This window comes from Methanobrevibacter woesei, assembly GCF_003111605.1.
In the GTDB taxonomy this organism is placed as follows: Archaea; Methanobacteriota; Methanobacteria; order Methanobacteriales; family Methanobacteriaceae; genus Methanocatella; species Methanocatella woesei.
In genome coordinates this window covers 346029-401441 of record NZ_MZGU01000004.1, presented here as the reverse complement: position 1 = coordinate 401441, position 55413 = coordinate 346029, and the positions used below count along the sequence as shown (strand labels likewise).

Below are 55413 nucleotides of genomic sequence, written 5' to 3'. Positions count from 1 at the left end.
GAGAGCAATAGCTTTAGCAGCTTCTAAACCATTACGAATTCCACCAGAAGAAATAACAGGAACATCAACAGAAGAGGTAACTTCTACAGTACTAATTGCTGTAGGAATTCCCCAATCCCAAAAGGTTTCACCTAAATATCTGTCGTCAGCTCTATATGTTTCAACAGCAGCCCAACTTGTTCCACCGGCACCTTCAATATCAATATAATCAATACCTGCATTTACAAGATCTTTTGCAGTTTCACTAGATATTCCACATCCTGTTTCTTTAGCCATTACAGGAATATCCACAGTATCACAGATTTTAGAAATAGAATCTAAAAATCCTCTAGCATCCAAATCTCCTTCAGGCTGAATAGATTCCTGAAGAGGATTTAAATGAATAGCTAAAATATCTGCATCCAATATTTCAACTGCCTTATCAGCTAAATTAAGTTGTGGAGCCCCAATATTTCCAACAAGTAAACAGTCAGGAGCATTTTCACGAACAACAGTATAAGTATCAGCTAGTTCAGGATGTTCAATAGCTGCTCTTTGACTTCCAACCCCTAATGCTATATTCATTTCTTCAGCAGCTATTGCCAAATTTTTATTAATATCTTTAGCAACAGGATGACCACCAGTGATTGCTGTAATAAATAATGGAGATTCCATTTTTTTACCAAATACTGATGTTGATAAATCAATATCATTTTTATTTATTTCAGGAAGAGCTTGATGAATTAATTCAATATCTTCAAACCCTGTTGTTTTATTTTTAAATTCAACATCATAATATTTGCATATTAACAGATGTTCCAATTTTCTATCTGAAATCATTGCATTATCTCCTTTGAAGTGTTTCAATGATTAATTCTTTGAAATAATAGTTCCTTTTAATTCTTCATTTTCAAGTGCTTTGTAAACATTATTTTCAATATCCGCATTGATTATTTTTGATTCAATCCCTAAATCTGCAAGATATAAAAGTTCTTTAATTTTTCCAACCATTCCACCAGTAACATCAACATTGGTGGTGCCTTCTAAAGTATCTAAATCATCAAGACTAGAAAATCTTTCAAAGAAAACTGCATCTTCATGAGTTTTGGGATTTTTATTATAAACACCATCAACATCAGTACCTAAAATAACCTGGTCTGCTTTTAGATTAATAGCTAAATACTGAATAATCTGATCACCAGAAATGACAGCCATTTCCAATTCATTATCCAAAACCACATCACCATATATGATTGGTATATATCCTTTTTCTAAGAATTTATTAAACCTGTCTAAATTTCCTTCACTAACACGTTTATTGGTGGTGGTAATAAAGCTAGAAGCAGGAATAGCTACTACTGGAAGGTCTTCTTTAATTAATGCATCGCAAATAAGCATGTTTAATTTTTTAACCGCATTTTGAGTTTTAGCAAAACCTATTCTTTTTTCAGGATATTCTTCTTTACTAAAAGGTTCACCAATTTTATATTTCTTAGCAGGAGGATGTCCAAAAGAACCTGCACCATGAACAATAACTAAATCCTTTTTAGAGTTATCAATAGAAGACTTAATCTCAGATGCAATCCTTTTTAAATTACCTTCATCAATTTCGCTTTCAATAGAATCCTTTTTAGTTAGGATACTTCCTCCAATTTTTAAAATAATCATAATAATCACTTAGTTAATCACGAACCCTAGAAGAAACTCCTTTACGAGTAAATCTTATTTTTAAAACATTATCCTCTTTTGAGATACCTTCAGCTACCTGATCAATATTATTAGGACAAAGGGCAATAATACTTCCTCCACCACCAGCACCTGTGATTTTGGAACCAATTGCACCACATTCCCTTGCTCTATAAACCATACGAGATAATTCAAAAGTGTTTACTCCTAAAACATCTAAAAATCCCTGATTAATATTCATCAATTCTCCAATTTTATCAAAGTCCCTTTTTAATATAGCCTGTTTAGCATAATTAGTTAACTGACCCATTGAAGAAATAACATTATTAATAACCTTAGGATTTCTGTTTTTAAGAAGTCTAACATCCTTAACCATTTTTCCAGTATTACCATGTTTATTAGTATAACCCACTACAAAAGGAGCATTAAAATTAACTTTAAAGTGTTCTACTTTTTTATTTCTAGATAAATAAACAAGTCCTCCATAGGTAGATACTAAAGTATCAAGTGGGCTTGCGATTCCCTGAACAGCTTCTTCAACCATATGAGCATCATGTGCTAAAGATTTCTTATTAAATCTAATATTATGATACCTATATAATGCAGCAAGTGTAGCTACTGTAACTGCTGCAGAAGAACCTAATCCAGATCCAATAGGAATGTTAGAAGAAAGTAATATCTCAATAGGAGAATGATTATGAACTTTACTTAAAGCCTCTAAGATATATCGAATAATTCCAGGTTTTCCTTTTTTAAGAACATATTTTTTATTCTCAGTATCTAATTCTGCTTCAAAATTTAAATCATAAGATTTCAAAATAGATTTATCAGATTTTGAAGGTCTAATTTTAACAACTGCCCTTTTATTAACTGCACCTGCAATTGCAGGTTCACCATATACAACAGAATGTTCACCAAAAAGAATTGTTTTCGCCGGAGCAGAAGCCATAGCTTTCATTTTAAATCACCTACCTAAAAATCCCTGAAGCATATCCTACAACATTAGAAAAATCTTTAGAAATATCTCCGCTTGTCCCATAAGCTAATATTTCACTTGAGTTCTTTCCTGTTAATTTAGAACTAAGAATGGTTGTAATAACAGGCCCATAGCCACACATAGTAATATTATACTGAATAATTTCTTCCATTAATTTAAGTTCATCCATTTTCTCAATATCTTCTAAAACAAAACCATCAACTTCATTAGCTCTTTCTTGTGTATTAAAATGAGATAAATCAGTGCTAGCTATTATACAGTAAGATTTACCTAATTTTTCACCTGCTTTAACAATAGATGAAGATAAATCACTAGCAGTAATCAATGATTGAGTACCCATAACAATAGGCACTATCTTAAAATTATTGGAAAGATATTGAAGAAATGGTAGTTGAACTTCAATAGCATGTTCACTAACATGAGCAGAAAAATCAGCAGATGCAATTTCAGAATCTGAAATGATTTCTTCTGCAAACTCATTATCAACTTCCACTAAACCAAAAGGAGTTTTCCATTCCCCCTTATTAAAAACAGAAATTTCACTACCAAAACCAGTATGATTAGGTGAAAGAATAATAAAAACATCAGGAATGCCATATTCTGCAATTTTATAATAACTATGGGAAGCTATTGGAGCTGAATAAATGTAACCTGCATGTGGAGCCATAATATTAATAGGATAATCCTTACCATCAAATTTTTTAACATCCTCTGGAATTTTACCAATCCCGAAAGGAGAAAGGAAGCTATCTTCAATAGCTACCTTTAAATCCCCAGGATTATCTGGATAAAACGCTCCAGCAACTGCAGGTTCTCTTAGCATATTATCTTATTTAAAATTTTAATTCGAAATCAGTTGCATCGACGTCTAAGTCAGCGTCTTCTGCAATGTCTCCTCTTTCTCTTAAAATTTGTCTAGCTAATAACCAGTAAACAAGAGCAATAGCTTTTCTACCTTTGTTGTTTACAGGTACAGCAATATCAACAAAACTAAGTAAGTTTTCAGTATCACATAAAGCGATTACAGGAATACCGTTTTGTTTGGATTCAAGAATAGCTTGTGAATCAGATCTTGGGTCAGTTACAACAATGATTTTTGGTTCGATAAATTTACTGTAAGTTGGGTTAGTTAAGGTTCCAGGAATGAATCTACCAGGAATAGTTTTAGCACCAGTAATTTCACCGAATTTTTTAACAGGAGCTTGACCATATTGTCTGGTTGCAACAACTAAAATGTCTTCAGGGTTGTATTTTGCTAAAAGTTTAGCGATTTGTCTAATTCTTTCATCAGTTTTTTGGATATCTAATACATATAAACCATCGGATCTTACTCTGAATATGTATTTTTCCATATCACTAGTTTTTTGTTGAGTTCCAATATGTAAACCTGCTGCTAAATAATTATCTAAATCAATTAAAAGTTCTGACATTTATTTCACCTTATTATATTTATTTTTTAAAATCTATTCATCATCTTCTACTTTAACACATTCTTCTGGACAAACATCCATACATACTTCGCATAAACTGCATTCATCTGGTTCTTGAATAACAATTTTATCTCCTTCAAGAACTAAAACTTCCATAGGACAGACATCAGCACATTCTGCACAGTCTGCTCCTTCACATTTATCATAATCAATAGTAATTTTTGCCATATTATAACCTCTTAATTACACTTAAAAACTTGCCATGTGAGCATTAGGAAGTTCTTCTTCAATACGAATAAGTTCATTTAATTTAGCTATTCTTTCTCCACCAATAGCTCCAGTTTTAATCATTGGAGAACCAAGACCAACAGCTAAATGAGCAATAGTTGCATCAGTAGTTTCACCAGATCTGTGAGAAACAACAGGGACAACATTATTTTCTTTAGCTAATTTAACAGTAGCATATGTTTCAGATAAAGAACCAATTTGGTTAGGTTTAATGATAATTGCATTAGCTGCATTCATTTCAATACCTTTAGCTAAAATTTCTTTGTTAGTTACGAATAAATCGTCACCACAAATAAGACATTTATCTCCAACTTTTGCGGTTAATTGTGCAAATCCATCGAAATCAGATTCATCAAATGGATCTTCTACATAGAACATATTGTAAGTTTCAATAATGTCTTTAACAAACTCAATTTGGTCACCAGTATCTCTTTTAATACCATCTTGAGCATAAACATATTTACCTTCATCTGCATCCCATAATTCAGAGGAAGCCATATCTAAAGAAGGTCTAATTTCAATACCTAATTCATCTCCTACTTCTTCACAAGCTTGAGCTTGGATTTCTAAAGCAGCATCATTAGTGATGTTAGGTACCCATCCACCTTCATCTCCTTTTCCACCAGTGAAATTGGAGTCTTTAGTTTGGATTAATTCTTTTAATCTTTTGTGGACACTGGAGTTAGCAAATACTGCTTCAACAACATTATTTGCACCAACAGGAACAACTAAGAATTCTTGAATATCTGGTGCATTAATTCCTGCATGAGCTCCACCATTCATCATGTTTCCAAGAGGGAAAGGTAACTCATTTACAAAGTTTCCTCCAAGATATTTGTATAATGGTAAATTGTAAGAAGAAGCAGCTGCTTTAGCTACAGCCATAGAAACAGCAACAGTAGTGTTACCACCAATAGCTGATAAATTTTCAGTTCCATCAACTTCTCTTAAAATTTCATCAATAGTTACAATATCTTCAGCATCCATTCCAATAAGTTCTGAATAAATAATATCTTCAGCTTCACTTAAAATTGCATCTACTCCACCTTCTGGGAAAGATACTACTTCTCTAGAACCAGTACTAGCCCCACTTGGTGCAGCAGCTCTACCAAAACCGTTCCAAGTAATTACATCTACTTCAACAGTTGGATTACCTCTACTGTCCAATATCTTACGAATTTGAACATCTTCTATTATACTATCCAAAAAAAACACCTCAGTGCCAGTTAATTTATTACCATATAATCTATACTTAATAAAAATTAGTAAGTCTCTTTATAGAATTATGTTGGTATTTTTTATTTTTTTTATAAATTGTAATTAGAATAAATAGATTTAACTATTTATTCATCTCTAATCACATCTAATGGTAAAACGCCAGCTTCGAGTTCATCATAAGCTATATCAATAGGATCAAGAGACCTTTCAATTTTTACTAAAGGTTTAGCACCCATGGAAATTTGAATTGCTCTTGCACCAAGGATTCTAGCTTTTTCAAACCTTGTTAATTTTTCTGTAGTCATAAATATTACTTCCACTTTAATTTAATGGCATTATATACCATGATTAATTTAATTAAATAAAAAATATATCCCTACAACCTGCATTAAACCTATTCCCAAGTTTCAACATGAGAAATCAACATTCTTCTGCAACAGTATCTTTTTAAACCTAAATCATCTAAGACATCTTTAGATTTTTCACCAGCTGCAACTCTCTGATTGTATTCATCAAAGTAAGCTGAAACAGGTTTTCCGCAACTTAAACATCTTATAGGAATCATTTATATCATCTTTTTTAAATTTTTTAAATAAAATATAAAAAGTACAGAGTTTATCTGTAACTTTTCTGATTACGTGCTCTTGCTCCAGGACCACCGTATTTTTTAGGTTCTGAACGTCTTGGGTCACCTACTAACATGGTTCTGTCGTAATGGATGTATTTTTCTTTTAAATCCATGTCTTGAGACCAGTTAACAAGTCCTTTAGCAATAACCATACGTGCAGCTTCAGCTTGACCCATTACTCCTCCACCAACAACGTGAATGTTAATGTCCACTTCATTAGCAAGATCTCCTGCAATGGTTAATGGTTCTTGTAATTTTAAACGAGCAAGTTCTGGTGAGTAAAGTTCAATAGGACGTCTATTAATCCTTACTTTACCAGTACCTTCTTGAACGGTACCTCTTGCAATAGCGGTTTTACGTTTTCCACTTGTATGAACAACTTTTACCATAATTACACATCCTTTAAATCTAGAAAGTAGCTCCTAAAAGTTTGGAAATTTCACCTAATTCAATACCTTTTTTAAGGTTGTTGAATTGTGCTTCAGGAACATTTTCAATTTCAGCATCTGCGAATTCTTCTGGAATTCCAACATAAGCTTTTAATCCTTTATAAGCAGATCTACCTTTAGATTTTTTATAAGGTAACATTCCTCTTACAGTTCTTCTAAATATATCATCTGGTCTTCTTGGATATTTAGGACCTAAATCACGAGGGTTAGAAATACTTGCCCTGTCTACTCTTTGTTTGTATTTAGCGTAAGCCCAATCTTTAGAACCAGTGATCATAATTTTTTCAGCGTTGAGAATAATTACTTCTTCACCGTTAAGAAGACTTTTACTAGTTACACTAGCTAATCTTCCTAATACATGTCCTTCTCCATTAATAATCATAATAACACATCCTCGCTTATCCCATGATTCTAATGTTGCTTCCTTTAGGATTAGCTTCCATAATTTCCCTAATGGAGATACATTCTCCGCCAGCATTCTCAATTTTTTCTCTAGCTTTTTGTGAAAATTTTAATGCTACGACATTTACTTTGTTTTCTAATTCACCATTAGATAAAACTTTACCTGGGACTAAAACAGTTTCGTCAGCTTCAGCATATCTTGCAATATCAGATAAGTTAACTTCTGAAGTTTGTCTGTTAGCCTTTTGAAGTCTGTTAGCAACATCTTTCCAAATAGCTGCGTTTTCACTTTTATACTTTTTATCAAGTTCTTTTATAAGTTCAATGAGGTTAGGATTAGTTTTTGTTAATTTCTTAACCATTAGTTACTTCCTCCTTCTTCACTAAATCTGATAAATTTTTCTGCTTTCTCACCTAATTCATCACAAGCTTTTAATAAAACTTCTTTAGGAGGCATTGATCCATCAGTTTCTATTCTAAATATAAAATCATTTTCATGATACCCTACATTAATGTAGTTGTTTACTGAAGCTCTTACACAACTTTTACACATACTACAGTTTTCAATATCTAAAACTTTAATTTTTTTAGATCTTTTATCTGATTTTAAAATTCCTCTTGGGCATGCATCTGCACAATCATAATCAATATCAACATCTTCATTAAAAGTGATTTCAGGATATTGTTTATATGCACATACAGTTGTAGGCATCCATTTAGCATGTTCTTTTCCATAACCTACTTTTGCTTCAGCCTCAATTTTAAGAACTTCACCTTCTTTAAGTTTTACAAGAGGTATGGTATCATATACTGGTTTAATTTTTGAATCTGAAGATATTAAATCCTTGGAATAAACAACTTTAGGTCCTTCTTCATATAAAGAAAACATGACGCCTTGAGATTCTTCATAATCTTCATCTTCAGGTAATGCCATACCTTCAATAGCATCAATGTTAGAAACTAAAGGAGTTAAACCTAATCTATGAGCAAGTACCTCATTAAACATAGCGGAATCATTTCTAATGATATTTACATTTTCAATAGCTATTTTAGGAACATTTACCATTGCACATCTTCTAATAGCATTGACAAAAGGTACTTCTGCATCACGGACAACGAAAACAATTTCATCGTCAGTTTGGCTTCTAATTTCTATCTCCATATTAAACCCTTCCAATTATATTCTTCTTCCTCTTTTACCACCAGGTCTTCCAGTACCATCATGAGGAATTGGAGTGATATCTTCTATTTTACCAATTTTAATACCTGCTCTTGCTAAAGCACGAATAGTTGCTTGTGCACCAGGTCCAGGACTTCTAGGTCCGTTTCCACCAGGAGCTCTTACTTTAATATGTAATCCAACAAATCCTTTTTCTTTAGCATCATCAGCTATTCTGGTAGCTGCAGCCATAGCTGCGAAAGGAGAAGCTTGTTGCCTATCAGCACGAACTACTTTTCCACCAGACCATTGAGAAATAGTCTCAGCACCAGTAATATCAGTTACAGTGATAATAGTGTTATTGAATGATGAGTAAATATTAGCTATACCCCATTTTTCATTTTTTGCCATAATTACACCCTTTATTCTGCATTTTCTTCAACGTTAGCTTTGTTGTCTTTACTTTTGTTGTATTCTTCAATCTGTTTAGCTACAGGTGAAGATTTATAGAATCCAATATCGTCTTCTTGGCCTTTTAATACAACATAACTTGGTGAGTTGATTTTTTTACCGTTTAAAGTTATGTGACCATGTACAACAAACATCCTTGCTTCTTTAGGAGTACGAGCTAAACCTTTTCTGTAAACGACAGTTTGTAATCTTCTTCTTAAGATATCTTCAACAGTTAAGTTTAAAATATCTTCAAGAGCAGCGTTTTCAGGCAAAACACCAGTTCTAGCTAAGTGTCCTAATAATTCTAATTTCTCTTCTTGCATTTGATCAGTAGCAAAACCAAGTAAGTATCTTGCTTCCCTACTGTATTTTCTGACTAAAGTATCAGCTTTCCAGATTTCTTTTTTGTTTTTTAAGCCGTATTTAGCCATTAATTTGTTTTCATCTTTAATTCTTTCCGCATTCCAAGGATGTGGTGGTGTATTATACTTTTTCCTTGATTTTCTAGGTTGTCCCATTAAAATATCTCCTTAATAAATTAATTTAAATCGTATTTATATTAATTCTAAAAAATAGTTCCTTACTTATCTACCGCGTTTTACACCGACTGAAGAACTATGTCTGAAAGTAGATTTGGTTCTTTGACCTCTAACAGGTAAACCAACTTCATGCCTTCTACCTTTGTAACTTCTGGTTTTCTTCATTCTGTTTAAATCATCTCTTAAAGTCATATCAAGATCAGATTCAATTAAGTGAAGATCGTCACCAGTTTCATAATCTTCTCTACGATTTAACATCCAAGTAGGGATATCAAATTTTTGAGGATTTTCTAAAATTTCTTCAATTCTTAAAACATCTTCGTCAGCAATGTAACCAATTTGAGATTTTAAATCTAAATCTAAAGTACGGCACAATGTTTTGGATAAAGATATTCCGACACCTTTAATATCGGTTAAAGCTTGTTCAATGGTTTTATTACCATCTACATCCTTTCTAGAAATACGCACTAAGTGCTTAAAATCGTCTTCCATTAAATAACCTCCATTTATAGAGCGAATCTACGAGACGTTAAAATACTAGATTCGAATGTTTTGAATTTATCAAAACACAGTTTTTTCAACAATATAAAACTTAGTTCTTTAACTAAGAGTGCATAAATATCAGTTTAACAAATAATTTATAATCATGCAAAAAAGCAAAAATTAAAAAAAATCGTATGTTAAAAACTAATAAACGCCGAGACTGGGATTTGAACCCAGGCGGGGAAAGTCCCCACAAGATTTCCAGTCTTGCGCCTTACCAGGCTAGACTATCTCGGCATCACTACTTGAAAAAGCCTTAAGTATAAAAAAATACTTTGCCCATCATATTAATCAAGATTAACATGATAACTTAATATATTAATCTTAAAGTATATAAACCTATTGGTTTTAAGAAAAAGTAACTTACTTCCATAATCTTGGATAAACACCAGGTTTCATATAAACACTGGAAGTTTCAACAACAAAACCAGATTGAGACTCTAAAATCTCATTACTACTAGCTAATGCATTACCACTAGCTATCAATTCTCCTTTTAAAGATTCAATAACAACAAGAGAATTCTTTTGAATGTTATCAGATAACTTAGAAACACCACCACTAGCCAAATCAGCACCATGACAAATTGCATCAACAGCAGAATCTTTAACAATAATCTTAGGTAAATGATCTGCAACTACTTCCATTGGCATTAATGTTTCTCTTAAAAAGGATTCATCACCATCTTCTTTATAGAAATAATATGCATCAGTTAAATCTTGAAGTGTAACAAGATTCTTTTTTTCATTGAAAGAACCTGCTTGAGTTCTTCTTAACTCAGCCATATGAGCTCCAACAACTAAAGCTTCACCAATATTGTGACAGTAAGTTCTAACATAGGTTCCAGATTCACATCCAATCCTAAATAGAACATCTCTACCATCAATTTCATAAATAGTAGAATAATAGATATTACGAGCTCTTAATTCCCTTTTAACGGCAGACTTAACAGGTGGAAGCTGATATATTTTACCAGTAAATTCATTAAACACTCTTCTAATATCCTCTTCAGGAACTTCCTTATGTAAGTTCATTAAACAAACATATTCTTTTGGTGCACTTAACAGGAGTTGAATAGCGCGAGTTGCATTATCAATCCCAACAGGTAAAACACCAGTAACCTTAGGGTCTAAAGTTCCACTATGACCAGTTTTCTCACAATGCAAAATACGTTTTACCCATGCATCGATTTCATGAGAAGTTGGTCCAGAAGTCTTATCTAAATTAATAACAGCATTAGAAATATATTCTTCAATAGGTCTTTCCTCTGGTTTACAACCAAAATCTGGATTAGTAAAACTTAAAGATTTAGTTAAAAGAGTTGATTTCATAAAATCCCTAAAAATAAAGTAATGATGAAAAAATAAGTCAAAAAATAGTATAAAAAGAATAATTAAAAGTTAATTATTCAATTATAAATCAGCTAAAGCAGCTTTAATAGAATCAATATCACCAGAAACATCAACAGAATCAGCTGTTGGTTCTAAGTGAGCAATATTACATCTTCTGTTTTTTACAGATTCTCCAACTACTTCAACAAAGTTTTCATCAATAATTTCAACGATTGCACATTTTTCTCCTGCTTCTCTACCAGCAGTTTTTACACATACTCTTCCTACTTCAATAGATGCCATTTAAATCACCTTTAATGTTGTTAAAATAATCTCAGCTATTTCATCAGGTGCAAAGCTACCTGTGTTTATAACTAAATCATAGATATCTAAATCAGTGATATCTATATTATGAATATCTAAATATCTTAAAGCTTCACTTTTTTCACGTATTTCAATTTCGTGTTTAGCTAAATCAACAGTTTTTGATTCTCTATCTGCAATCCTTTCAGCACGAACATCGAATGGTGTAAATAACCATATTCTTAAATCAGCCTTAACAAAGTAAGCTGAAAGTCTTCCTTCAATAATAAGATTTTCTGAAGATTCAGCAAGATCAGCTTGTCTTTTATCAATTTCCTTATCGATGTCAGTATTATTTTCAGCAAACTCACTAAACTCAAGAACAGACATTCCTCTTTCTTTAGCCATGTCTCTAAAAATGGAACCTGCAGAAACAAAAGGAACATCTAATTTTTCAGATAATACTTTGGCAGCTGTTGTTGTACCAGTTCCAGCTAACCCACCGATAGTTATAATCATTATTTCCTAGCCTCATCTTTAAAATGTTTACGAGCACATTTAGGACATAAATATCCACCAAATGGACGGTTAGGTCTTTTTTGGGTTTTGGATAATTTTCCAATTTCATATGGACGTCCACGAGGAACACCATGTAAAACAGCACCACATTCAGCACATACATGCTTAGATGGTTTTTTCTTTTTGTACCTTAATACATTTTTTCCACCAGGAGTTTTTTTATTAACTCTTTTGTATGATCTTGATCTATATCTCATTGCAGGCATTTAATCACCTTAAATAATAATTTGATAATTGTGTAATAGCGAATTCAAAATAGAATAATATAATATATTGAACTCATCATTAATAAATGTTATATAAAAAGGGTTAAATTAGAACCCTTGTTTGAAACCTAAGAATTTTCTTAATATTTGACTCATAGCAAAAGTACAAATCATATACCATAACAACCAACCTATGGCAAATGGAATTGTTGCATCCCCACCATATAAGAAATGGCCGAAAAAGTGCCACATTGGTGTTAATGTAATGTAATATACAGATGGTGGTAAAGTAACAATTAAACCACTAATAACAGAAGCTCTCATCCACCAAAAGATTAATAAAATTGGAACTAAAGTAACAATCATAGGTTTGAATGAGTTACCCATCATCTGAGTTTGTTTTTGCATCATTTCTTGTTGTCTTGATTGAAGTTCAACTAATTTTTTCCCATCCCCTGCTTTTTGAGCTTCACGAATTTCTTTTTGGAATGCTTTCATTTCTGCTTGAATTTCATTCATTTGGTCTTGGTCAACTAATAATTTATTAGCAACAGTAGAAATTAATGAAACAATAAAAGCAACAACAAGAACTGTAAGAATAGGGTTGCTTGGATTAGGATCCAAAGCTACTAATGGACCAAAAATTCCATTTAATACTTCAAAGATTATATCTGCCATAGTAAACCTCAGTTAAAAACTATTTTAAAAGATCAACCATTTTTGAAACAGTACTATCTAAATGATTATCATGATTTTCAATGATTTTTACAGTTGCACCAGTTAAGGTTGCATATGCCATAGAAGCTGCTCTATTCATTTCTTGATGTAATTTAATATTTTTTGCTTTTTCAATATCTCTTGAACGAGTATCATCAGATAATCTTCTGTATATAATTTCATCAGGATTTGCTTCAACTAAAATAAATAAATCTGGTTGTAACTCTCTGAGAACCCATTCAGGAAGACCTGGTAAGAAACCAGCAGGAGTACTAATAGTACAATGAGTGTCAACAATTACATTTTCAGTTTCAGATTGTTCTTTAATTTTTTTTGCAGCTTTTTCTTGAATGACTTTTTGAGTTTCAGCAGGTAATTTACGTAACTCATCTCTATCGTTTACAATTTTTTCTTCGATAGCAATTTCAGTCATAATATCTCCATAATTTAAATGAAGATAATCTACTTCTTCTAAAGTTTTATTAAGTATTGTGGTACTACCAGAACCAGGAATACCAGTTAATACGACTAATTTCATTATAATCCCTCTTTATATAATAAAATAAATTAGGAGATTTAATCTCCTAAAACTTTTCTAAGTACTGGATTCATAGACATAAGTTGTTCTTCAGCAAGCTCTTCATAAAGCCTGTGAACAATACCAACAGTAAGCAATACACCAGTACCTCCACCTAATGCACCAGTTAAATCAGCACCAAATGCAATAATACCTACAAAGAAACCACTTATAATTGTAAGTGCAGGAATATATTTTTTCAATATTTTATAAAGTTGACGTTTACTACTTCTAAATCCAGGAATTTGTATACCTGAATCATAAAGTTGTTTGGATATTTTTTTAGCATTTAATCCACTAATTTCAACCCATAGGTATGAGAACACTATACAACATAGCAAGAAGAATATTGCATAAATTAACACATGAAGTGGATCAGACACAATCATACTAATATCATTTGGTGTTGATAAGTAATATGCAATACCACTAACTGCTTTACCATTTTCAATTTCCCCAAGAATTGGTATACCAATTTTTTGGAATACACTTGCCATAAGTGAAACATTAACAAGTAAAGCACTTGTAAGAATTACTGGCATGTTACTAGCATAGATAAATTTTAATGGGTATTTACCTACAGATCCTCTAATTCTTCCATGACCTTTTACAGCACCATGAGAAATTGGAATTTCAACTCTCATTGATTCACCATAAACAACAACAAAGAATACAATGATTGTTGCAATTAATGGAATTAACAATGCGAAATCAGGACCAGTAGAAGCCCAGAATGATTGAATAAATCCTGGAATAATACCTGGAAGTGTACCATCAGCAGTTGGTAAGAAGTTAAATGAACCAACCATAATAGCTTCACATACACCAGCAGCAATGAATAATCCAATACCACTACCAAATCCCCATTTGGATACTACTTCATCAAGATAAATTACTAGTATAGCACCAATAACCAATTGAAGGAATAATATACCAATATAAGAATTGTCGATTGGGATTAAACTACCAGTTAATACTAAAACACCTGCTTCAAATATTGTGAAAACAATAGATAAAACTTTTTGTGTTGCTTGGTAAAGAGATTTATCTTTATGAGAAGACAAATCCAGTTTTAACAGTCTTGCACCAATTAATAATTGTAAAACAATAGATGCAGTTACAATAGGACCTATCCCTAAAGTAAGAATTGATCCGAAACTTCCAGCCATTACAGCCCTTAATTGTGCAAATTGGTCAACTGCATTAGGACTTAACCCAAATAAAGGTATTTGAGTTAAAATAAAGTATAAAACTAAAATTAAAGCAGTCCATTTAAGCTTTTCGTTAAAATCTTCCCTATGAACTGGAGATTTTACTTCAGGAATAAACCTAAATAACGGCTCTAATATTTCCAAAGATGACATGTACTTCTCCAGATAATAAAAATGGAAAAAGCTATAATTCTATAGCTTCTCCTCCTAATTCTTCAATTTTTTCAACTGCAGAAGCAGAGAATTTTGGTGAAGAGATAATGAAAGTTTTAGAAATTTTACCTTTTGCTAAAACTTTATCAAAACCTAATTCAGTTACATCAATAACAATGGAATCTCCATCTTTAGATGCTTTTCCACTTTCAATTAATTCGTCTGCTTTTTCTTCTAAGTAACTTAAATTAACAGGATTTACTTTTTTAATCATTTTTTGAGGTCTTTTGAATCCGTGTTTACCATAGTGGTCAGGGTCGAATTTTGCAGTCCAAGTCCAATGTTGTTTTGAAGCACCTGCGTTACCTTTACCACCTTTGTTACCTGCACCTCTACGTTTTTTAGTACAGCCACCACCGACGGATCTAGAACCTCTTTGTTTGTTGATTTTACGTTTTGTTCTAATCATTTAATCCACCTTAAAGCATTCTTTTTGCAAGCTCAACAATATTTTCTCCTCTGTAACCTAAAGATCCACCTTCTTGGATAGAAAGACGGATATCTTCATATCCTTTTCTAGGAGGATGTAAACGGAACACTGGTTTAATATTTAAATCAGCTAATTTTACTTCAGATTTGATAATAGCTTCAGCTAATTCATCGATATTTTTATAATCAGAGTTTTCAGCTACATATTCATCAGTAACTTTTTCTCCACCAACGATTCTTCCTCTTTTAGCGATGACTTGAGATAAGAATTCAGCATCAATTTCACCCCAAGTGATATAATCCTTAGCTTTTTGAAGCATACCTTTGTAACTAGGGTTTTCTTCAACAACAACTGCATGACTAATTCTATTAAGTCTTAACATATCTAAAGTATCAGCAATGTCTTGAATAACTCCTGTAGTTCCTCTAACTCTTATAACTAAAAACATGATATCACCGATTAGTAGTTAACTCCCATTTTTTTGAGATCAGCTTCAGTTGCTTTAACATTACTTAATTGTTTTAAAGCTTCAAATACTGCATTAGCAAAGTTTACAGTAGTTTGTGTTTGACCAAAAGTTTGTGACCATACATCTTTAATACCAGCAAGTTTTAAGATAGTTTTACCAACATCTCCAACTACTAAACCTACACCAGCTGGAGCAGGCATTAAAGTTACATTTACACTACTGGTTTTACCATTAACTTTGAAAGGTACAGTGTGTTCTCTACCACAAACACAACCCCAGTCTCCACAACCTCTTCTAACTTTAATAAGGTTGTATTTTGCATTGTCAACAGCTTTTCTAATAGCAGGTCCTACCTCTTTAGCTTTACCTTGACCTAATCCAACGTAACCATCTTTGTTACCTACAGCAACGATTACTCTGAAATTAACTTTTCTACCAGATTTGTGCATCCTTTGTACTAAATTAACATCCATTACTTCTTCTTCTAAATCTGGAACTAAGGCATCAACTATTTCTAATTCCATAATTGGAAGACCTTTTTCAAAGATTTCATCGATATCAGTAATGGTTCCATCTTTAACTAATTGACCCATTTTGGTTTTAGGTTCCCATTCATCCATATTAAAACTCATAGTTATACCTCTGCCTCATCAATATTCTTTTTAGCTTCATCAAAGTTTTCAGGTAAATCTACAGGTTGAAGACCTCTTTCTAAGTATTGAGAGAATAATTCTGCTACTTTGTCATCATCTAAAGATTCTGCATATTCAGCAATGTGTTCTCCTCTAATACGTTCATCTGCAGGGAAAACAAAGTCACCATGAGGAATTTCTAAACCTGCATCAACAGCACCTTTAAGAGCTGCGAAGATTTTAGAACCTTTAATAGGAGATTTTAAACCAATATCTAAAATTGCACTATCAATACCTTTAGCTAAAGCTCTTTTAGCACAGAGATAAGCGGTTAAGTAAACAGCAGAAATGTTAGAAGTTCCACCTAAGTAACCATATTTGACTAATTCTTTACTTACAGCAGCTGCTAAAGTTACATCTCCTTCAGGAGCGTAATCAATAACTTGAACAGTTGCATGAGCATTAGAAAGTCTTACAACTAAACGAGATTTATCGTAGTCGATTAATTTAATCCTTGCGCCGTAATCAGTTTTTCCTTCTCTTCTCCTTCTGAATGGTATTTTATAATTTGATCCTTGTGCCACTTTAACTCCTCCTATTTAATTAAGTCATGGTCACGAGCATATGTTTTCATGTAAGATTTACTTCTGAAAGCACCACCCTTAGCCATTTTGTATAGTTTACGGTATGTAGTAGCATCAATTTCGTCTGCATCACGCATTTCTTTAAGATCTTTTCTTAAAGCTCTAATGGTTTTCATCCATTGTTGTTTTTTAGGAGTACGAGCGTATTTAGCTCCTTTTATACTACCTCTACCTTTTCTTTTTCCTTTACTTTTTTGTTCTGCTATTTTTTTAGATCTGTAGCTACTAATTCCTTTTTTAGGTTTAGCTTTAATAGCTCCATTATTAATTAGCTGCTTTACACCTTCTCTTGTAATAGCCCTTGATACTTCTTCAATTTGTTCAGGATCAATCCATACACGGTTAAGCCCTACTTTAAGTATACTAGCAGCTAATCTTTTTTGAGTTGTAAGATTCATATATATAATCCTCCATATACAGCATAGCTGATTAATTTAGATAAAATCTAAATTTCCCTTAAATTTTTTATTATAATAATTTATTAATCAGAAGAATCAATTCAAATAAAACCCCGGAATTGACTCAACTTTAATAAATGTGAATTAATTTATTTATTTAAAACTTTAATACCAAGTTCTGATGCTTTATCTAACATCAAAGCTTTTTTCCTTTTACCAATAGAAGCACTAATTCTTGCAGCTTCAACAGCTGGATCAATAGCTTCTAATTCTTCCATATTATGAACAAGAACATCTTTAAATCCGGAAGGATGTAAGTCCCTTATAGCCCTAGGAGTTCTGTAACCAATAGCAGGCATATCAGGTTTTCCTGCTTCGTATCTTCTCATTTTACTGGTTTTTCCTCTAGGTCTTCTCCATTTGATTCCAAGTTTTTTATAACGAGCATATTCTTGTCTTTTAAATCTTTTATTAGCCATTTAATCACCAATTTTTAAAATCCCTTATTCTTTGCTAATTAAATATATTCCATCTTGGAATACTCTAGGATCTCTTCCCTTAATTTTAGTTGCTTGTTCTAAGTTAGCCATGGTTTGACCAACATGTTCCTTATTAATACCAGTGATAGTTACTTCATCACCTTTTACAGATACTTTGGAATCCCCTACGACTTTTGCGTATCTTGGATGTCTTTCCCCAAGGAAGTTATCAATAACAACTTTGTCCCCGTTTACTTTTACAGTCATTGGAAAGTGAGCAAATACAATTTTCATATTGTATTGGAAACCATCAGTAACACCAGTAATCATATTTGAGATATGTGCTTTGGTTGTTCCAATCATTGCTTTATCTTCTTTTTTAGGGAATGAAGTATTTAATACAACATTATCATCCATTTTTTCAATATCCACATTAGGATAAGTGAATTTTCTGGAATCTTCACCTTTTGGTCCTTTTACAGAAACCAAATTATTTTCAATTATAACTTCAACGCCTTCAGGGATTTCAATTTCTTCCCTTATAGCTGCAGCTACTACCATTTTATCACCTTAATACATGTAAGCCAACAAACGTCCACCAATTCCTCTTTCTTTAGCTTCGTTGTGAGTCATAATTCCTTCAGGAGTAGTGACGATTAATATACCGAAATTTTTTGCTGGCAAATATCTTTTTTCAAATTTCTCAAATTCATCTTTTTTAACAGCATGACGAGGTTTAATAACACCACATTTGTTGATGTTACCTTCTAATTCTACAATGAATTTACCTGCCCTGTTATCATCTACATATTCAAAATTACCAATATAATTCTCTTTTTGCATGGTGCTTAAAACTTGTCCAATTAATTTGGAAGCAGGAGAAATAACACAAGAATCGTTTACTTGTAATTCATTATTCCTAATATTAGTTAAAGCATCAGCAAGAGGATCCATAAGACTCATATTAAACTACCTCTAATTATATTTTTTAAAACCTATTTTAGGAGCAATTTCCCTAAAACATTGTCTGCATAAGTTGAGTCCATATCTACTAATCATTGCAGAATGGTCCCCACATCTACTACATTTTTTTGCAGCTTTTCCGTATTTTCTTGGCAAAATATCACCTATAATCTTATTCAGTAACGTAATTTACATTAAAGTTTTCTTCCATAAATTTCATAGTTTCTTCTTTAGAAATTCTATGTTTTGCAGGAACTTTCTTTTGTTGGATTTTTCTTTTAGCTATTCTATAACCAGGTTTTTCAAAAGTTACAGAAAGGTTCATACCAAAAATACCAATATCTGGGTTATATTTCATACCAGGAATATCAATGTGTTCTCTGATACCAAATGAAAGGTTACCTTGAGCATCAAATTGAGTAGGTCTGATATTTCTGTTAATACCTTCTAAAACCATGTCAATAGCTTTGTCAGCTTTTTCTCCACGTAAAGTTACTTTACATGCAATTGGTTGACGTTTTCTAATACCAAATTCAGGGTTAGTAACTTTTGAGAAAGTTTTAACAGCAGTTTGGTCAAACATTTCTTCTAAAAGATTAATAGCACGGGATAATTTTTCACCTGCTTCACCAACACCAATGTTAATAGTTACTTTTTCAATTTGAACTTCATTCATTGGGTTCATTTATTAACCTCCAATAAGCTAATAGCTGGAGTATCATTTCCAACAACAAATGCATAATCTTTTAAAGTTAAGAAATTATCTTTAGAATTATTTTCAATTACAATAGTATTTGGATTTGAAGATTCGTTTACAATAATTTCAGTTACAGTACCGAGTTCACCAGTGTGTTTACCACCAGTAACAAGTACAGTTGCACCTTCTTCTAATTTGAAGGATTCTTCAATTTCTTGTTCAGGTACTTTTAAGTTAATTACATCTCCAACTTTGTAAGTGTCTTCTTCAACGATTACATTTTTACCATCATGGAGATTTAATTGAGTATTTCCACCTTTAATAGTGGATTTGTTAACGATTTTGCATAATTTAAAGTCGTTATCTTCAATTGGATTTAATTGTAATCTTCCTTTATTATCTAAAAGCACTCTGTAAACATCACCAGTTTTTGGAATTTCAATAATATCCATAAATCCTACTGGGAATTTGTAATCTTTAACTACTCTACCATCAACGAGAACATTACCAGAGTTAATGATCCTTTTTGCTTCTCTAGAATTATCAGCTAATCCTAAAATATCTCTGATAACTAAGGTTAAAGATAAAGCTTCATCAATAGAATGGGAACCTGCTGAAGGTTTTACAGTCCAGGTTTCTTCTTTAGGATGAATAGGCCAGGTTTTAGGTGCTTTAAATCTTTTAAGATGTTTTCTTGATCCCATATTAGCCATTTTAATTATCTCCTTTTACGTTTTTAACTCTTCTTTTATCATCTAACTCTGCTTTAATAATCATTAAATTAGATGGGTCAACAGGAATAAAAACTGAAGTTCCATCAGCTTTAGCTAAGGTTACTTCTTCAACAGTGACCTTATAATTATTATAATCTACTTCAAGAACTTTTCCTTCATGTCCTTTAAAATCTCCACGAAGAACTCTTACTTTATCTCCAGTTCTTAAAGGTAAAGCTCTAGTTCCAATGTCAGCTCTTAAATCTTTACTTAAAGTAGCACTTAAGTGTTTACCACGAGCATGAGCAGGAGCATTATAAAGGGCTTTTCTTTGTTTTCTTGGTTGTTTTGACATTTTTTCACCTATACTAAAATACTTGCTGCACTACCTACACTAGGCCATCTGTCAGCTGCTTCTTTAGCAACAGGACCTCTAATTTCAGATCCTTTTAAAATTCCTTCAGGAGTAATGATAACTGCTGCATTATCTTCAAATTTAACACGAAGTCCGTCAGCACGTCTGTATTCTTTTTTCTGTCTTACAACAACAGCGTTGACGATTTCTCTTCTCATATCTGCAGTTCCTTTTTTAACAGAAGCAACAACTAAATCTCCTACACCAGCAACGTCAATTCTCCTACGGACACCTTTGAACCCTTTAACAGAAATAATTTCAATTTCACGAGCTCCAGTATTGTCAACACATTGGAGAGTTGCACCAATTGGCAATGCTTTAGTTACATTTGATGTTAATGGTTTCATAAACTTATTCTCCTTTTACTTCAACTAAAACAAAATGTTTAGTTTTACTTAAAGGTCTGCATTCTGCGATTTTTACAGAATCGCCTACTTTTACATCTAAACAATCAGGTTTGTGAACATTGATTTTAGATTTTCTCTTTTCATACCTTTCATATTTCTTAATGAATTTGTAGTAACTACGTTCAACAGTGATTGTCCTTTCAGCTTTGTCACTTACAACGATTCCTTCAAGAACTTGACCTCTTACAGATAAAGTTCCATGAAATGGGCAGTTAGGATCATCACATGTAGTTTCTGGTTCTTGAACATTAAGCCCAACCATATTATCACCATTTATATTTTTTTAAATCTTTTTTTTATTCTATCTTCAGGACGAATTGACAAAATATTACCATTAATTTCAACTATCTCTCCACTTGGAATTTCAAATTGAAACATTGAATTTCTTTTTGGAATTAATTTCTCAACATATATCCCATTTCCCTTATTTACTTCAATTTTAATGGTATTTTTTGTCTCATCTATAACAATTCCATTTAAATTGAGAGATTTATCAGTTAAGCTAGTAACATTAACTTTTAATCCGATAAATTCATGATGAACTAAGTTTTTTGCAGTTATCATACTCATCTCTCATAAATGAAATTATTTCTATAATAATTCATGCAGAAAAATTACAAAAAATTATTGAATTACATTATCAAAAGATGAGAACTTATCTCCTTCTTTTATTGTTTTTCTTAGATTCACGAATTTCAATTGTATCAGAGGAAAAACCCATGTCAGATAAAACTTCTTTAACTTTAACTTTGTGATCTCCTTGAAGTTCTATTTGACTGTTTTTAGAAGTACCTCCACAAGCACATTTTGCTTTTAGAGTTTTAGTAAGTTCTTTGATATCAATATCGTGCTCATCTATACCTTCGATAATAGTCATGAGTTTTCCGAATCTTCTTCTAACAGTATAAACTTTAACAGTTTGAACTTCACGTGCTATTTCTTCACATACGCAAAGTTCTTCGGGAAGCCCACATACTTCACAGATTTTTGACATTTAATTCTCCTTCTGTTTTTCATTCAATATTGTAAGAACACGAGCAATTGTTCTTTTCAATTCTCTAATTTTTCCAGGGTTTTCGTTAACACCTGCAGCTGCACTTTTAGAAATATTTTTGGATAATTCAGCTTTGAGTTCAACTAATTTTTCTTGAATCTCATCAACTTCCATGTCCCAAATTTCTTTACTTCTTAAAATCGCCATTGTTCCATCTCGCGTATGAAATAATTAAATTTTAAAAAACAATATTTAATTATCCTCATTTTCTTCAAGATCTTCTTCAACTTCTTCAAGATCTTCAATTTCTTCTAATTCATCAAGATCCTCAACTTCTTCCACAATTTCATCTTCGATGATTTCTTCATCTTCAGCGAGTTCTTCACTTTCGACTACTTCACCATCTTCGATTACTTCCATTTTAGGTGGGAGAATTTCAACAGAATCAGGTAATACAGTTTCTGGAGGCATAATTCTTACATAAATACCTAAAACACCAGGTTTTAATTGAACTGTAGCAAATCCTTCTTCTACAAATCTGATGGATGGTTCACCACATTTTTTGATGTAACCTTCAACAAATTTAGCTACAGCAGATCTAGAACCTCTAATTTTACCAGAGATAGTTACTTCTACACCTTGTGCTCCAGCACCCATAATTCTACGGATAGTTGAATAAGCTACTCTTCTGAAATGCATACCCCTTTGTAACATGTTAGCTATTTTGTAAGCCATGATTTTAGGGTTAAGTTCAGGCACATCAACCTCTTTAACTTCAATTTGAGGATTATCTAATCCGAATTCATTTTTAAGAGTGTTGGTGATAGCTCTTACGTTTTTTCCACCTCTACCAATAACCATACCAGGTCTTTCTGCGTAAACAACAACCATGGTACCTAAAGGTGTAATTTGTACATCCATACCACCGTATCCAGCTCTTTCGAGTTCTTTTTCTAAGTATTCGTCAATTCTGGTTCTTCTAAGGCCTTCAGTGACAAAATCTTTTTCTATCATTAGTTAGCCTCCTGTACGACTATTTGAATATGGGTAGTTGGTGTGTTGAAAGGAGTAACTCTACCAAATGCTCTTGGGATAGCTCCTCTAATTACAACTCCTCTATGACTTGAGATATGTTCAATAACAAGTTTTTCAGTGTCCATACCTTTGTATTCAGCATTAGCTTCAGCATTTACTAAAACTTTTAATACTTCAGCTGCTGCTTTTACAGGGTATCTTCCACTAGGCCAACCTTTTTGTCCTTTTCTGTGACCAACTTTTTTGTTGTGTCTTTTGAAAGGAACTGATTGTTTCATATCAATTACATCTTCTAAGTATGCTTTTGCTTTAGAAACATCCATTCCTCTAATTGCATTACAAATTTCAACACAGTGTTTAGGAGAAATCTTAAGAGATTTAGCCATAGCACGTGCTGTTTTTGCTTCATTTCCTTCTTTATTATAAGCATATTTATTAGCCATGATCTAATCTCCTTATTTAAGTGGTACAAACATAGATGATCTAGTTGCTCCCATACCTGGGTCCCCATGTTGAACCATTTTTCTGGTTGGTGCAAATTCACCAAAGTAACAACCAATCATTTCTGGTTCAATAGTTACTTCAACAAAGTTTTGACCATCGTAAATACCGAAAGTGGTACCGACCATTTCAGGTAATACAATCATGTCTCTACAATGAGTTTTGATTACAACAGGTCTACCATCTTTACTTCCTTCTTTTTTCATTTTTCTCATTTTATCCAAAACAATTTGTTGTCTTGGTAAGAATCCTCTTTTTAAAGATCTTCTTTGTCTTGCAGGGAATAATTTCATTAATTCCTCTAAAGACATATCTTGTAATTCTTCAAGAGTATAACCTTTATATTTAAATATTTTTCTTGCCAATGAAACACCTTCTATCTATCTTTTTAACCCTGTTCTTCTAGCTGCAATAGAACCAACTTTTCTTCCTGCTGGAGCGTGTCTTGAAATAGTAGTAGGACGTCCAGGATGTTGTCTGTTACCTCCTCCATGAGGGTGGTCTACAGCGTTCATTGCTACTCCTCTAACAGTCATGAATTTCTTACCTTTAGCTTTGTAAGCATGCCATTTGTTACCAGCTTTAAGGAATGGTTTTTCTTTTCTTCCTCCTCCAGCTACAACACCAATACTTGCACGGCATTTAGGATTTAAGTATTTTAATTCACCAGATGGTAATTCAACAACAGATTGATTTGCATCGTGAGTAATTAAAGAAGCGTAAGTTCCGGAAGATCTTACAAAACGACCTCCATCCCCTGGAGTGTTTTCAATATCATAGATAGGAGTTCCTTCTGGAATTTCAGCAAGTGGTAAAGTGTTACCAAATTTAATAGGAGCAGAAATACCACATTCAATTTCATCATCAATTTGAATGCTTTCAGGTGCTAATATAAATTTCTTTTCACCATTTTCGAATTTAACTTCAGCAATAGGAGCAGTCCTAGCAGGATCGTGTACAATATCAGTTACAATACCTTTGATACTGCCTTCTTTTTCTAATGCATCATAAGATCTGTATCTAATCTTATCTTTGAAACGATGAGAAGCAACACGATGAGTAGGAGTTCCTCTACCTCTTCTTTGAATTATTAATCGTTTTCCCATTCAAATTCCTCCTTAGAATACACCTATTTTGACAGCTACTTCTTCTGCCATTTCTGGTTCAACAAGTTTAATGTATGCTACTTTTTCACCACGAGGAGTAATATGAGTGTTTACTCTTTCGACTTTTTCTTCGTATAAATCTTCGAAAGCAGCTTTAATTGAATTTTTGTTTGCTTTACGACTTACAACAAAAGCAATTTCATTGTTTTGATCAATTAAATTCATGGTTTTTTCAGTAACATGAGGTTTAATAATAATTGAGTATGAATCCATAATAATCACCTATTTTCCAAATTATTGGAATAAACCTCCTAATTTTTCAACTGCTGATTTAGTAAAGATAGTGAGTCTTCCTGGGTGAGTACCTGGTGCTAATAATTCAGCATTCAAGTTTTCAACACATACAACATCGACACCAGCGTGGTTTCTTGCACCTAAGCTAATACCGTTATCTTCATCTACAACTAAAAGAGGTCCTTTACCTTTTTTGTATTTACGTCCTCTGGTTTTTCCTCTTCCTGCTCTGATTTTTTTACTAGCTTTTGCACGTTCAATATCATCATAAACTCCTAAGTTTTGGAATATTTCACGAGTTTGTTTAGTAGTTTTAACAGAAGAGAGTTCATCATCAACAATAATTGGTAATTGTTCGATGTCACCAGTTACATGTCCTCTTTTTTCTACAAGTTCTTTGTTAGTAGTAGCTGCAACAGCAGATCTAATAGCAAATCTTCTTTCTTTTATGTTGATTTTTTCATGATGGTTTTTTTCTGCTCTTGTTGGGTGAGCTTGTCTACCACCAATAGCCATTGGTACAAATGCAGCTCTGGAACCGTTTTTAATCCTAGGTACTCTAGCAGTTCCTCTACCTGAACCCCAACCTTTTGCTGAAGTTCTTTTACCTGCCATAGGATCATTACCCCATGGTTGTACTCTTGCAGTTTGAGAAGAAATAACAGCTCTTTTAATTAAATCAGGTCTGTATTCTTCATTAAAAATAGCTGGAAGTTCCATTTCCTCTTTAACTTCCCCTTCCATAGAATAAACGTTTACCTTCATGATTATACCCCTTGTTTAGATTTTGTACTTATATAGTTGATTTGAGGTACATCCTCAGCCTTATTATTAGGTCTAATAGGTTGTCTAAGAATAACTAACCTTTTAGATGGACCTGGAAGTGAACCTTTAACTAAAACATAGTCGTTTTTAACAAGACCATATTTAACAAATCCACCATCTGGATTTATTTGATCTACTTCATCTTTAGATGCTATTTTTAAAATCCTTTTATTGAATTCAGTTCTTTTATGGTATCCCATTTGACCTGCTTGTGCTACAGTCCACATGGTTCTTCTAGGAGTCCATGGACCAATAGAACCAACGTGTCTAGCTTTACTACTTCTAGCAGCTTTACCATATTGAATTCTAATTCCCCATCTTTTAACTACACCTTGGAATCCTTTTCCTTTAGTAGTTGCAATTGCATCTACATATTCCCCTTCGTTAAAGATTTCGCTTGCACTTACTTCATTACCTAATAATTCTAATGCAGTATTTAATTTATCTTCAGGAGTAGCTCCTCCAATACCACATTCAAATATGTCTGGTTTTTTCTTAGGTACGCTAGTTACTTTAGGATTAGTGTGAACTAAAACTTTAATATCAGCTGTGTTATCTAAAACACCTTTAATTTTTGCAATAGCTTCAGATTGATCATACTCTTTAGGAAGAGAAATTTTCCTTGAGAGTTCTTTATCTAAATTGTCTGCAAGAACTTCGGTGATAACTTTCATTCCACGTGAAGTTTTTTCGTATGCTCTAATACCCATTACTACGACCGGCGGTACTTCCAATACGGTAACTGGAGTAAATACATCCATACCACTAGTTGGAGAGTTTTTATCAGTATCAGTCACTAAAGTGTGAGTCATACCGACTTTATAACCTGCAAGGCCTAATAATTTTGGTTCATCAGATTGTGGCCAAGATTTGATTCTTGGAGTTTCTTTTGCTACTCTTTTCCTTGGACTAAAAGCAACAGAACCTTTTCTTGGCTGGTGATGTCTTACCATTAATTAACCTCCTAATTATATTTAAATTTCCTTTATTTTTTTTGTAAATAATTATTTTAATTAATTATTTTTTAAGTTTAATAGCTAATAATAGCTATTTTGGATTTTAACAAATTTATAATAGATTATAAACTTATTAAGTAATAAATAGCTGCGATATTCATCACAACTAGATAAACATTAAATTTAATATATTCTACGTATGAGTTAAATTTAATTAAAGCGCTCAGAAGAGTCTTTTCAATGTATAAATCATTCTGCATCGCATAATTTTGAGAAGAGCCTCAAAAATTATCAATGTATAAAAAGTCGAGCAAATTAGCTAATTTATAGTGGAATATAAATTAGAAATAATAATCTAAATTAAAATCTCATAAAGTTAAACAAAGAAAGTGTAGCAACAACTGCTTCCTCGGTTCTGACAGTCTCAGTTCCTTGATTCGGAATTGTATTAAGCTTAATACTTTCCCAATTAGAACTTGAAACATCATCCTCGATAGAAGAATATGGGCCACCAAACAAAATAGCAATATTTCTATATTCTTCAACTTTAGATCTTAATTCGTCAAAAATAGAATTAATAGAATCTCCATATCTTGTAGTTTCAACAACAAAATCTGGATTTATCAATTTTAAGCTATTTTTAAGACTCTTATTAGAGAGTATAACATTATACCCCCAGTAAATGTCATCTGGTTCATCAGGTGTGACTATTACTTCTTTCTTAGCGATTTTAGTAATCTTAAAGCTAAATATTTTATTAACTGTAAGTTGCTCTTTGCAGAAAGCTAGTTTATCCATACCAATATCCACAAAGGTTCCTTTATTATTACGTTTTACAGTAAAACCATATCTGAAATCATCAACCTTCGGATTTTTATCAGTTGGGTGATGAGGAGTCCTTAATGGAGGAAGAATACCTACATGCTTTAGTTCTGGTTTTATAGGGAATGCTCTTTTTCTCAAATATTGAGGAGTATTCATATAATTCAAAACTTCAGCAATAAATTCAGCATCCTCTTTTCCTTCATTTTCAGGTAATTTATTATCGTTATAAATAACAACATTTTTTACCTGATAGACTGCTAAAGCTCTACCAATAATTCCTACCTTGTAGGTACGAACCTTGATATCTTTAGATTCAGATAAAAAGGAATTTGGAATAAATACAGAAAACTCATCTTTATACATTAGAATAACTTTTGTTAAAAAACATATATAAAGATTGTGCTATTTTACATAGCTACCACTAATTCGACTCATACATTTGAAAATATTATATCAATTATAATATCCGTAGCTTTAATTTAAACTACAAAATTTATACTCATAGAATATATTACTATAATCTATAGTTTGCATAGTATATAAATATATTGATTTTCAAAGGAAATTAGCTAAATATTTTCTGCACGTATGACAATAACATCCACTTCTTTTGATTCTTTAGTGTGGAAATCATAAATTTTAGGTAAAATAAATTTGTATCTGAAAATATGAGTAACTACAAAACCGGATTTCTCAAAATAATCAATTATAAACTTTTCAGTTGAAGCCATATGAAAAGAATAAATAACTCCTGGTGAGCATTCTTTTGCCTTATCAATAAATTTTAAATCTACACCCCTTTCAGATTTTTTTTGAGATCCAAATGGAGGATTTTGAATAACAACATCACAATTATCAGAGCAATTAAAATCTGAAATATCACAACAAACTAATTCAATATTTAAATTTTCACCATTCAATCTTGCAATAGCTAGTGAATCCTCATCAATATCAACACCAGTAACTTTTTTTGCTCCCAATAAAAGAGAACCTATAGAAAGTATACCAGTACCACATCCCAAATCTATAATTTCTGAATTCTCAATATCTCCTAATGAATAAGCGTTCCACAATAAATCGGCAGCAATAATAGCTGGTGTAGAATACTGTTCCAACTCAACTTTTGGATTTGGATGTGGTGGAATAGATTGAATAGCCATTTCAAGCTGTTTCTTCTTTCTTATTTTTTTCATAAAATCAACAACATTTAATATATTAATAATAATATATACTAATGTTAAATAAAAATTATCGAGGTTTTAGATGTTTAATAAAATACTGATTGCAAACAGAGGAGAAATAGCAATCAGAATTATGCGTGCATGTCGTGAATTAGATGTAGAAAGTGTAGCTATATATTCTGATGCTGATGCGACCTCTTTATACACAAAATATGCTGATGAAAGTTATCCATTAGGTAATCCTTCCCCAGCTAAATCTTATTTAAATATAGATAAAATTATAGATATTGCTCTTGAATCTGGAGCTGATGCAATTCACCCAGGTTATGGATTTTTAGCTGAAAATCCTAAATTAGGTGAAGAATGTGAAAAAAATGGAATAAAACTTATTGGGCCAAGTGGTAAAGTTATCCATGAAATGGGAGATAAAATTACTTCTAAAAATCTCATGAAAAAAGCAGGAGTACCTGTAATTGAAGGTACACCTGAAGGAGTCAGTGATATTGAAGAAGCTAAAGAGATAGCTAGACAAATTGGTTATCCAGTAATTGTAAAAGCTTCTGCAGGTGGTGGAGGTATTGGTATGCGTGCAGTTTATGAAGAAAATGAACTTGTACGTGCTATTGAATCAACTCAATCTGTTGCTTCTACAAACTTTGGAGATTCTACTGTTTTTATTGAAAAATACCTTGAAAAACCTCGCCATATTGAATTCCAAATTTTAGCAGATGAACATGGAAATGTAATTCATGCTGCAGATAGGGAATGTTCTATCCAAAGAAGACATCAAAAATTATTAGAAGAAGCTCCATCTCCAATTATGACTGAAGAACTTAGAGCAAGAATGGGTGAGAGTGCTGTTAAAGCAGCTGAATACATCGGATATACTAGTGCGGGTACTATTGAGTTCTTATATGATGATGGAAATTATTACTTCCTTGAAATGAACACTCGTATTCAAGTAGAACATCCAATTACTGAAGTTGTCACTAACCTTGATTTAATTAAAGAGCAAATAAAAATAGCTGATGGACAAGAGCTCCAATATGACCAAAGTGATATTAAAGTTTCTGGTCATGCTATTGAATGTCGTATTAATGCTGAAAATCCACTTAATGACTTTGCACCAAACCCTGGTAAAATTACAGGTTACAGATCCCCTGGAGGACCTGGTGTACGTTTAGACAGTGGAGTATATATGAATTATACCATTCCAACATTCTATGATTCAATGATTTCTAAATTAATCACATGGGGAGCAACAAGGAATGATGCAATAGCTAGAATGAGAAGAGCATTAAGTGAATATATTATTCTTGGTGTTAAAACCACAATACCATTCCATAAAGCAATTCTCAGAAATCCTAACTTTATCAAAGGAGATTTAAACACTCACTTCATTGATATGTATAAAAAAGGAATTGATGAAGAAATGGAAAAAGTAATTGCAAGAGATTTAGAAATTGAAAATAAACTTAAATCCACATTCATGCCTGCTAAAAAAATAGCTGCAATTTCAAGTGCTGTTGGTTCCTACTTAAATAGTGCTAAAAATCAACAAATGGCTAAAAAATAATCTGGAGATATTCCAATGCGCGATGAAATAAGTAAACTTTTAGAAAAAGAAGGAATATTATCTAAAGAATCTTTAAAAGAATTATCCCAATTAGATATTCATAAATTCTTTGATAATGTTAAAGAATTAGGTGAAGAAAAAACCGAACATATCCAAAAAGAAAAAATCACTAAAGATTTAAATACTTCCTTTATTGGAAAAGAGATATACATTTTCAAAGAAGTAATGTCAACTAACACAGTAGCTAAATTCTTTGCTGAAAATAAAGTCTCTGATGGTACTGTTATAATTTCTGAAAAACAGACAAATGCAAAAGGAAGATCTGGAAAACCATGGGATTCACCACTTGGAGGAGTTTGGTTATCTATCATTTTAAATCCACGCATAGACTACTCAAAACTTCCAATGATTACCTTAGCTACTGGTGTAGCTGTTGCAAAAACTTTAGAAAGATTAGGTATTGAAGATGTTGAAATTAAATGGCCAAATGATGTCTTAATTAATGGTGAAAAAGTATCTGGTATTCTAACCGAAGCTATTGCTAAATTCAACACAATTGAAAGTATTATTGTTGGTGTAGGTCTTGATGTCAATCTAGATTTAAGTGATTTCTCTGATGACCTTCAAGGAAAAATAACCTCCCTCAAAGTAATCACTGGAAAAGAATTCGATGAAAATGACATTATAAGAACATTTTTAGAAGAATTTGAAAAAATATGTAAACTTTTCATTGATGGAGAATATGAAAACGTATTAAATCAATGGAGAAAACGTTCATATACCATCGGTAAAATTGTTGAAGTTAGAAAACCATATAATAAAACCTACGATGGATATGTTACTGGTATAAACAAAGAAGGCGCATTAATAGTTGAAAAAATAGATGGAACATTAGAAAAAGTAGTATCAGGAGAATGTATTATTAAAAATTAATTAAATACAATCTCTTTACACTTTTCTTTATTTTTTATTACTTCTTTTAGCATGTCAAAAGAAGAATTTATTTTATTAATTAGTTGATTTAATTCTAATTTTACTGCATCCTGAGTAGATAAATCAAATCTGATAGTTGCAGAAGCTCCAGGCATAGATACAGCAGGAATAGTAATAATTCCCTCTTCTTTTAAAAGAATCATTGATAAGATAAATGATAAATCAGAATCGCATAAATCAGTGTCTAAATAACTGGCTAATTTTTCAGGACTTAACATTACTCCATTAGGAGTTTTTTCAAAAATATCATAATCCTTACTTAACAAATCATAAAGCTCATCTTTTCTAGAAAAGCTATCAATTAATGCATCACCATTAAATGCTTTTAAACCATTGAGCATAGCTAGTACAGAAGGGGGTTGGGCTTCCAAACCAAATTGATTAGCTTTAGCCTTAATTTTATTAACTAATTCTTCACGACCAGCCATTAATCCTCCTCTAGGACCTGGCATTAATTTATCAGTACTGGTAATTGCAATATCAGCCCCTAAATCACAAGCCTTTTTCTGATTAAAAATAACAGTTCTAAGACGAGCTCCAGAAGCATCATCAACAAGAACTGGTATATTCTGACTATGAGCTGCATCAATAACCTTTTTGAATTTTTCTTCATCAATAACTTGAAGATCCATTGTAGAGCCAGTAACTACAACTAATGAAGTGTTTTCAGGTATATAAAACTCTTCAAAATCATCAAATTCCAAATAGTTTGCATTAACTAAATTACAACTTCTAGGAATTGATGGATGGGCAGGTAATTTTGGAAGATAATGAACAACATAGCTGTCTTCCTCCACCAAAGCTAAAATAGTAGCTAGAATACCAGAGGAAGTTCTGTTAAGTGGAAATATTTTTTCTCCACCCATATGTTCAATACCGACTTTTTGTAAATCCTCTTCGAAAACTGCTGGACCAATGTATGTTTCAAGAAGACTTAATTCATCTTTGGAAGCAATGAATCCACCAGCAAGTCCAGTTAAATCAAATAAATGGTCACGACCTTTATTTTCAACGATGCCTTTAATAACTGATAAAGCATTTTCTCTTTTCTTAACTTCATCTAAAGAATTATTTACTATCATAGTTATTCATCTAACTCTAATTTAAAGTCTTTAAATGCTTCAACAAATGCTTTTAAGTCTTTTACATCAACTGGAACTTGAGCAAATTTTTCATTTTCAGGTTCTTCATAAGAGAATTCTGCATCTACAATTTTACCTTCAGGAGTAGTCCAAAAGATTAAGCTATCACTAACTTCTTCAGGTTTTCTATTAGGCATGTAAATTTCAACAGAAACACCTAATTGATCAAAGAATTTTTCTTTTTCTTCTTCACTTTTGTTAACTTTTTTAATTTTTCTTACTCTTGATTTTAATTTTTTAGCAGCAACTTCATTAATATCATCTGCCATCAATAACACTTCCCGAATAATTTTCTAAAAATAGAAAATGAATTATAAAAATAATTATTTTATGTATAGTATATAAAATAATCCATTTGATTTGAAAAGAATACTAATTAAAAACTGGATTTAATCATATAAACTATTACCATGACTATCCATAGCTACTATTAAAGGTCCAAAGGAGTCAACTTTAAGATTCCACATAGCTTCAGGCATTCCTAAGTCTAACCAGTCCACACTTTCAATTTTTTCAACTGCATCAACATATAATGCGGCACAACCACCAGTAGCTACAACATAAATTGCATTATGTTCTTTTAAAGCTTCTCTTACAGTATCATCCATACCTCCTTTTCCAATGACAATTTTAGGACCAAGAGCTATTACATCTTTTTGATAAGGATTCATTCTCATAGATGTTGTTGGACCTACTGCAACAATTTCATATTCAGGGTCATCTTCGCTTCCTTTATTAGTTATAATAGGACCTGCATGAAAAATAGCTGCTCCTTCAATATCACAAGGAGCACCTTGCTCAAGAATTCTTTTATGAGCTTGGTCTCTTGCAGTTAATATATTACCAGTTAAACTAATTACATCCCCTGCTTTCAACTTAGTTAAATCCATATCTTTAACAGGAACTTCTAAATTTATCATAAATTCACCTATTAAATATTTATTAATACTTATATTAATATAAACTCTAAATAAGATTAATATAATAAAATATAAAATTCTAAAAAATTAAAATTATACTATATTATTAGAATTTATAGATTTAATAAATTTAATGGCTAAATTTTAAAGAGGATTAAAAATGTCAAGTATGAGCAGTGTAGCAGGGTTATCTAAATATATAACAACCCTCCCTAAAACAAAAAACTCCATTTTAACTATTATTTTCATAAGTTTCATAAGTGGAGCATTGATTTTTCTCATTGGAAATGAATATCCTTATGGAATAATAGAAAAAATATTATATGGTGGTTCTTTTGGATTTGGAGTTCTTGGAATTAGTTCAATAATAAGTGGAGGAATTGATCAACGTGGAATTGATTCTTTGCATGGAATTAACCTTAAAACAAAACATTCAATGTTTCTTTCACTACTTTCAATGACATTTATTTCTGCTATACTAATCATAGGTACTATAATTGGAGCACTATTCCACGCTAATGTATTCATAAACTGTTTACTTTTTGGATGTGTCTTAATTTTTGGATTAAACACATTAATACTCTGGAGTGTTACAAAAATAAGTTTTAGAAGGTCTGCAATGATTGGTACTATCCAGCCATTGTTAATTTTAGCTATGTATGTTTTAGTGTCTTACTTTTCATCATACAGTCCAATTATAGATTCCAGTTTAGGTTCAATGATACTAAAAGTAATTGTAGGAAGCGTAATCTTTATTTTAGCTATTTATTCATTTATTACAGTAGTAGAATCCCCAATGAAGAAAAATCTAGGAATTGGAATTCTTGATTTATTAAGCTTATTTATTGCACATATGAATGAAGGATCAAAATCTTTAGAATCCTTATTTGACAACATGGGAGAACCAATTAGTACTGTTGTAACTTTCATAAGTTTTAGAACTAAAAAAGGAATAAAATCATTATTTGTTAGTCCTTCAGTACATCCAGGTCCTTTAGGAGATATTGGTGGTTCAAACATGCCTACAATATTGGCAGAACGTTTTAATCACTTTACAATGATAGCACATGGTCCTTCAACACATGATTTTAATCCAGTTGCTACCCGTGAACTTGATAAAATTGAAAGTGCAATAAAAACAGGCCTTGAAAAAGTGGAATACTCCCCTAAAGCAACTTTATTCAAAAGATATAAAGAAGAAAAAGCAAATATTGGTGTTCAATTCTTCAATAAGGGAATGGTTATTTTATCTACTTTTGCACCTGAGGGAAGTGATGACATTGAATTTGGTGTGGGTCTTACAATGATGACTCAAAGTAAAAGTAGATGTAAGGTTCAAGATTCTATAATTGTTGATTGCCATAATTCATTCACTCCAGAAAGTGGAGGAGTTTTACCTGGAAATGATGAAGTATTCGAGATAATTACAGCTATTGATAAAATAGATCTTGAGAATGAATACTATGACATAAAAGTAGGATGTTATGAAAATCCAATGAATGATTTAGGTAAAAATGAAGGTGTTGGAGAAAGTGGAATAAAAACAATGGTTATAGAAGTTGCAAATCAAAAAACTGCATATATCCTATTTGATTCAAATAATATGGAAATAGGATTTAGAGCAGAAATAATAGATACTGTAAAAGAACTAGGTATTGATGAAGTAGAAGTAATGACTACAGATACTCATTCAGTAAATACTATTTCAAGAGGATACAACCCTATTGGTTTAACAAAAAGACCTGAAATCACTGAATATATAAAAGAAAGTGTTATAAAAGCTATTGATGATTTAGAAGAAGTAGAAGTTGGAACAGGAACTGAAAAAATAGAGAACTTAAAGACTTTTGGTCCAACCAATTCAACAGAATTAATTTCAACCATTAGTTCAATAGTTGCTGTTAGTAAAATTATAGCTCCTGTACTTTTTATATCTGCAATAATAATTGTAATAATTTGGATTTTTTATACTTAAATAAAATAAGTTAATTAAAATGGAATGTAATTATAAAGAACTGTGAATGCAATAATCCACATGAATCCAAATGGTAAAATTCCATCCCACAACCATTGGGAGAATCCACTTACTTCATCACCAAATAATTTTTGAGTAAATTGGCCTACAAAGTATAAAATTATAAAAGGCAAAATTCCTGCAAAAACATCATTTTTAAACCCAATCCAACCAGTGGAAAAGATAAATGAAATAGCTGCAGCCACAATACCAAATATTACATGAATGCTTGTAACTTTAACAGTAGTGTCCATTAAAATCCTCCAAAGTTAATTAAAAAAATGTATTCAATAAAACTATATTAAGATAATAGTATTTAAATTTATTAGTAAGATAGGTGTTAGAATGAAATCAATGTCCAATGTAGATGTTTTCACAATAAGCGATGAATTAAATAAATTATTAACAGGTGCTAGGGTAGATAAATCTTTTCAACCTACCAATGATATTGTTGTTATGAGATTCCATGTTGCTGGAAAAGGAAGGGTGGATTTAGTAATGCAATGTGGAAAACGTATACATACAAGCCAATACCCCTTAGAAAATCCTACTAATCCTCCAACTTTTCCAATGCTTCTAAGAAAAAGATTAAAAGGGGCAAATGTTGTAAGTGTAACCCAACATAATTTTGATCGTGTTGTTGAAATTAAAGTGAAAAAAGATAAATTTTACACAATAATTGTTGAATTATTTGATAAAGGAAATATAATCCTTTTAGATGATGAAAATAATATTATTCTACCATTAAAAAGGAAACACTGGAGTACAAGAGATATTAGCTCTAAAAGAGAGTACATATTTCCAAGTGAAAGAGGAATCAACCCAATTACAATTACTGAGGATGAATTAAAAGAATTATTTGCAAATTCAGATAGTGATATTGTACGTACACTAGCTACCAATGGTCTTGGAAGTTTATATGCTGAAGAAATTATTTTAAGGGCAAATGAATTTGAGGATATTGATAAAAATACACCTGCAAGTGAATTAAATGAAAAAGAAGTTAACAGTTTATACAAAGGACTCAAATCTATTTTTGATGAATTAACAAATGAAAATTACACCCCTCAAATTGTCAAAGGTGAAAAAGAAGATGTTGTACCTATAGATTTAATCCAATACAAAGATTTTGAAAAGGAAACTTATGAAACCTTTGATGAAGCTTGTGATGAATTCTACTCTAAAAAAGTAAACAGTGATATTAAAAACATCAAAGAAGCAGCTTGGAATAAAAAAGTAAATAAGTTTGAAAAAAGATTGCATTTACAAGAAGAAACAGTTGCTAATTTTGAAGAGACAATTGAAACATGTCAAAATAAAGGAGAAGTAATCTATTCTAATTACACAATAATTGAAAACTTAGCAAATGTTGTAAACCAAGCAAGAAGTAAGGACTACTCTTTTAAAGAAATTGGCAAAACTTTGAAAAAAGCTAAAAAAGATGGATTAAAAGAAGCAGAAACTTACGAATCAATTGACAAATTAGGCAATTTAACCTTAAAAATAGATGATACAAGCATAAATATAAATCCAAAGTTAACAATTCCTGAAAATGCTGAAATATACTATGAAAAAGCTAAAAAAGCTAAAAGAAAAATAAAAGGTGCATTAATAGCTATTGAAAATACTAAAAAACAGCTTGAAAAGATTAAAGCTAAAAAGGACATTGCAATGGAGAACATTTCAGTTCCTAAAAAGAGAGTTAAAAAGAATTTGAAATGGTATGAAAAATTAAGATGGTTCATATCCTCAGATAACATTCTTGTAATTGGAGGGCGTGATGCAAACACCAATGAAAGTGTTGTAAAAAAATATTTAGACAATAATGATATTTATTTACATGCAGATATACATGGTGCAACATCAATTGCTATTAAACTAGAAGGTAATGAAGTAAATGAAAATACTCTAAAAGAATCAGCTAGTTTTGCAGCATCATTTTCATCTGCTTGGTCAAAAGGTTTCTCAACACAGGACGTATTTTGGGTCCATCCAGAGCAAGTATCAAAAACTCCAGAAGCAGGAGAATTTTTACCAAAAGGATCTTTTGTAATAAGAGGAAACCGCCATTACATAAGAAGTGCAAAAGTTCAAATAGCTATTGGAATTGTGGATTATGAAGGAAAAAGAATAATGGCAGGACCCGTAGATGCTTTAGAAGCACATTGTGAAAATTATGTTGTCTTAAAACCAGGATATACAAAAAAAGAAGCAATAGCTAAAAAAGTATTACATAAAATAAATGAAAATGACTTATTAACACTAGATGATGTAATAAGGGTTTTACCTTCTGGAAAATGTGATATTGACACTGAATATCATCAAAGAAAAAAATATGAGAATTAATCTTTATAATTCTCATTTTCATATTTAAAATATTCATCAGGATTTAAAATTACCACATCAATATTAGGATTTAATTGACTTACAAAATTAGCAAAAATTAATGGGTCTTGTTCTATTGGTGGAAAAGTATTATAATGCATTGGAATAACTACTTTAGGATTCATCCATCTTGTTGCAAGAGCTGCTTCAAAAGGACCCATAGTAAATTTATCACCAATTGGCACTAAAACAATATCCGGCTTGTAAATTTCACCAATAATAGTTTTCATATCACCAAATAATCCAGTATCTCCAGCATGATAAATTTTAGTTCCATCACTGAAGGTTATTAAAAATCCACATGCAATACCACCAGGTGCAGTTTCTTCAACAATATCAATATCAGCAGAGTGTTTTGCTTCTAACATTGTAAATTTAATATCTCTAAATACAAAAGAACCACCTAGATTAAGAGAAATATTTCTAATTCCTTGTTTTGATAAAAATAAGGATAATTCATGAGTTCCAGCTATTGGAGCTTGAGTTAAATTAGAAATTTCCATTGCATCTCCAAGATGATCTGCATGTCCATGAGTAACAAGAATAATATCTGGTTTTAACTCTTCAACAGGCACAGGACAAGTAGGATTGTTACTAATAAATGGATCAATCAATATTTTAACATTTTCATCAGTTATAATCTCAAAAGCTGAATGACCTAACCATCTAATCTCCATTTAAACACCTTCTTTATTTAAATAACTCAAAATAACATTTTCATCAAGATCACTAGCAAACGCCCATATTTTATCAAATGTTGATCTAATCTGAGAAACACCATTTCTATCAGAGTAAAGAGCACCATACTGTACATTTGAACCATCAGAAACAATTAAAGCATTAGAATCGTCTACAATTAAATTAATACTATTAACTTTAGGAATAGTCTTAATATGAACTCCTTGTTTAAGAAGGGATGAAATCAATATAATATAAGATATATCAGAAACATCAATATCTTCAATTAAAACTCTAGAGTAAATGGTTGGAATATGAGATAAAACCCTATCAGATAATGTGTTTAAACTAGGAATTTGAAGAATAACCTCCTTATTAACATTTGAAATTAAATGTTCAAATGCATCCTCAACAGTAATAATTCCATTATTTGAAACAATGAAACTTTGTAAAGATTTAGGAATTGGAAGAGATTCAGGATTATTAATATCAATTTTAATATCTCTAGATAAAGATGGAGCCGGTTTAGAGACTTCCTGTGATAATGGCTCATAAACTGGAGAATCATCAACTTCTAAAGCCTTTTTAATCTCTTCAGATTTGTCTTGAGAATAATCAAAAGACAATGGAATTTCATCCATCATCTGATTAGCACGTTTTTTAGGTTTTCTAGTAATTTTTAAAGGTTTATCATAGTTAGGAGTGAATTTAAGTTTATTATCAAACTCAGATTTTGTACTGAACAAATCTTCATTATAGCTATCATCTGAAGTCTCGAAATAATTACTGTTTAAATCTATTTCTTCACCATAATCCTCATTAAAGTCATTGTAGTCATTAAATTCCTGACGGACTTTTAAAGGTTTTGATGGATCATCTTCAGATTTGTTATCTTTTCTGTAATCCTGAGATTTGTCAATGATTTCTTTGATTACACGACCAGTTTTATCTGCAGAATTATCAATAAAATAATTTAAAATCAATAAAATACCACAAATTGCTAAAATAAATCCTATAACCAATAAGAAGTCTTGTAAATGATATAAATTTGCTTCATATACAAGAACTACACCTAGTATAAATAATACAAACCCTGAAATTAATTTAACCATTTTTTCCACAAAAATTCACCCTTTAATTTTTTAAATTTAAATTAAAATAACTATTATATAATATTAACTAATTTACTTTATAAATATAGTGTTTTTTTAGAAGATATTACCTGTATTTTCAAAAATAAAACTAAAAAGAAGAATAAAGAAAAAATTAAAGTAATAACTTTAAATAAAATCGTAATATTAATATTTTATAAAAAATAAGTATTACTATAGGTGATATCATGAACATCAAAAACATACAAAACATAGACAATTCAGGACAAGGTGCCGCAGAATATATCCTATTATTTGGAGGAGTAATTGTAATAGCTATTTTCGCATTATTAATTTATAGACATTATATGGAAAGAAGTGAGAATAGTTTAACCGCAGGTGATGACATAATGGATGTTAGAACATCAGTAGATAATAATAGAACTAAATGGGGAGAATAATGGATAATTCCGGACAAGGAAGTGCAGAATTAATACTTATAATCGGTGGCCTCTTAATAATTATACTACTAGTAGGAAATTATATAGCGACCATTCAAGAAACAGTACATGAAAATTTAAAAAAAGTATTAAAAAAAGAAAGAAATTTCATTATAAATAAAATATAAATCAAGGAGTAAAAATTCCTTGATTTTAACTTATTTTCCAATTAAATTGTTTAAAGAATCTTTCCAAGCTTCAGAATTAATATTAGTTAACTTCATTGAAGTTCTTTTTAATTCTCTTATATTTTGAGGACATGCAGTTACACATGCACCACATAGATTACAGAAAGTTGAATTGGTAACTGATTTATTATCTTCAATAGCAACAGCATTACAAGGACAAACATCTTGACAAGCATGACAGGAGTCCCCTTTACATTGAGCTTCATCAGTTTCAACTAAAGAAAGAGAACCTTCAAATGGTTTTGTAATAGTAACAGCATCCACAGGACAAATTTCTTTACACCATGAACAATATACACAGTCATCTCCAACAATGAAGACATTCCCTTTAATTGAAGGAATTTTAATGTTATCTGCTTCCATACAGATGGTACATACAGCTTTAATAGCTTCTTCAGGACAAACTTTAGCACATAATTTACAATAAACACATTTAGATTCATCTAATTTAATACTGTAGTTATCTCCTTTAATATCTGCATCTACTGAAATAGCACCAGCTGGACAAATATCATCACAAAAGCCACAATAAATACAATCATCTTCATTAATAGAAATTTCTCCCCTTACAAGATTATTCCTATTGGGAAGACTTCTTTCATAAAGAATTGCATCATTTGGACATGCAGAGTAGCATCTACCACAGAACATACATTCCTCTTCATTAATAGAAGATTCAACATCCCATTTAGGATAGTTTTCCAACTCTTTAATTTCTTCCCCATCAAGAGTAAGAGACAATGAATCAAATGGGCATGCAATTGAACATAAACCGCATAAAACACAGGTATTTGAATTAACTGAAAGATAATCCATTTCAATAAGGCCACGAGCTATTGGAACAACTGGACCTAATCTTAAGGAAGTTGTAGGACATACATTAGTACAAATACCACAAGCAACACAGTTATCGTCTTTATAAGTTAGAACACGAGCTTCATCCCCAGTTCTTTCGACGGTAAACATGTTACAACACCTATGCTCTGCTTATTGCTTGATTAGGACAATTTTGAATGCAAAGATCACAATCATCACATTTTTCAGGAATAATCTTTACATCATTATCTTCTTCAACCAATGCACCTTGTTCACATAATTTAACACATAATCCTTGTACAGGACAATTTTCGATATGACCACATTTATCAGCGTCGATTTTTACTGCCATATAACTACCTCCAATTATAATATTTACATTCATTACTTTAATATATTTCCTTTTTTATTTATTTCACCACACCTAATCCTAGTAGAAGATATAGGAACCCCATCTTCTGCTAAAACAAAGTGAACAACGATGATATCTAATGGTAACATCCCTTTATTTTTTCTTATTTCATTAATTTCAATAGCTGTTGGTTTAGTTTCTTCACTAACAACAATTGCATCAAATTCCTCATCAAATACAGTTGTACCATAAGGATCATTTAAAGGAGTTACGGAAAAATTAGATTTATCATTAAAAAAAGATTTTAAATTAGCCATTCTTTCTTTACAAGAATCAATATCTCCTTTACGGCCACCAAACTCATTAGAAGTAACTCCAATCTCAATTTCATTACCAATCTCAAAAGCAGTTTCTAAAAGTTTTTTATGACCATCATGAAATTTATCAAAAGTGCCCCCAACGGCAACCTTCTTATATTTTTTAGTATTCATAATAATAGTCGTCCTTAACTAGTTTCCTTAATAGATACTATGTTAAAACTATTATAAAAATAAATATGTTATATTAAAAAAAGAAAAAAAAGAAAAATAAAAGGAATAATTAGAATGGTAAAGTAGCATAATAACCATTCAAAGTGTATCCATAATTATTCCAATTATTTACATCTCCAAGACTGTTTCTAGAACTAGTAGGATCTGCAACAACCCATGTGTCACCAATTAATACTTGAACCCAAACATGTCCATAGGTACTACCACTAGTAAATGAACATACTCCATGAACATATCTAGTAGCAAATCCAGAAGCTCTAAGAAGAGCTGAAAGTAAGTGAGCTTGATCACAACAGTTTCCTATTTTTCTATCTAAAGTACCTTTTGCACCATAAGCAGTATCCCAATATGTTGCATACCTAATGTTATCCCTAACATAATTATAGATTGCAGTTGCTTTTTCAAGTTCACCAGTAATACCTTCAGTAAGACTTTGAGCAAGACTTTGAATTGCAGGATCATTTACCTGACAATTTGTTGTAGCACCTTTGTATGGATCTAAATTAGTAATAGTATTTGGACTATTTAATGGACTATCTGGAACATCAATTGTACTGACTGATTTAATTGCAACATAATTTGGCATTACTCCATTATTACCATAGTAAGCCACTACTCTAGCAAAGGCATAGATTAAATTTTCATAACCAATATCCCCTAAGTTAGAGTTAATGGAATTTGGAGCTTTACCATTTTGATTAATAAAATCAACAATAGCCTGAGCAACAGATGCATAATCATATAAGTTTCCAAGAGAACCGGAACTTACAGGACTATCTGGACTGTCCACATCAATAGCAAAAATATTATCAAAATTACCCTGATCCATATTAATAGTAGCTACTGCAAGTAAATATAAAAATTCAGACATGGTATAAGTAAAAGAACCTACAACAACAGTTTCAGGTAGTGCATGATTATTTTCAATGTACTCTTTAACAGTTTCAGCTGCAGAAATCATATCATCAATAGAAATTGAACCTACAACATGAACAGAATTCATACCACTTTGTTTAAAAGCATTTTCAACATCATAGAAATATGATATATTATAATCTCCAATAGGTAAGTCACTTAAACTAATCCTAGCAATACCATTTTCATCAGTAACTGCATATAAGGTTTCACCATTGCTAATAACGAAACGAATAGTAGCACCAACAATAGGTCTTCCATAAGCATCAGTTATTTTAACAGTAAAGTAACTATCAGAACCAAAATTGACAGATGTCTCATTAGATGTCATAATGGATCCATTAACTAATATCTTATTAGAACCGTTATTAGCTGAATATAAATCATCAGTTACAGCATAGTATACATCATAATAACCAATACCAAGATTAATCTGCAATCTTGCAATACCATTTTCATCAGTATACCTTGAATAAGTAACACCATTAATAATAATATCAACAGCAACATTACTTAAAGGAGTTCCATCTTTAGAAGTTACTAAAACCTCAAAGTAAGAACCATCACCAGGTAAAAGAACAATATCATCACCAGAGATGTCAACAGTTTGTTTAGTGACAGTAATGGTGCTTGAAAGATTATTATAATCAGGTTGTCCTTTTGTTGAATAGGAATAAGTAATATTGTATATACCTGGAGTCAAATTTCTACAATCAAAACTTGCTTTACCATTTTCATCAGTAACCACTTTATAAGTTACACCGTTAATTTGGAATATAATAGTTTCACCAACTAACGGATTACCCTCCAAATCAGTTAAATAAACATCAAAAGTTGAACCATCTTGATATTCAATAACAATATCTTCACCATCTAAAATAGTGGTAGAATTAATTAAAAGAAGGTTATCTGAAGCATTTGCAGAATTAAATCTATAATCACCAGCAAATACAATTTCAATAGTGTATTCACCTAAAGGCAAACTAGAAAGATCCAAAGTTGCTTCACCTAACTCATTAGTTACAACTACATATCTATTATTATTTATGTAGAAATAAACTTCTGCTGAAGATACAGGAGAACCTCCTACAGTTTTTAGAGTAACAGTATATTTTTTGTCATTTCCCACAAGAATAGTTGTATTAGAAGTAATAACAATATTTGCAGGAATAATTACAATATTATTTGATATCATTTGTCCATTTGGATGAATAACAGTGATAATATAATTACCTGGATCTAAATTAATATTAAGTTTAGCTATACCTTCTTCATTAGTAACCATAGTATACATAACACCATTAATATTAAAAGTAACATTAACACCAACTAAAGGATTACCATTACCATCCAAAGCAACAGCATAATACTGAGTACCATTTCTATACTCTTTAATAATATCTTCACCCATAACTGTGGAAAGTACAGTAATATTATTAGAAATCATTAAACCATTTGGATGAATAGCAGTAATAATGTAATTACCCGGATTTAAATTAATACTAAGCATAGCTATACCCTCTTCATTAGTAACCCTAGTATACATAACACCATTAATATTAAAAGTAACATTAACACCAACTAAAGGATTACCATTACCATCCAAAGCAACAGCATAATACTGAGTACCATTCTTATAATACTTAACAACATCACTACCAGAAATAGTAGGAAGTACAGTAACATTATTAGAAATCATTAAACCATTTGGATGAATAGCAGTAATAATGTAATTACCCGGATTTAAATTAATACTAAGCATAGCTATACCCTCTTCATTAGTAACCCTAGTATACATAACACCATTAATATTAAAAGTAATATCAACACCAACTAAAGGATTACCATTACCATCCAAAGCAACAGCATAATACTGAGTACCATTCTTATAATACTTAACAACATCACTACCAGAAATAGTAGGAAGTACAGTAATATTATTAGTTATATTTGTACCAGCATAGAATTCATTACCATTAAAAATTGAAGTAATTGAATAATTACCTGGGTTTAAATTAATATTCAAATAAGCATTACCAAATTCATCAGTAACACGATAATAAATCCCACCATTTATAATAAAAGAAACATTTTGATTAGCTAGTGGATTACCATTATTATCATATAAAGTTATAATCCATTGTGTACCATTCTTATAATATAATATAAGATTTTCTGAATCAAAATAAGTTTGATTAGTAGAATTTAAATCATTGTTTGTAGAGTTTGTATCCTCAGAAATAATTTGTGTATTTTGAGCATCTTCTACATTAATAGGATAATCCTCCTCTACATAACTAGAATTATCATTATTAATATTCTCATCATAGCTTTCACTAGAACTAGAAGAATTCTCAATTAAATTATCATTATGAGAACTAATTAAATTATTTTCTGAGATAGAATTATTACTAGAAACTTCTAAATTATATGAAGATAACATAGAGTCATCTTGAATTAAATTTGAATTATCAATAGTAACATTATCTGCATCTGATGCATAAACTGCGCCCAATGAAACAAAGAACACAATTAAAACAGATGCAATAAACGTTTTATATTTTAAAGAAATATTTCCACCTCTATTTCTCATTACGAAAATTTTTAATAAAAATACAATATATATCTAATACTATCTATTCATAATGAGTAGAGTAATTTATATTTTAATTATATATAAATGTTTTTATGCCTTTAATTTTAAAAAAACAGTCCAAAAAAGACTATATTAATAAAAAAAGGTAAAATTTATTTATAAAGCAGATTCAAAGAAAAAATAAAAGTAAAATTACTGAATAAAGGATAAAAATAAATGAAACATAGACCATTTATTAGACAATTACATAAATCACTAATCTAGAAAAAAAACATAACTAAACAATAATTAAAACTATTTAAGCAGGAATATTTAATTTATACTAAAAAATAACCTTTAAAATATGAAATAAAAGGCAAATAAATTATTATATAAAAAATAAATGGAAATTAAGAAAAAATAAAAAATGCTTATAAAAACATTATTTTTACAAATAAATAACACAGATGATGATATTGATATTTGAAAAAAATGTAATTCAAAAAAATCTTAAAGATATCAACTTAAGAATAGGATTATGCTATCCTAATATTTATAGAACCGCTATGTCATCACTTGGATATGAAATACTTTATAATATGATTAATGATAGAAAGGATAGCTACTGTGAACGTATAATTTATCCTAACACAAGATCTATTGAGACTAACAGCCCATTAAAAGATTTTGATATCATAAGTTTTACAATGCAATATGAAGAGGATTATTTTAATATAGTTAAAATGCTACATGACTCTGAAATACCTCTAAGAAGTAAAGATAGAGGAGATAATGATCCTTTAATAATAGCTGGTGGACCATGCGCTACTGCAAATCCAATGCCTATGGCTGATTTTATTGATTTATTTGTAATTGGAGAAGGTGAAAAAGTAATTGACCCCATTTTAGATACTTACCTTCAGAACCCAAGTAAAGAATTAACTAAATATTCAGATATTCAAGGAGTTTATATTCCTAAATTAAATAATAGTGCAAAAATAGCCATTGTAGAAGATATGAATGAAGCATATCATGTTACATACCCACTAATAAGTGAAACAAATGAAGAAAAATTTGAACTTGCTTTTAAAGATTCAATTATGCTAAATGTATCTAGAGGATGTACAAGAGGATGTAGATTCTGCATGTCCAGTTATCTTTATAGACCCATGCGTGAAACAGGACTGAAGAAGTTAATTGAAATAGCTGAAATATCCCGTGAAAAAACAGGACTAAATAAAATTGTTTTAATAGGTGCAGCAGTTTCTGATTATTCACATATCACAGAATTAATTGAAGAACTTAAAAAAAGAGATTTTCAAATTGCTACCCCTTCACTTAGAATTGAATCTATTGATGAAACTCATCTTAGAATGTTAAAAGAAAGTGGACTTAAAACATTAACAATAGCTCCAGAATCTATTTCAAAATTAAGAAGCAAAATCAATAAGAATATTCCTGATGAAAAAATATTTGAAGTTGTGAAAACTGCTTTTGAACTAAATTTTAACATTAAATTATATTTTTTAATTGGCCTTCCAACTGAAACATTAGATGACATAAAAGAATTATCTGAGTTTATGAAAAAAATTGCTAAATATAATATTAATAACAATACTGTAAAATTCAGTGTTAATCCAGTAATTCCAAAACCACATACACCACTACAATGGGAACAATATAATTTAAAAGATATTAAAAAGAAAATGAGACTTCTTAAAAAAGAAATGAAAGGATATAACATAAAGTTCGAAAGTCCTAAAAAAGGCATGATACAATATATATTATCTTGTGGAAATAGGACAGTTTCTAACATTATTGAAAAATCATTAACTAAAAACATTACCATAAAAGAATGGAAAGAATATCTCCCTAATTATAATATACTTAAACCATTACCATGGGAAAATATTGATATTGGAATAAAAAAGAAATTTCTAGTAAATGAATATAAACGAATTGAAAGTGGAAAAGAAACTCCATGGTGTGAAAAAGGAGTTTGTTATAATTGTGGAGCCTGTAATGATTAAATACATCACCAATATCATTTTTTTATATTATTAAAGACAAAATTTTAGATTAAACTAAAAAACTAATTTTTAAATGATTTAAAATTTAATATAACCTAAAATAAGTAAACTTAATGTATTACAAGGTTCAAGATAGTAATGAGGAATTAAAATGTTAAGTCCAGCTATGAGAACAAAAAAAGTTGAATTATCACAAATAAGAAAAATGTTTGAAGTAACTAATCCAAATGCTATAAATTTAGGTATTGGTGAACCTGATTTTGATATTCCAGAAAATATTAAAAGAGCAATGAATAATGCTATTGAAAATAATTATAGTCATTATACTCCAAACAAAGGATATGAAGAATTAAGAGAAGAAATTGTTAAAAAACTTAAGAAGGATAACAATATTGACACCAATATAAATAATATTATTGTTACAACAGGTGGTAGTGAAGCAATATACATGTGTGCCCAAGCCTTTTTTGATAAAGGAGATGAAATATTACTTCCAGATCCAAGTTTCTTATCTTATCCTGCATGTATCGACCTTTGTGAATCAAAAACTGTAGCTGTAGACTGTAAAATGGAAAATGATTTAAAATTAAAAGTAGAAGATGTTCAAGAAAAAATCACTGACAAAACAAAAGCAATAATCTTAAATTCACCATGCAATCCTACTGGTGCAGTTATGGATAAAGAAGATATAAAAGGAATAGCTGAACTAGCTGAAGATTATGATTTTCTAGTAATTTCTGATGAAATCTATGAAAAAATAATATATGGAAAAAAACATTATTCCCCAGGTGCATTCAGTGATAATGTAATTACTCTCAATGGATTTTCAAAGGCATATGCTATGACTGGTATTAGAATTGGTTATATAAATGCCAGTGAAAGATTCAATGAAGAACTTTTAAAAATACATCAATATTGTACTGCATGTGCTAATTCAATTGGACAAATGGGTGCTTTAGAAGCATTAAGAGGACCTCAAGATTCTGTAAACAATATGGTAAAAGAATTTGAAAAAAGAAGAAATCTTATTGTTAAACGTTTAAAAGAAATGGGTTACACCTGTTCAAAACCAGAGGGTGCTTTTTATGTTTATCCAGAAGTTGAAAACCCAATGGAATTTGTATCAAAAGCAGCAGAAGCAGGAGTTATAACTGTACCTGGACTTCCATTTGGAGCAAATGGTGAAAAACACATTAGAATGTCTTATGCTAACTCCTATGAAAATATAGCTAAGGCAATGGATATCTTAGAAGAGGTATAAATAATGGATGAAGTGAGGGGTAAAGAAGGTAATAAAGCAGCAATTGTAGGTGTATGTGCCAATACTTTTTTAACTATTTTTAACATAACTATTGGAGTAATATCTGGAAGTTATGCATTAATATCTGAAGGAGCACATACCCTTTCAGACATTGCAACAACAATTATAGCTTATGCGGGATTTAGAATAGGTCAAAAACCTGCAGATAAAGAACACCCATTAGGTCATGGACGTGCAGAAGCTATTTCAGGCCTCATAATAGTTATTTTTTTAACAATGGTTGGATACGAAATTATAACTGGGGCTCTTGATAAAATTGTTAACCATTCTGTTATTACAAGCCCTGACTCTATTGCTGCAATAATGGCAGTTATTGGAATCATCATAAATTCTGCAGTAAGCAGTTACCTTATCTCACTTGGTAAAAAAATAAATAGTCCAGCTATTATCGCAGATGGTCAACATCAAAGAGTTGATGTATTTTCATCTATTGCAATTTTAATTGGAATTGTTATTTCTAGTGCTGGTTTTCCAATTTTAGATTCAATAATAGGATTGTTTATTGGAATTATGATTCTTAAAACAGCTTATTCCGTTGGAAGAGATAACCTTAATATTATTATGGGAAAAATTCCAACTCCTGATTTATATGAAAAAATAGAAAAGGTAGCAACTAACACAAAAGAAGTTTATGGAGCCCACAATGTTCAAATCGATTATTTAGGAGCTTATGCAATAGCTAGTTTACATATTGAGTTAGATCCTAACATGTCTTTAGATGATTCACATAAAATAGCTCACATTGTCCAAGAAAACATATTAAATGATGTTGATATTGTAAAATCAGTTACTGTGCATGCTTGTCCTTATGGATTGGAATATGATCATAGACAAGAAATTAATAAATAAAAAATAATAAAAGCGCCGGGAACGGGATTTGAACCCGCGTGATCGTAAGATCATCGGATTAGCAGTCCGACGCCGTACCAGGCTGGGCCATCCCGACATTACAAAAACAGTATACTAAATAATATGTATAAACTTACATATAAACTTATTGAAAAAGGCATGTCCAAAAGTGGACTAAAATCCAGAATATAAGTGATCTAAAAAACACAACTCCACCCCGTTAATCTACAAGCATTAGTTGTTATTAGTAGAGCTGCTCCCTCCCGGGCCTGACACATTCCTAAATTAAAGAGAAATAAGTTTTACCCTACAGTAAAACCCAACTCACCAATAATCCTGTAGGACGAAGTTTCTATGTTGGTTTTAAAGGCTGATATCCCTTCAAAAAGCCGCCTCTTGGACTTCAACTGCACCAAAGGGGGTGTGTGCTTACAGAGGACCCCTAACCCTCCAGTCTAGCCATAACTATATTTAATATTATAAGTATATAAATCTTTTTAAAATAGCTAAAAAATAGAAAAAATATTCCTTAAAAATGAAAAAATAAAAAAAAGTCTGATTAAAAAGAGAATAAAAAAGTTAAATTAAGAAATAACCTTAATAATATCTCCATCAGATATAATGCCTACTAAATTGCCATTATCATCAATAACTGGTAACTGATTAAGAATTCCTGATCCTTGAACACTAGTATTCATAGTTTCAACAACAGAAGCTATTGTATCCTCAGGAGAAACAGAAACAACATCTTTCACCATGATTTCTTCAACTTGAGTACCTAACTCATACTTATCTAAAATTAAATTATGGCCCAAATCTGTAGCAGTTATAATTCCAACCATTTTACCATCAGAAACTACAGGCATTGCACTAATTTTATGTTCCATTAATTTTTCAAATGCATAAACTACATCAATGTCTGGAGTAATGGTAATCAAATCTGTAGTCATAATCTCCTTTACTTTTTTATCTAACATCATTTTATCCCACCATATTTGTCAATAATATCATTCATCATCATATCAATTGTAGTTGTAACATCTACATTATCAATGATATAAGAATCTGATAATTTTGCTTGGTTAACTATAAAATCTTGGGTTTCTCTAATTGAATTAAAGTTATCTAAATAAGATTGAAGAGATCTTTTAACCCATGGCTGCCTACATCTTGAATAAAACCTGCTTTTATGTATTTCAGGATCAGATATTGTTAATGTAAAAACAACAATATTATATTTCTCAATTAACTCTTCATTAATAAAACCAGGAACAATATGGACTCCTTCAATAATAGTACTAATTCCTTCTTTGATAGATCTTTCAATAATTGCTTCTACACCAACACTTACAACTTCAACTTGATTTCTAAACCCTTCAACAACTGGATTTGATGCTAACTTAGGTATCCTAATACTTTCATAAGCATTAAAACTGGATTTATGAATAACTGGACTTAAATCTTTAGAAACAATTTTACGCATAACTTCCCTAATCATATCTGTACTTATTAAATTCTTTAAACCTAAACGGTTAGCTAATTCAAAAGCCATAGAAGAAGTTCCAACTCCAGAAGCCCCGCCAATTAAAATAATTAGAGGACCATTAGCTTTTCTAAGTGTTCTCCATTTAAGATATTTTTCTGCAATAGCTGGGTCTTCATTACGTAAATAATCAGCAACAAATTCTGATAATTCTGTAATTGATATCACATTAATGTTATTTTCAATTAATTTTAATTCAATTTCAGTGGCTGCTTCATAAGCTTTTTTAGAACCCATATCCGCAGTAGTTAATGAACGTGCCAAGATACCTTTAGAAAAAGGCTCCTGATATTCTTTACCATCCACTTTACCTTTAACCATAATCATAGGAATCACTCAGATTACATTTATATATTAATACCTATGATAGATACTTTTAAATTTCTGTTAAATAAAATTTGTTATTTAAGTTTTACAGTAATAAAAAAATAACTTAATACAAAACAGATTAAAACAAGTTAAACACTGAAAAAATATCTAGAAAAATAGCTATTACTTAAAACAACTTACAAAAAAAGAAAAAGAGAGTTATGAGGATAAATCAATAATATCAACAGAATAATTTTTTCCATTTTCAATATTAATTAAGATAGCCCCATTATCTTTAAGCATACCTGGATTTGCAACAATAGTGTTATCTCCTAATTTACTAATGGATTTTGCCTCATGGATATGACCACAAATACTAATTTCTGGTTTAAATTCATGAATAGATTTTTGAATACCCTGACTTCCAACATGATCTCCACCATCAGTTAAATCAGCATCAGTATTGAAAGGAGGAGCATGAGTAAGTAAAATTCTAACTTTAGGAACTTTATCATTAGCTAAATAATCATATTCAGCTAGTAACTCATATACATCCCCATAAATCTTATTATCTTGAATTTCACCAGGAGTATCAAAAGGAGTTGGATTAGAACCTCCATAACCAAAAATAACTGCATCCCCATATGCTATAATATTATTGTGTAAGCATAATGCTCCACTTTCAGTGATGGAATTACAAATACCTGAAGGGTCACAGTTTCCAGGAATAGCTACTACATCACAATCACAGTCAAAAAGATTATCCATAAATTGACCAACAAACTCTAAAGGACCGAAATCAGTAATATCTCCTGCAACAAGAACTAAATCAATATCATTTTCTTTAACATACCTATATAAATTCTCATTTTCTTCGCCGTGAATATCACTAATTGCTAAAAATTTCATCTTTAACACCATAATTACTTTTTAATTTCATTCTGAAAAGAAAGGACCCATCTCTTTCAAACCATGCTGAACTTTATCTTTATCTCCATAAAGTGCAACAGTACAATCATCATCAAATTCAATAATAAGGCCGTTCCACTCAGCTATTTCATTGACTCTTTCTTCTGCTAAAGGATTTTTTAAGGTAATTCTACCACTGGACATTCCGGGAGGAGTGTTAATTAAGAATTTAGATCTTGATTGAGGCATTTCAAATACTGTTTCACCTTTAGTAGCTCTTTTTAGGTAATCAAGCCATTTATCAAGATATTCTTCCCCTTCTTCTTCAGCCATTGTAATTAAAGATTCTTGAATCCTGTTAAGAGTCATGTCAGCATTAGCTAATGCATTAATCATCTCTGGATGGGTTGGATCCCTTTTATAAGTATTAATTGAAGACCTTGCTAAAGCTAAATCAGAATTAAATTCATGAGGAATTTCGTGATTTTTCTTTTTTAAATCAGTGAGCAATTTAACAAGAACTAACCAAATTTGCTCAGAAGGCAAGTTCATAAATGGCCACCTATGATTTTTAAAGTAGTGTGATTGATTTTTGCATCTGCATCTTTTAATTCTTTTTGAATTTCCATAATGTCATTATAAGAATCCAAGAACAATACATGGTGACTGTCAGTACCAGTAATTTTTAAAATAGCTATTTCATCATCATTATTGATTTTATCTCTTTTTTCAATAGTTGCTTTAAATTGTACATAAGGCCCATATTCTTCAGGCAAATCTTGATATTTGAAAATACCATCTAAAGTTGCTACGAACATAACTTTCACCTAACATAATTTTATAATATTAATATCCAATCTAATTTATAATACTTATAATATATAAACTTAATTACGAATAATTCGTATATATTGAAACTAAAAAAACATTGAAATAAAAAAGAGAGGCACTAGAAAGTACACTCTCTTTTGGTTTAATGAATAATTAAGTTGGTTGTACATAGATAAAAGAGGCCCCAATCCTATAAATTCCTTAATTATCTATGTACTAACTGCCCTAAAGAAATTGAAAAGGAAAGCAATACCTAATCAATATTTAGATTTCGAAATAAGCTAAAAACTTATTGATATTGAGCTAAAGCTTTTGCAAGAGCTGGTTGTGCATCAATAACTTGAGCACCTAAAGTTAACTCATCAGCATCTAATCCCATAGCAAGACCGTATAATTGAGCTAAGTGGAATACAGGGATGCTATAGTTAGTTCCGTATTTTTCGTTAACTTCTTTTTGACCTTGATCAAATTGTAAGTGGCAGAAAGGACATACGTTTACAATTGCGTCAACGCCAGCAGCTTCCATGTTGTCTAATTTTTCTTTAGTGAAACTTAAAGTTACATCTAAATCTCTGGATCTTAATCCTCCACCAGCACCACAGCACATCATTTTTTCTTCGTAAGGAATAGATTTTGCACCGGTGATTTCAACGAGATCATCTAAAATAGATGGGTTTTCAGCGGATTCTTCAATACCAATTTCATCGGTTGGTTTTAAGAAGTGACAACCATAGTGAACAGCAACATTTAAGTCTAAAGGTTTTTCAATAAGAGAAGCTAATTTTTCGTATCCAACATCGTCTCTTAAGATTTGAGCAAAGTGTTTTACGTTAATAGTACCTTTGTATTCTCTTCCTACTTCAGATAAAACTTCGTTAATTTCTGCTCTTTTTTCTTCATCTTCTTTTAACATGTGGTTAGCTTCAAATAATGAACCGAAACATCCATTACATTCAGTCATAATGTCAGCACCCATTTCTTCTGCAATGGTTAAGTTACGTGCTGCAATAGATGCCCATGTTTTTTCATCAAAAGAACCAAATACACCAGGAGCTGGACAACAGGATGCTCCTTCCATGTCTTTTAATTCAATATCTAATGCGTCAAATAAAATTCTTGTTGCTTTTTCAATACCCGGGTAACGGTTGTTCATAATACAACCTAAGAAATATGCAATCTCCATGTTATTATCTCCTAAAATTTATTTATTCTTTTAATCCGCCGGTTGCTTCATCGTAACCGATTAATTCATCAAATTCACATGCTTTACAAATAGTTTGTACTTCTTTTAAAGCTTCTGGGAATGAGTGAGTAGTTGGTGGTACTTCAGCAAGACCAATTTGTTTTCTTAAAGCTTTAGTTGCATCGTTAATAGGTACACCATGTCCAGTGTTCATTACAAATACACCAGTCATTTTGTGAGCTTTAGCCATGTAACCAGCATGAGCTGCAATGTTTCTTGCTTTTTTAATGATACCTACGATAGCTACACTTCTAGGACATCTTTCTTGGCAAGTGTAACAGGTAGTACACATCCATAAAGCATCATCGGAGATTACTTCATCTTTTAATCCAAGTAAACATTTTCTTACGATTTGTCTTACTTTATATGGAGTTCTCCTTCCTGAAGGACAAGTTCCACCACAAGTACCACATTGGAAACAATGTTTTACAGTTTCAAGACCAGCATCAATAAATTCAGCTGTGAAATCTTTGTCGATGTTTGAATCGTTTAACAATTCTGTATCATTTAATAAAGTCATATTATCTCTCTTTTTATTATTTTTTGAATCGTTGTTTTCAGCTTCTTTCTCAATTTCTTCAGACTCAACAGATTCAGGTTCTGCTGACTCGATTGTAGACTTTTCAGATTCATCTGAATTTTCCATATTTTCTACTTCTTTAAGCTCAGATTCAACCTCTTCTTCATTATCAGAAGTTGTTTTAGAAATAGATTTAGAAGATCCATCATCTTTTAATGATATGTCTTTTTTAGTTTCAGGTGCTTTTTCTTTGTTCATTTTTGAAATAGATTCAGAAGTTTTGGTTTCAGAA

General features: G+C 31.0%; 75 protein-coding genes, 2 tRNA genes and 1 other RNA gene (2 of these 78 running past the window's edge). 9 read left to right on the top strand and 69 right to left on the bottom strand.

Annotation, left to right across the window (positions count from 1 at the left end; all coding sequences use genetic code 11):
- The 50 genes from fni to MBBWO_RS04370 form a co-directional block, all read right to left on the bottom strand.
- On the bottom strand, positions 1-819 hold the 5' portion of the coding sequence (gene fni / locus MBBWO_RS04615) for a type 2 isopentenyl-diphosphate Delta-isomerase (protein ID WP_116669705.1). It extends 228 nt beyond the left edge of the window; the window shows 819 of its 1047 coding nt (coding positions 1-819); it begins with the start codon at positions 817-819; the stop codon falls past the left edge of the window.
- Positions 820-849: 30 nt separating this feature from the next.
- Entirely contained in the window at positions 850-1647 is a 798-nt protein-coding gene (locus tag MBBWO_RS04610) for an isopentenyl phosphate kinase (RefSeq protein ID WP_116669704.1), read from the bottom strand.
- A gap of 13 nt (positions 1648-1660) precedes the next feature.
- Positions 1661-2623 (bottom strand): mevalonate kinase, encoded by a 963-nt coding sequence (mvk, locus tag MBBWO_RS04605; protein WP_116669703.1) that lies wholly within the window; start codon positions 2621-2623, stop codon positions 1661-1663.
- Between the two features lie 10 nt (positions 2624-2633).
- On the bottom strand, positions 2634-3485 hold the full coding sequence (gene amrB, locus MBBWO_RS04600; protein WP_116669702.1) for an AmmeMemoRadiSam system protein B: 852 nt from the start codon (positions 3483-3485) through the stop codon (positions 2634-2636).
- Between the two features lie 10 nt (positions 3486-3495).
- On the bottom strand, positions 3496-4092 hold the full coding sequence (rpsB, locus tag MBBWO_RS04595) for a 30S ribosomal protein S2 (protein ID WP_116669701.1): 597 nt from the start codon (positions 4090-4092) through the stop codon (positions 3496-3498).
- 33 nt (positions 4093-4125) lie between these two features.
- On the bottom strand, positions 4126-4320 hold the full coding sequence (locus MBBWO_RS04590; protein ID WP_116669700.1) for a 4Fe-4S dicluster domain-containing protein: 195 nt from the start codon (positions 4318-4320) through the stop codon (positions 4126-4128).
- Positions 4321-4341: 21 nt separating this feature from the next.
- Entirely contained in the window at positions 4342-5586 is a 1245-nt protein-coding gene (gene eno, locus MBBWO_RS04585) for a phosphopyruvate hydratase (protein WP_116669699.1), read from the bottom strand.
- 137 nt (positions 5587-5723) lie between these two features.
- Complete coding sequence (locus MBBWO_RS04580; protein ID WP_116669698.1) at positions 5724-5918, bottom strand: DNA-directed RNA polymerase subunit K; 195 nt, start codon at positions 5916-5918, stop codon at positions 5724-5726.
- A 74-nt stretch (positions 5919-5992) separates the two neighbouring features.
- A complete protein-coding gene (locus tag MBBWO_RS04575) occupies positions 5993-6163 on the bottom strand; it encodes a DNA-directed RNA polymerase subunit N (RefSeq protein ID WP_116669697.1) in 171 nt (56 codons plus the stop codon).
- A gap of 50 nt (positions 6164-6213) precedes the next feature.
- A complete protein-coding gene (locus MBBWO_RS04570; protein ID WP_116669696.1) occupies positions 6214-6615 on the bottom strand; it encodes a 30S ribosomal protein S9 in 402 nt (133 codons plus the stop codon).
- Positions 6616-6634: 19 nt separating this feature from the next.
- A complete protein-coding gene (locus MBBWO_RS04565; RefSeq protein ID WP_116669695.1) occupies positions 6635-7057 on the bottom strand; it encodes a 50S ribosomal protein L13 in 423 nt (140 codons plus the stop codon).
- Between the two features lie 16 nt (positions 7058-7073).
- Positions 7074-7439 (bottom strand): 50S ribosomal protein L18e, encoded by a 366-nt coding sequence (locus MBBWO_RS04560; protein WP_116669694.1) that lies wholly within the window; start codon positions 7437-7439, stop codon positions 7074-7076.
- Entirely contained in the window at positions 7439-8239 is an 801-nt protein-coding gene (locus MBBWO_RS04555; protein WP_116669693.1) for a DNA-directed RNA polymerase subunit D, read from the bottom strand. Before MBBWO_RS04555 ends, MBBWO_RS04560 begins: the two co-directional genes overlap by 1 nt.
- A 15-nt stretch (positions 8240-8254) precedes the next feature.
- On the bottom strand, positions 8255-8647 hold the full coding sequence (locus MBBWO_RS04550; protein WP_116669692.1) for a 30S ribosomal protein S11: 393 nt from the start codon (positions 8645-8647) through the stop codon (positions 8255-8257).
- Between the two features lie 11 nt (positions 8648-8658).
- Positions 8659-9207 carry a 30S ribosomal protein S4 gene (locus tag MBBWO_RS04545; RefSeq protein ID WP_116669691.1) on the bottom strand — a complete coding sequence of 183 codons (549 nt, stop codon included), beginning with the start codon at positions 9205-9207 and terminating at the stop codon, positions 8659-8661.
- Between the two features lie 66 nt (positions 9208-9273).
- On the bottom strand, positions 9274-9720 hold the full coding sequence (locus MBBWO_RS04540; RefSeq protein WP_116669690.1) for a 30S ribosomal protein S13: 447 nt from the start codon (positions 9718-9720) through the stop codon (positions 9274-9276).
- Between the two features lie 203 nt (positions 9721-9923).
- Positions 9924-10008: transfer RNA gene (locus MBBWO_RS04535), tRNA-Ser, on the bottom strand.
- A 126-nt stretch (positions 10009-10134) separates the two neighbouring features.
- Positions 10135-11100: an RNA-guided pseudouridylation complex pseudouridine synthase subunit Cbf5 gene (locus MBBWO_RS04530; protein ID WP_116669689.1), complete on the bottom strand. Its 966-nt coding sequence runs from the start codon at positions 11098-11100 to the stop codon at positions 10135-10137.
- A gap of 81 nt (positions 11101-11181) precedes the next feature.
- Positions 11182-11403: a 50S ribosomal protein L14e gene (locus MBBWO_RS04525; RefSeq protein ID WP_116669688.1), complete on the bottom strand. Its 222-nt coding sequence runs from the start codon at positions 11401-11403 to the stop codon at positions 11182-11184.
- Entirely contained in the window at positions 11404-11922 is a 519-nt protein-coding gene (cmk, locus tag MBBWO_RS04520; protein ID WP_116669687.1) for a (d)CMP kinase, read from the bottom strand.
- On the bottom strand, positions 11922-12188 hold the full coding sequence (locus tag MBBWO_RS04515) for a 50S ribosomal protein L34e (RefSeq protein ID WP_116669686.1): 267 nt from the start codon (positions 12186-12188) through the stop codon (positions 11922-11924). Before MBBWO_RS04515 ends, cmk begins: the two co-directional genes overlap by 1 nt.
- A gap of 108 nt (positions 12189-12296) precedes the next feature.
- Positions 12297-12866 carry a DUF106 domain-containing protein gene (locus tag MBBWO_RS04510; RefSeq protein ID WP_116669685.1) on the bottom strand — a complete coding sequence of 190 codons (570 nt, stop codon included), beginning with the start codon at positions 12864-12866 and terminating at the stop codon, positions 12297-12299.
- Between the two features lie 19 nt (positions 12867-12885).
- Positions 12886-13443, bottom strand: a complete 558-nt coding sequence (locus MBBWO_RS04505) for an adenylate kinase (protein ID WP_116669684.1) — start codon at positions 13441-13443, stop codon at positions 12886-12888.
- A 38-nt stretch (positions 13444-13481) separates the two neighbouring features.
- The gene (gene secY / locus MBBWO_RS04500; RefSeq protein ID WP_116669683.1) at positions 13482-14846 is read right to left on the bottom strand and encodes a preprotein translocase subunit SecY; all 1365 of its coding nucleotides are present in this window, start codon (positions 14844-14846) and stop codon (positions 13482-13484) included.
- 31 nt (positions 14847-14877) lie between these two features.
- Positions 14878-15315 (bottom strand): uL15m family ribosomal protein, encoded by a 438-nt coding sequence (locus tag MBBWO_RS04495; RefSeq protein ID WP_116669682.1) that lies wholly within the window; start codon positions 15313-15315, stop codon positions 14878-14880.
- 10 nt (positions 15316-15325) lie between these two features.
- Entirely contained in the window at positions 15326-15784 is a 459-nt protein-coding gene (locus MBBWO_RS04490) for a 50S ribosomal protein L30 (protein WP_116669681.1), read from the bottom strand.
- A gap of 11 nt (positions 15785-15795) precedes the next feature.
- On the bottom strand, positions 15796-16437 hold the full coding sequence (rpsE, locus tag MBBWO_RS04485) for a 30S ribosomal protein S5 (RefSeq protein WP_116669680.1): 642 nt from the start codon (positions 16435-16437) through the stop codon (positions 15796-15798).
- A gap of 2 nt (positions 16438-16439) precedes the next feature.
- On the bottom strand, positions 16440-17021 hold the full coding sequence (locus MBBWO_RS04480; RefSeq protein ID WP_116669679.1) for a 50S ribosomal protein L18: 582 nt from the start codon (positions 17019-17021) through the stop codon (positions 16440-16442).
- Positions 17022-17032: 11 nt separating this feature from the next.
- Entirely contained in the window at positions 17033-17479 is a 447-nt protein-coding gene (locus MBBWO_RS04475; RefSeq protein WP_116669678.1) for a 50S ribosomal protein L19e, read from the bottom strand.
- Between the two features lie 149 nt (positions 17480-17628).
- On the bottom strand, positions 17629-17958 hold the full coding sequence (locus MBBWO_RS04470) for a 50S ribosomal protein L32e (protein WP_116669677.1): 330 nt from the start codon (positions 17956-17958) through the stop codon (positions 17629-17631).
- A gap of 24 nt (positions 17959-17982) precedes the next feature.
- Positions 17983-18519, bottom strand: a complete 537-nt coding sequence (locus MBBWO_RS04465; RefSeq protein ID WP_116669676.1) for a 50S ribosomal protein L6 — start codon at positions 18517-18519, stop codon at positions 17983-17985.
- A gap of 9 nt (positions 18520-18528) precedes the next feature.
- Entirely contained in the window at positions 18529-18921 is a 393-nt protein-coding gene (locus tag MBBWO_RS04460) for a 30S ribosomal protein S8 (RefSeq protein ID WP_116669675.1), read from the bottom strand.
- A gap of 12 nt (positions 18922-18933) precedes the next feature.
- A complete protein-coding gene (locus MBBWO_RS04455; protein ID WP_069574686.1) occupies positions 18934-19077 on the bottom strand; it encodes a 30S ribosomal protein S14 in 144 nt (47 codons plus the stop codon).
- A 16-nt stretch (positions 19078-19093) separates the two neighbouring features.
- Positions 19094-19606, bottom strand: coding sequence for a 50S ribosomal protein L5 (locus MBBWO_RS04450; protein ID WP_116669674.1), 513 nt, complete (start codon positions 19604-19606; stop codon positions 19094-19096).
- A complete protein-coding gene (locus MBBWO_RS04445; RefSeq protein WP_116669673.1) occupies positions 19603-20331 on the bottom strand; it encodes a 30S ribosomal protein S4e in 729 nt (242 codons plus the stop codon). The genes MBBWO_RS04450 and MBBWO_RS04445 overlap by 4 nt, the downstream gene beginning before the upstream one ends.
- A gap of 1 nt (position 20332) precedes the next feature.
- Positions 20333-20686 (bottom strand): 50S ribosomal protein L24, encoded by a 354-nt coding sequence (gene rplX / locus MBBWO_RS04440; protein ID WP_116669672.1) that lies wholly within the window; start codon positions 20684-20686, stop codon positions 20333-20335.
- An 8-nt stretch (positions 20687-20694) separates the two neighbouring features.
- Positions 20695-21093, bottom strand: coding sequence for a 50S ribosomal protein L14 (locus MBBWO_RS04435; protein ID WP_116669671.1), 399 nt, complete (start codon positions 21091-21093; stop codon positions 20695-20697).
- Positions 21094-21097: 4 nt separating this feature from the next.
- Positions 21098-21415, bottom strand: a complete 318-nt coding sequence (locus tag MBBWO_RS04430; RefSeq protein WP_116669670.1) for a 30S ribosomal protein S17 — start codon at positions 21413-21415, stop codon at positions 21098-21100.
- A gap of 11 nt (positions 21416-21426) precedes the next feature.
- Entirely contained in the window at positions 21427-21717 is a 291-nt protein-coding gene (locus tag MBBWO_RS04425; protein WP_116669669.1) for a ribonuclease P protein component 1, read from the bottom strand.
- A gap of 91 nt (positions 21718-21808) precedes the next feature.
- Positions 21809-22147, bottom strand: coding sequence for a stress response translation initiation inhibitor YciH (yciH, locus tag MBBWO_RS04420; RefSeq protein WP_116669668.1), 339 nt, complete (start codon positions 22145-22147; stop codon positions 21809-21811).
- Positions 22148-22354, bottom strand: a complete 207-nt coding sequence (rpmC, locus tag MBBWO_RS04415) for a 50S ribosomal protein L29 (protein ID WP_116669667.1) — start codon at positions 22352-22354, stop codon at positions 22148-22150.
- A 45-nt stretch (positions 22355-22399) separates the two neighbouring features.
- A complete protein-coding gene (locus MBBWO_RS04410) occupies positions 22400-23161 on the bottom strand; it encodes a 30S ribosomal protein S3 (protein WP_116669666.1) in 762 nt (253 codons plus the stop codon).
- The gene (locus MBBWO_RS04405; RefSeq protein WP_116669665.1) at positions 23161-23625 is read right to left on the bottom strand and encodes a 50S ribosomal protein L22; all 465 of its coding nucleotides are present in this window, start codon (positions 23623-23625) and stop codon (positions 23161-23163) included. Before MBBWO_RS04405 ends, MBBWO_RS04410 begins: the two co-directional genes overlap by 1 nt.
- 12 nt (positions 23626-23637) lie before the next feature.
- Positions 23638-24048 (bottom strand): 30S ribosomal protein S19, encoded by a 411-nt coding sequence (gene rpsS, locus MBBWO_RS04400; RefSeq protein WP_116669664.1) that lies wholly within the window; start codon positions 24046-24048, stop codon positions 23638-23640.
- 15 nt (positions 24049-24063) lie between these two features.
- On the bottom strand, positions 24064-24789 hold the full coding sequence (locus tag MBBWO_RS04395; protein ID WP_116669663.1) for a 50S ribosomal protein L2: 726 nt from the start codon (positions 24787-24789) through the stop codon (positions 24064-24066).
- 12 nt (positions 24790-24801) lie between these two features.
- Positions 24802-25062, bottom strand: coding sequence for a 50S ribosomal protein L23 (locus MBBWO_RS04390; RefSeq protein WP_116669662.1), 261 nt, complete (start codon positions 25060-25062; stop codon positions 24802-24804).
- A gap of 21 nt (positions 25063-25083) precedes the next feature.
- Positions 25084-25848, bottom strand: coding sequence for a 50S ribosomal protein L4 (rpl4p, locus tag MBBWO_RS04385; RefSeq protein ID WP_116669661.1), 765 nt, complete (start codon positions 25846-25848; stop codon positions 25084-25086).
- A 2-nt stretch (positions 25849-25850) separates the two neighbouring features.
- Complete coding sequence (gene rpl3p, locus MBBWO_RS04380; protein WP_116669660.1) at positions 25851-26861, bottom strand: 50S ribosomal protein L3; 1011 nt, start codon at positions 26859-26861, stop codon at positions 25851-25853.
- A gap of 363 nt (positions 26862-27224) precedes the next feature.
- Positions 27225-28052, bottom strand: coding sequence for a putative RNA uridine N3 methyltransferase (locus tag MBBWO_RS04375; RefSeq protein ID WP_116669659.1), 828 nt, complete (start codon positions 28050-28052; stop codon positions 27225-27227).
- 206 nt (positions 28053-28258) lie between these two features.
- Complete coding sequence (locus tag MBBWO_RS04370; protein ID WP_116669658.1) at positions 28259-28882, bottom strand: METTL5 family protein; 624 nt, start codon at positions 28880-28882, stop codon at positions 28259-28261.
- A gap of 70 nt (positions 28883-28952) precedes the next feature.
- On the opposite strand from MBBWO_RS04370, the gene MBBWO_RS04365 reads away from it, so the two are divergent.
- Positions 28953-30446 (top strand): acetyl-CoA carboxylase biotin carboxylase subunit, encoded by a 1494-nt coding sequence (locus tag MBBWO_RS04365; RefSeq protein WP_116669657.1) that lies wholly within the window; start codon positions 28953-28955, stop codon positions 30444-30446.
- A 15-nt stretch (positions 30447-30461) separates the two neighbouring features.
- Entirely contained in the window at positions 30462-31379 is a 918-nt protein-coding gene (locus tag MBBWO_RS04360; protein WP_116669656.1) for a biotin--[acetyl-CoA-carboxylase] ligase, read from the top strand.
- Here the strand turns inward: MBBWO_RS04360 and MBBWO_RS04355 are convergent.
- The 3 genes from MBBWO_RS04355 to MBBWO_RS04345 all read right to left on the bottom strand — a co-directional run bounded on the left by MBBWO_RS04355 (position 31376) and on the right by MBBWO_RS04345 (position 33501).
- Complete coding sequence (locus MBBWO_RS04355) at positions 31376-32521, bottom strand: TIGR03576 family pyridoxal phosphate-dependent enzyme (RefSeq protein ID WP_116669655.1); 1146 nt, start codon at positions 32519-32521, stop codon at positions 31376-31378. The two genes, MBBWO_RS04360 and MBBWO_RS04355, sit on opposite strands and share 4 nt — an antisense overlap.
- Before the next feature lie 2 nt (positions 32522-32523).
- Positions 32524-32850, bottom strand: a complete 327-nt coding sequence (locus MBBWO_RS04350; protein ID WP_116669654.1) for a hypothetical protein — start codon at positions 32848-32850, stop codon at positions 32524-32526.
- A gap of 120 nt (positions 32851-32970) precedes the next feature.
- Positions 32971-33501, bottom strand: coding sequence for a FumA C-terminus/TtdB family hydratase beta subunit (locus tag MBBWO_RS04345; protein WP_116669653.1), 531 nt, complete (start codon positions 33499-33501; stop codon positions 32971-32973).
- A gap of 160 nt (positions 33502-33661) precedes the next feature.
- Between MBBWO_RS04345 and MBBWO_RS04340 the strand changes: the two genes are divergently transcribed.
- Positions 33662-35476, top strand: a complete 1815-nt coding sequence (locus tag MBBWO_RS04340) for a DUF2070 family protein (protein WP_116669652.1) — start codon at positions 33662-33664, stop codon at positions 35474-35476.
- A 14-nt stretch (positions 35477-35490) separates the two neighbouring features.
- Here the strand turns inward: MBBWO_RS04340 and MBBWO_RS04335 are convergent, their stop codons facing one another.
- Positions 35491-35769: an EMC6-like membrane protein gene (locus tag MBBWO_RS04335; RefSeq protein ID WP_116669651.1), complete on the bottom strand. Its 279-nt coding sequence runs from the start codon at positions 35767-35769 to the stop codon at positions 35491-35493.
- 91 nt (positions 35770-35860) lie between these two features.
- Between MBBWO_RS04335 and rqcH the strand changes: the two genes are divergently transcribed.
- On the top strand, positions 35861-37861 hold the full coding sequence (gene rqcH, locus MBBWO_RS04330) for a ribosome rescue protein RqcH (RefSeq protein WP_116669650.1): 2001 nt from the start codon (positions 35861-35863) through the stop codon (positions 37859-37861).
- On the opposite strand, the gene MBBWO_RS04325 is transcribed toward rqcH, so the two are convergent.
- The gene (locus MBBWO_RS04325) at positions 37858-38577 is read right to left on the bottom strand and encodes a metal-dependent hydrolase (protein ID WP_116669649.1); all 720 of its coding nucleotides are present in this window, start codon (positions 38575-38577) and stop codon (positions 37858-37860) included. The two genes, rqcH and MBBWO_RS04325, sit on opposite strands and share 4 nt — an antisense overlap.
- Positions 38578-39690 carry a hypothetical protein gene (locus MBBWO_RS04320; protein WP_243408465.1) on the bottom strand — a complete coding sequence of 371 codons (1113 nt, stop codon included), beginning with the start codon at positions 39688-39690 and terminating at the stop codon, positions 38578-38580.
- Positions 39691-39917: 227 nt separating this feature from the next.
- On the opposite strand from MBBWO_RS04320, the gene MBBWO_RS04315 reads away from it, so the two are divergent.
- On the top strand, positions 39918-40130 hold the full coding sequence (locus MBBWO_RS04315) for a class III signal peptide-containing protein (protein ID WP_116669647.1): 213 nt from the start codon (positions 39918-39920) through the stop codon (positions 40128-40130).
- Entirely contained in the window at positions 40130-40297 is a 168-nt protein-coding gene (locus MBBWO_RS04310) for a class III signal peptide-containing protein (RefSeq protein WP_116669646.1), read from the top strand. The genes MBBWO_RS04315 and MBBWO_RS04310 overlap by 1 nt, the downstream gene beginning before the upstream one ends.
- A 30-nt stretch (positions 40298-40327) precedes the next feature.
- On the opposite strand, the gene fwdF is transcribed toward MBBWO_RS04310, so the two are convergent.
- The 4 genes from fwdF to MBBWO_RS04290 all read right to left on the bottom strand — a co-directional run bounded on the left by fwdF (position 40328) and on the right by MBBWO_RS04290 (position 45584).
- Positions 40328-41323, bottom strand: coding sequence for a tungsten-dependent formylmethanofuran dehydrogenase subunit FwdF (gene fwdF, locus MBBWO_RS04305; protein ID WP_116669645.1), 996 nt, complete (start codon positions 41321-41323; stop codon positions 40328-40330).
- A gap of 10 nt (positions 41324-41333) precedes the next feature.
- Positions 41334-41525, bottom strand: a complete 192-nt coding sequence (locus MBBWO_RS04300) for an indolepyruvate ferredoxin oxidoreductase subunit alpha (protein WP_116670026.1) — start codon at positions 41523-41525, stop codon at positions 41334-41336.
- Positions 41526-41557: 32 nt separating this feature from the next.
- Positions 41558-42016 (bottom strand): phosphopantetheine adenylyltransferase, encoded by a 459-nt coding sequence (locus tag MBBWO_RS04295; protein WP_116669644.1) that lies wholly within the window; start codon positions 42014-42016, stop codon positions 41558-41560.
- A 109-nt stretch (positions 42017-42125) separates the two neighbouring features.
- On the bottom strand, positions 42126-45584 hold the full coding sequence (locus tag MBBWO_RS04290) for a transglutaminase domain-containing protein (protein WP_116669643.1): 3459 nt from the start codon (positions 45582-45584) through the stop codon (positions 42126-42128).
- A gap of 458 nt (positions 45585-46042) precedes the next feature.
- Between MBBWO_RS04290 and MBBWO_RS04285 the strand changes: the two genes are divergently transcribed.
- From MBBWO_RS04285 to MBBWO_RS04275, 3 genes are all read left to right on the top strand, one after another.
- A complete protein-coding gene (locus MBBWO_RS04285) occupies positions 46043-47596 on the top strand; it encodes a radical SAM protein (RefSeq protein ID WP_116669642.1) in 1554 nt (517 codons plus the stop codon).
- Positions 47597-47747: 151 nt separating this feature from the next.
- Entirely contained in the window at positions 47748-48857 is a 1110-nt protein-coding gene (locus tag MBBWO_RS04280; RefSeq protein WP_116669641.1) for a pyridoxal phosphate-dependent aminotransferase, read from the top strand.
- Between the two features lie 3 nt (positions 48858-48860).
- The gene (locus MBBWO_RS04275; RefSeq protein WP_116669640.1) at positions 48861-49766 is read left to right on the top strand and encodes a cation diffusion facilitator family transporter; all 906 of its coding nucleotides are present in this window, start codon (positions 48861-48863) and stop codon (positions 49764-49766) included.
- Between the two features lie 13 nt (positions 49767-49779).
- On the opposite strand, the gene MBBWO_RS04270 is transcribed toward MBBWO_RS04275, so the two are convergent.
- From MBBWO_RS04270 to hdrC, 9 genes are all read right to left on the bottom strand, one after another.
- Positions 49780-49863, bottom strand: a tRNA-Ser gene (locus tag MBBWO_RS04270).
- Between the two features lie 54 nt (positions 49864-49917).
- Positions 49918-50232, bottom strand: an RNA gene (ffs, locus tag MBBWO_RS04265) — signal recognition particle sRNA.
- Between the two features lie 118 nt (positions 50233-50350).
- Positions 50351-50746, bottom strand: a complete 396-nt coding sequence (locus tag MBBWO_RS04260) for a CBS domain-containing protein (protein ID WP_116669639.1) — start codon at positions 50744-50746, stop codon at positions 50351-50353.
- Complete coding sequence (locus MBBWO_RS04255) at positions 50743-51636, bottom strand: 2-phosphoglycerate kinase (protein WP_116669638.1); 894 nt, start codon at positions 51634-51636, stop codon at positions 50743-50745. Before MBBWO_RS04255 ends, MBBWO_RS04260 begins: the two co-directional genes overlap by 4 nt.
- 201 nt (positions 51637-51837) lie before the next feature.
- A complete protein-coding gene (locus MBBWO_RS04250) occupies positions 51838-52527 on the bottom strand; it encodes a metallophosphoesterase family protein (RefSeq protein ID WP_116669637.1) in 690 nt (229 codons plus the stop codon).
- 27 nt (positions 52528-52554) lie between these two features.
- The gene (locus tag MBBWO_RS04245) at positions 52555-53079 is read right to left on the bottom strand and encodes a DUF2096 domain-containing protein (RefSeq protein WP_116669636.1); all 525 of its coding nucleotides are present in this window, start codon (positions 53077-53079) and stop codon (positions 52555-52557) included.
- Positions 53076-53345 carry a DUF749 domain-containing protein gene (locus MBBWO_RS04240; protein ID WP_116669635.1) on the bottom strand — a complete coding sequence of 90 codons (270 nt, stop codon included), beginning with the start codon at positions 53343-53345 and terminating at the stop codon, positions 53076-53078. The genes MBBWO_RS04245 and MBBWO_RS04240 overlap by 4 nt, the downstream gene beginning before the upstream one ends.
- Positions 53346-53647: 302 nt before the next feature.
- On the bottom strand, positions 53648-54541 hold the full coding sequence (gene hdrB, locus MBBWO_RS04235) for a CoB--CoM heterodisulfide reductase subunit B (RefSeq protein ID WP_116669634.1): 894 nt from the start codon (positions 54539-54541) through the stop codon (positions 53648-53650).
- Positions 54542-54563: 22 nt separating this feature from the next.
- A protein-coding gene (gene hdrC, locus MBBWO_RS04230; RefSeq protein ID WP_116669633.1) for a CoB--CoM heterodisulfide reductase subunit C crosses the window boundary here: on the bottom strand, positions 54564-55413 show its 3' portion. 116 nt of this gene lie beyond the right edge of the window; only the last 850 of its 966 coding nucleotides appear in the window; the start codon falls outside the window, past its right edge — the gene reads right to left on this strand; it ends in the stop codon at positions 54564-54566.

Excerpts from the sequence above, each read along its gene's own strand:
- MBBWO_RS04460 (WP_116669675.1), bottom strand. The coding sequence starts at position 18,921 with ATGAGTCTTATGGATCCTCTTGCTGATGCTTTAACTAATATTAGGAAT.
- MBBWO_RS04345 (WP_116669653.1), bottom strand. The coding sequence starts at position 33,501 with ATGATAAATTTAGAAGTTCCTGTTAAAGATATGGATTTAACTAAGTTG.
- MBBWO_RS04350 (WP_116669654.1), bottom strand. The coding sequence starts at position 32,850 with ATGGCAGATGATATTAATGAAGTTGCTGCTAAAAAATTAAAATCAAGA.
- MBBWO_RS04280 (WP_116669641.1), top strand. The coding sequence starts at position 47,748 with ATGTTAAGTCCAGCTATGAGAACAAAAAAAGTTGAATTATCACAAATA.
- MBBWO_RS04290 (WP_116669643.1), bottom strand. The coding sequence starts at position 45,584 with ATGAGAAATAGAGGTGGAAATATTTCTTTAAAATATAAAACGTTTATT.
- yciH (WP_116669668.1), bottom strand. The coding sequence starts at position 22,147 with ATGTCAAAAATCTGTGAAGTATGTGGGCTTCCCGAAGAACTTTGCGTA.
- MBBWO_RS04430 (WP_116669670.1), bottom strand. The coding sequence starts at position 21,415 with ATGGTTGGGCTTAATGTTCAAGAACCAGAAACTACATGTGATGATCCT.
- MBBWO_RS04375 (WP_116669659.1), bottom strand. The coding sequence starts at position 28,052 with ATGTATAAAGATGAGTTTTCTGTATTTATTCCAAATTCCTTTTTATCT.
- rpsE (WP_116669680.1), bottom strand. The coding sequence starts at position 16,437 with ATGAGTTTTAATATGGATGAATGGGAACCTAAAACCAAAATGGGTCAA.
- amrB (WP_116669702.1), bottom strand. The coding sequence starts at position 3,485 with ATGCTAAGAGAACCTGCAGTTGCTGGAGCGTTTTATCCAGATAATCCT.
- rpl3p (WP_116669660.1), bottom strand. The coding sequence starts at position 26,861 with ATGGTAAGACATCACCAGCCAAGAAAAGGTTCTGTTGCTTTTAGTCCA.
- MBBWO_RS04510 (WP_116669685.1), bottom strand. The coding sequence starts at position 12,866 with ATGGCAGATATAATCTTTGAAGTATTAAATGGAATTTTTGGTCCATTA.
- MBBWO_RS04390 (WP_116669662.1), bottom strand. The coding sequence starts at position 25,062 with ATGGATTCATACTCAATTATTATTAAACCTCATGTTACTGAAAAAACC.
- MBBWO_RS04570 (WP_116669696.1), bottom strand. The coding sequence starts at position 6,615 with ATGGTAAAAGTTGTTCATACAAGTGGAAAACGTAAAACCGCTATTGCA.
- MBBWO_RS04445 (WP_116669673.1), bottom strand. The coding sequence starts at position 20,331 with ATGGCTAATATGGGATCAAGAAAACATCTTAAAAGATTTAAAGCACCT.
- MBBWO_RS04340 (WP_116669652.1), top strand. The coding sequence starts at position 33,662 with ATGTCAAGTATGAGCAGTGTAGCAGGGTTATCTAAATATATAACAACC.
- MBBWO_RS04275 (WP_116669640.1), top strand. The coding sequence starts at position 48,861 with ATGGATGAAGTGAGGGGTAAAGAAGGTAATAAAGCAGCAATTGTAGGT.
- MBBWO_RS04370 (WP_116669658.1), bottom strand. The coding sequence starts at position 28,882 with ATGAAAAAAATAAGAAAGAAGAAACAGCTTGAAATGGCTATTCAATCT.
- MBBWO_RS04490 (WP_116669681.1), bottom strand. The coding sequence starts at position 15,784 with ATGTTTTTAGTTATAAGAGTTAGAGGAACTACAGGAGTTATTCAAGAC.
- MBBWO_RS04505 (WP_116669684.1), bottom strand. The coding sequence starts at position 13,443 with ATGAAATTAGTCGTATTAACTGGTATTCCTGGTTCTGGTAGTACCACA.
- MBBWO_RS04335 (WP_116669651.1), bottom strand. The coding sequence starts at position 35,769 with ATGGACACTACTGTTAAAGTTACAAGCATTCATGTAATATTTGGTATT.
- rpsB (WP_116669701.1), bottom strand. The coding sequence starts at position 4,092 with ATGTCAGAACTTTTAATTGATTTAGATAATTATTTAGCAGCAGGTTTA.
- cmk (WP_116669687.1), bottom strand. The coding sequence starts at position 11,922 with ATGATTATAACTATCGGTGGGTTAGCTGGAACTGGTACAACAACAGCT.
- MBBWO_RS04410 (WP_116669666.1), bottom strand. The coding sequence starts at position 23,161 with ATGATAGAAAAAGATTTTGTCACTGAAGGCCTTAGAAGAACCAGAATT.
- MBBWO_RS04300 (WP_116670026.1), bottom strand. The coding sequence starts at position 41,525 with ATGGCAGTAAAAATCGACGCTGATAAATGTGGTCATATCGAAAATTGT.
- MBBWO_RS04470 (WP_116669677.1), bottom strand. The coding sequence starts at position 17,958 with ATGGCTAATAAAAGATTTAAAAGACAAGAATATGCTCGTTATAAAAAA.
- MBBWO_RS04475 (WP_116669678.1), bottom strand. The coding sequence starts at position 17,479 with ATGAATCTTACAACTCAAAAAAGATTAGCTGCTAGTATACTTAAAGTA.
- MBBWO_RS04255 (WP_116669638.1), bottom strand. The coding sequence starts at position 51,636 with ATGATTATGGTTAAAGGTAAAGTGGATGGTAAAGAATATCAGGAGCCT.
- MBBWO_RS04295 (WP_116669644.1), bottom strand. The coding sequence starts at position 42,016 with ATGAATACTAAAAAATATAAGAAGGTTGCCGTTGGGGGCACTTTTGAT.
- MBBWO_RS04545 (WP_116669691.1), bottom strand. The coding sequence starts at position 9,207 with ATGGGACAACCTAGAAAATCAAGGAAAAAGTATAATACACCACCACAT.
- MBBWO_RS04365 (WP_116669657.1), top strand. The coding sequence starts at position 28,953 with ATGTTTAATAAAATACTGATTGCAAACAGAGGAGAAATAGCAATCAGA.
- MBBWO_RS04355 (WP_116669655.1), bottom strand. The coding sequence starts at position 32,521 with ATGATAGTAAATAATTCTTTAGATGAAGTTAAGAAAAGAGAAAATGCT.
- MBBWO_RS04245 (WP_116669636.1), bottom strand. The coding sequence starts at position 53,079 with ATGAACTTGCCTTCTGAGCAAATTTGGTTAGTTCTTGTTAAATTGCTC.
- rpl4p (WP_116669661.1), bottom strand. The coding sequence starts at position 25,848 with ATGAAGGTAAACGTTTATTCTATGGAAGGGGAAGTTAAAGAGGAAATG.
- MBBWO_RS04310 (WP_116669646.1), top strand. The coding sequence starts at position 40,130 with ATGGATAATTCCGGACAAGGAAGTGCAGAATTAATACTTATAATCGGT.
- MBBWO_RS04495 (WP_116669682.1), bottom strand. The coding sequence starts at position 15,315 with ATGATTAGAACAAAACGTAAAATCAACAAACAAAGAGGTTCTAGATCC.
- MBBWO_RS04360 (WP_116669656.1), top strand. The coding sequence starts at position 30,462 with ATGCGCGATGAAATAAGTAAACTTTTAGAAAAAGAAGGAATATTATCT.
- MBBWO_RS04320 (WP_243408465.1), bottom strand. The coding sequence starts at position 39,690 with ATGGTTAAATTAATTTCAGGGTTTGTATTATTTATACTAGGTGTAGTT.
- rpmC (WP_116669667.1), bottom strand. The coding sequence starts at position 22,354 with ATGGCGATTTTAAGAAGTAAAGAAATTTGGGACATGGAAGTTGATGAG.
- MBBWO_RS04555 (WP_116669693.1), bottom strand. The coding sequence starts at position 8,239 with ATGGAGATAGAAATTAGAAGCCAAACTGACGATGAAATTGTTTTCGTT.
- MBBWO_RS04515 (WP_116669686.1), bottom strand. The coding sequence starts at position 12,188 with ATGCCTGCAATGAGATATAGATCAAGATCATACAAAAGAGTTAATAAA.
- MBBWO_RS04530 (WP_116669689.1), bottom strand. The coding sequence starts at position 11,100 with ATGAAATCAACTCTTTTAACTAAATCTTTAAGTTTTACTAATCCAGAT.
- MBBWO_RS04395 (WP_116669663.1), bottom strand. The coding sequence starts at position 24,789 with ATGGGAAAACGATTAATAATTCAAAGAAGAGGTAGAGGAACTCCTACT.
- MBBWO_RS04525 (WP_116669688.1), bottom strand. The coding sequence starts at position 11,403 with ATGGCATCTATTGAAGTAGGAAGAGTATGTGTAAAAACTGCTGGTAGA.
- MBBWO_RS04240 (WP_116669635.1), bottom strand. The coding sequence starts at position 53,345 with ATGTTCGTAGCAACTTTAGATGGTATTTTCAAATATCAAGATTTGCCT.
- MBBWO_RS04575 (WP_116669697.1), bottom strand. The coding sequence starts at position 6,163 with ATGATTCCTATAAGATGTTTAAGTTGCGGAAAACCTGTTTCAGCTTAC.
- MBBWO_RS04425 (WP_116669669.1), bottom strand. The coding sequence starts at position 21,717 with ATGATAACTGCAAAAAACTTAGTTCATCATGAATTTATCGGATTAAAA.
- MBBWO_RS04465 (WP_116669676.1), bottom strand. The coding sequence starts at position 18,519 with ATGGTAGTAGCTGCAGCTATAAGGGAAGAAATTGAAATCCCTGAAGGC.
- MBBWO_RS04250 (WP_116669637.1), bottom strand. The coding sequence starts at position 52,527 with ATGAAATTTTTAGCAATTAGTGATATTCACGGCGAAGAAAATGAGAAT.
- MBBWO_RS04565 (WP_116669695.1), bottom strand. The coding sequence starts at position 7,057 with ATGATTATTAATGGAGAAGGACATGTATTAGGAAGATTAGCTAGTGTA.
- MBBWO_RS04450 (WP_116669674.1), bottom strand. The coding sequence starts at position 19,606 with ATGAACCCAATGAATGAAGTTCAAATTGAAAAAGTAACTATTAACATT.
- secY (WP_116669683.1), bottom strand. The coding sequence starts at position 14,846 with ATGTCATCTTTGGAAATATTAGAGCCGTTATTTAGGTTTATTCCTGAA.
- MBBWO_RS04550 (WP_116669692.1), bottom strand. The coding sequence starts at position 8,647 with ATGGCAAAAAATGAAAAATGGGGTATAGCTAATATTTACTCATCATTC.
- MBBWO_RS04610 (WP_116669704.1), bottom strand. The coding sequence starts at position 1,647 with ATGATTATTTTAAAAATTGGAGGAAGTATCCTAACTAAAAAGGATTCT.
- MBBWO_RS04560 (WP_116669694.1), bottom strand. The coding sequence starts at position 7,439 with ATGGTTAAGAAATTAACAAAAACTAATCCTAACCTCATTGAACTTATA.
- MBBWO_RS04405 (WP_116669665.1), bottom strand. The coding sequence starts at position 23,625 with ATGGCTAATAAATATGCTTATAATAAAGAAGGAAATGAAGCAAAAACA.
- mvk (WP_116669703.1), bottom strand. The coding sequence starts at position 2,623 with ATGAAAGCTATGGCTTCTGCTCCGGCGAAAACAATTCTTTTTGGTGAA.
- hdrB (WP_116669634.1), bottom strand. The coding sequence starts at position 54,541 with ATGGAGATTGCATATTTCTTAGGTTGTATTATGAACAACCGTTACCCG.
- MBBWO_RS04540 (WP_116669690.1), bottom strand. The coding sequence starts at position 9,720 with ATGGAAGACGATTTTAAGCACTTAGTGCGTATTTCTAGAAAGGATGTA.
- MBBWO_RS04590 (WP_116669700.1), bottom strand. The coding sequence starts at position 4,320 with ATGGCAAAAATTACTATTGATTATGATAAATGTGAAGGAGCAGACTGT.
- MBBWO_RS04435 (WP_116669671.1), bottom strand. The coding sequence starts at position 21,093 with ATGAAACCATTAACATCAAATGTAACTAAAGCATTGCCAATTGGTGCA.
- MBBWO_RS04260 (WP_116669639.1), bottom strand. The coding sequence starts at position 50,746 with ATGATGTTAGATAAAAAAGTAAAGGAGATTATGACTACAGATTTGATT.
- rqcH (WP_116669650.1), top strand. The coding sequence starts at position 35,861 with ATGAAATCAATGTCCAATGTAGATGTTTTCACAATAAGCGATGAATTA.
- rplX (WP_116669672.1), bottom strand. The coding sequence starts at position 20,686 with ATGTCAAAACAACCAAGAAAACAAAGAAAAGCCCTTTATAATGCTCCT.
- MBBWO_RS04325 (WP_116669649.1), bottom strand. The coding sequence starts at position 38,577 with ATGGAGATTAGATGGTTAGGTCATTCAGCTTTTGAGATTATAACTGAT.
- fwdF (WP_116669645.1), bottom strand. The coding sequence starts at position 41,323 with ATGTTTACCGTCGAAAGAACTGGGGATGAAGCTCGTGTTCTAACTTAT.
- MBBWO_RS04315 (WP_116669647.1), top strand. The coding sequence starts at position 39,918 with ATGAACATCAAAAACATACAAAACATAGACAATTCAGGACAAGGTGCC.